This window comes from Rhodococcus sp. NPDC058505 (assembly GCF_042720095.1).
Lineage (GTDB): Bacteria > Actinomycetota > Actinomycetes > Mycobacteriales > Mycobacteriaceae > Rhodococcus_G.
In genome coordinates this window covers 1-55,617 of sequence record NZ_JBHXNB010000003.1, presented here as the reverse complement: position 1 = coordinate 55,617, position 55,617 = coordinate 1, and the positions used below count along the sequence as shown (strand labels likewise).

56 protein-coding genes and 1 tRNA gene (1 of these 57 only partly in view) are annotated in these 55,617 nt (G+C 70.6%); 27 read left to right on the top strand and 30 right to left on the bottom strand.

The window, feature by feature from the left end:
- On the top strand, positions 1 to 380 hold the 3' end of the coding sequence (locus tag ACFWPA_RS03350; protein ID WP_378505635.1) for an FtsX-like permease family protein. Its footprint begins 688 nt before the window's first position; only the last 380 of its 1,068 coding nucleotides appear in the window; its start codon lies beyond the left edge, outside the window; the stop codon is at positions 378 to 380.
- A gap of 17 nt (positions 381 to 397) precedes the next feature.
- Positions 398 to 1,090: an ABC transporter ATP-binding protein gene (locus ACFWPA_RS03345; RefSeq protein WP_378505634.1), complete on the top strand. Its 693-nt coding sequence runs from the start codon at positions 398 to 400 to the stop codon at positions 1,088 to 1,090.
- 61 nt (positions 1,091 to 1,151) lie between these two features.
- On the opposite strand, the gene ACFWPA_RS03340 is transcribed toward ACFWPA_RS03345, so the two are convergent.
- The 3 genes from ACFWPA_RS03340 to ACFWPA_RS03330 form a co-directional block, all read right to left on the bottom strand.
- A complete protein-coding gene (locus ACFWPA_RS03340) occupies positions 1,152 to 2,561 on the bottom strand; it encodes an Ig-like domain-containing protein (RefSeq protein ID WP_378505633.1) in 1,410 nt (469 codons plus the stop codon).
- 211 nt (positions 2,562 to 2,772) lie between these two features.
- Positions 2,773 to 3,609 carry an SDR family oxidoreductase gene (locus tag ACFWPA_RS03335; RefSeq protein ID WP_378505632.1) on the bottom strand — a complete coding sequence of 279 codons (837 nt, stop codon included), beginning with the start codon at positions 3,607 to 3,609 and terminating at the stop codon, positions 2,773 to 2,775.
- Between the two features lie 105 nt (positions 3,610 to 3,714).
- Positions 3,715 to 3,870: a hypothetical protein gene (locus ACFWPA_RS03330; protein WP_378505631.1), complete on the bottom strand. Its 156-nt coding sequence runs from the start codon at positions 3,868 to 3,870 to the stop codon at positions 3,715 to 3,717.
- Between the two features lie 146 nt (positions 3,871 to 4,016).
- On the opposite strand from ACFWPA_RS03330, the gene ACFWPA_RS03325 reads away from it, so the two are divergent.
- Complete coding sequence (locus ACFWPA_RS03325; protein ID WP_378505630.1) at positions 4,017 to 5,783, top strand: AMP-dependent synthetase/ligase; 1,767 nt, start codon at positions 4,017 to 4,019, stop codon at positions 5,781 to 5,783.
- Positions 5,784 to 5,871: 88 nt separating this feature from the next.
- Here ACFWPA_RS03325 and ACFWPA_RS03320 read toward each other — a convergent pair whose 3' ends face one another.
- From ACFWPA_RS03320 to ACFWPA_RS03295, 6 genes are all read right to left on the bottom strand, one after another.
- Positions 5,872 to 7,305 carry an Ig-like domain-containing protein gene (locus tag ACFWPA_RS03320; protein WP_378505629.1) on the bottom strand — a complete coding sequence of 478 codons (1,434 nt, stop codon included), beginning with the start codon at positions 7,303 to 7,305 and terminating at the stop codon, positions 5,872 to 5,874.
- A 236-nt stretch (positions 7,306 to 7,541) separates the two neighbouring features.
- Positions 7,542 to 7,617, bottom strand: a tRNA-Ala gene (locus ACFWPA_RS03315).
- Between the two features lie 88 nt (positions 7,618 to 7,705).
- A complete protein-coding gene (glpR, locus tag ACFWPA_RS03310; RefSeq protein ID WP_378505628.1) occupies positions 7,706 to 8,518 on the bottom strand; it encodes a gephyrin-like molybdotransferase receptor GlpR in 813 nt (270 codons plus the stop codon).
- Between the two features lie 195 nt (positions 8,519 to 8,713).
- The gene (locus tag ACFWPA_RS03305) at positions 8,714 to 9,370 is read right to left on the bottom strand and encodes a GNAT family N-acetyltransferase (RefSeq protein WP_378505627.1); all 657 of its coding nucleotides are present in this window, start codon (positions 9,368 to 9,370) and stop codon (positions 8,714 to 8,716) included.
- 4 nt (positions 9,371 to 9,374) lie between these two features.
- The gene (glp, locus tag ACFWPA_RS03300) at positions 9,375 to 10,634 is read right to left on the bottom strand and encodes a gephyrin-like molybdotransferase Glp (RefSeq protein ID WP_378505626.1); all 1,260 of its coding nucleotides are present in this window, start codon (positions 10,632 to 10,634) and stop codon (positions 9,375 to 9,377) included.
- A gap of 23 nt (positions 10,635 to 10,657) precedes the next feature.
- The gene (locus tag ACFWPA_RS03295; RefSeq protein ID WP_378505625.1) at positions 10,658 to 11,578 is read right to left on the bottom strand and encodes a UTP--glucose-1-phosphate uridylyltransferase; all 921 of its coding nucleotides are present in this window, start codon (positions 11,576 to 11,578) and stop codon (positions 10,658 to 10,660) included.
- 52 nt (positions 11,579 to 11,630) lie between these two features.
- Between ACFWPA_RS03295 and ACFWPA_RS03290 the strand changes: the two genes are divergently transcribed.
- From ACFWPA_RS03290 to mscL (ACFWPA_RS03270), 5 genes are all read left to right on the top strand, one after another.
- Complete coding sequence (locus ACFWPA_RS03290) at positions 11,631 to 12,260, top strand: 5-formyltetrahydrofolate cyclo-ligase (protein WP_378505624.1); 630 nt, start codon at positions 11,631 to 11,633, stop codon at positions 12,258 to 12,260.
- A gap of 96 nt (positions 12,261 to 12,356) precedes the next feature.
- The gene (locus ACFWPA_RS03285) at positions 12,357 to 12,632 is read left to right on the top strand and encodes an FmdB family zinc ribbon protein (RefSeq protein ID WP_378505623.1); all 276 of its coding nucleotides are present in this window, start codon (positions 12,357 to 12,359) and stop codon (positions 12,630 to 12,632) included.
- Between the two features lie 85 nt (positions 12,633 to 12,717).
- On the top strand, positions 12,718 to 13,380 hold the full coding sequence (locus tag ACFWPA_RS03280; protein ID WP_378505622.1) for an SAF domain-containing protein: 663 nt from the start codon (positions 12,718 to 12,720) through the stop codon (positions 13,378 to 13,380).
- 125 nt (positions 13,381 to 13,505) lie between these two features.
- Complete coding sequence (mscL, locus tag ACFWPA_RS03275) at positions 13,506 to 13,895, top strand: large conductance mechanosensitive channel protein MscL (RefSeq protein WP_378505621.1); 390 nt, start codon at positions 13,506 to 13,508, stop codon at positions 13,893 to 13,895.
- Positions 13,896 to 14,267: 372 nt separating this feature from the next.
- The gene (gene mscL / locus ACFWPA_RS03270) at positions 14,268 to 14,663 is read left to right on the top strand and encodes a large conductance mechanosensitive channel protein MscL (protein ID WP_378505620.1); all 396 of its coding nucleotides are present in this window, start codon (positions 14,268 to 14,270) and stop codon (positions 14,661 to 14,663) included.
- A 72-nt stretch (positions 14,664 to 14,735) separates the two neighbouring features.
- On the opposite strand, the gene ACFWPA_RS03265 is transcribed toward mscL (ACFWPA_RS03270), so the two are convergent.
- From ACFWPA_RS03265 to cycA, 7 genes are all read right to left on the bottom strand, one after another.
- Positions 14,736 to 14,933: a hypothetical protein gene (locus tag ACFWPA_RS03265; RefSeq protein WP_378505619.1), complete on the bottom strand. Its 198-nt coding sequence runs from the start codon at positions 14,931 to 14,933 to the stop codon at positions 14,736 to 14,738.
- Positions 14,930 to 15,427: a molybdenum cofactor biosynthesis protein B gene (locus ACFWPA_RS03260; RefSeq protein WP_378505618.1), complete on the bottom strand. Its 498-nt coding sequence runs from the start codon at positions 15,425 to 15,427 to the stop codon at positions 14,930 to 14,932. Before ACFWPA_RS03260 ends, ACFWPA_RS03265 begins: the two co-directional genes overlap by 4 nt.
- Positions 15,428 to 15,498: 71 nt before the next feature.
- Positions 15,499 to 16,959: a trypsin-like peptidase domain-containing protein gene (locus tag ACFWPA_RS03255; RefSeq protein WP_378505617.1), complete on the bottom strand. Its 1,461-nt coding sequence runs from the start codon at positions 16,957 to 16,959 to the stop codon at positions 15,499 to 15,501.
- 103 nt (positions 16,960 to 17,062) lie between these two features.
- Positions 17,063 to 18,535, bottom strand: a complete 1,473-nt coding sequence (locus tag ACFWPA_RS03250) for an ATP-binding protein (RefSeq protein ID WP_378505616.1) — start codon at positions 18,533 to 18,535, stop codon at positions 17,063 to 17,065.
- A complete protein-coding gene (locus tag ACFWPA_RS03245) occupies positions 18,535 to 19,221 on the bottom strand; it encodes a response regulator transcription factor (protein ID WP_378505615.1) in 687 nt (228 codons plus the stop codon). The genes ACFWPA_RS03250 and ACFWPA_RS03245 overlap by 1 nt, the downstream gene beginning before the upstream one ends.
- 73 nt (positions 19,222 to 19,294) lie before the next feature.
- Positions 19,295 to 19,906 (bottom strand): trimeric intracellular cation channel family protein, encoded by a 612-nt coding sequence (locus ACFWPA_RS03240; RefSeq protein WP_378569643.1) that lies wholly within the window; start codon positions 19,904 to 19,906, stop codon positions 19,295 to 19,297.
- 36 nt (positions 19,907 to 19,942) lie between these two features.
- The gene (cycA, locus tag ACFWPA_RS03235) at positions 19,943 to 21,379 is read right to left on the bottom strand and encodes a D-serine/D-alanine/glycine transporter (protein ID WP_378505613.1); all 1,437 of its coding nucleotides are present in this window, start codon (positions 21,377 to 21,379) and stop codon (positions 19,943 to 19,945) included.
- Between the two features lie 455 nt (positions 21,380 to 21,834).
- Between cycA and rpsR the strand changes: the two genes are divergently transcribed.
- On the top strand, positions 21,835 to 22,092 hold the full coding sequence (gene rpsR / locus ACFWPA_RS03230; protein ID WP_050062834.1) for a 30S ribosomal protein S18: 258 nt from the start codon (positions 21,835 to 21,837) through the stop codon (positions 22,090 to 22,092).
- A gap of 60 nt (positions 22,093 to 22,152) precedes the next feature.
- Here rpsR and ACFWPA_RS03225 read toward each other — a convergent pair whose 3' ends face one another.
- Positions 22,153 to 22,944, bottom strand: a complete 792-nt coding sequence (locus ACFWPA_RS03225) for an RsiV family protein (protein ID WP_378569642.1) — start codon at positions 22,942 to 22,944, stop codon at positions 22,153 to 22,155.
- Between the two features lie 104 nt (positions 22,945 to 23,048).
- Between ACFWPA_RS03225 and ACFWPA_RS03220 the strand changes: the two genes are divergently transcribed.
- Positions 23,049 to 23,975, top strand: a complete 927-nt coding sequence (locus ACFWPA_RS03220; RefSeq protein ID WP_378569641.1) for an AEC family transporter — start codon at positions 23,049 to 23,051, stop codon at positions 23,973 to 23,975.
- A gap of 71 nt (positions 23,976 to 24,046) precedes the next feature.
- On the opposite strand, the gene ACFWPA_RS03215 is transcribed toward ACFWPA_RS03220, so the two are convergent.
- Complete coding sequence (locus ACFWPA_RS03215; RefSeq protein ID WP_378569640.1) at positions 24,047 to 25,996, bottom strand: VWA domain-containing protein; 1,950 nt, start codon at positions 25,994 to 25,996, stop codon at positions 24,047 to 24,049.
- Positions 25,996 to 27,405 (bottom strand): sigma 54-interacting transcriptional regulator, encoded by a 1,410-nt coding sequence (locus ACFWPA_RS03210; protein WP_378569639.1) that lies wholly within the window; start codon positions 27,403 to 27,405, stop codon positions 25,996 to 25,998. The genes ACFWPA_RS03215 and ACFWPA_RS03210 overlap by 1 nt, the downstream gene beginning before the upstream one ends.
- A gap of 102 nt (positions 27,406 to 27,507) precedes the next feature.
- Here ACFWPA_RS03210 and ACFWPA_RS03205 point away from each other — a divergent pair, with 102 nt between their 5' ends.
- From ACFWPA_RS03205 to ACFWPA_RS03195, 3 genes are all read left to right on the top strand, one after another.
- Positions 27,508 to 28,080: a DUF4126 domain-containing protein gene (locus ACFWPA_RS03205; RefSeq protein ID WP_378505608.1), complete on the top strand. Its 573-nt coding sequence runs from the start codon at positions 27,508 to 27,510 to the stop codon at positions 28,078 to 28,080.
- Positions 28,081 to 28,127: 47 nt separating this feature from the next.
- On the top strand, positions 28,128 to 29,099 hold the full coding sequence (locus ACFWPA_RS03200; RefSeq protein ID WP_378569638.1) for an alpha/beta hydrolase family protein: 972 nt from the start codon (positions 28,128 to 28,130) through the stop codon (positions 29,097 to 29,099).
- A 566-nt stretch (positions 29,100 to 29,665) separates the two neighbouring features.
- Positions 29,666 to 29,857: a hypothetical protein gene (locus ACFWPA_RS03195; protein ID WP_378505606.1), complete on the top strand. Its 192-nt coding sequence runs from the start codon at positions 29,666 to 29,668 to the stop codon at positions 29,855 to 29,857.
- An 82-nt stretch (positions 29,858 to 29,939) separates the two neighbouring features.
- On the opposite strand, the gene purH is transcribed toward ACFWPA_RS03195, so the two are convergent.
- From purH to sucC, 6 genes are all read right to left on the bottom strand, one after another.
- The gene (gene purH, locus ACFWPA_RS03190; RefSeq protein ID WP_378569637.1) at positions 29,940 to 31,493 is read right to left on the bottom strand and encodes a bifunctional phosphoribosylaminoimidazolecarboxamide formyltransferase/IMP cyclohydrolase; all 1,554 of its coding nucleotides are present in this window, start codon (positions 31,491 to 31,493) and stop codon (positions 29,940 to 29,942) included.
- Entirely contained in the window at positions 31,490 to 32,131 is a 642-nt protein-coding gene (gene purN, locus ACFWPA_RS03185) for a phosphoribosylglycinamide formyltransferase (RefSeq protein ID WP_378569682.1), read from the bottom strand. The genes purH and purN overlap by 4 nt, the downstream gene beginning before the upstream one ends.
- Positions 32,132 to 32,203: 72 nt before the next feature.
- On the bottom strand, positions 32,204 to 33,814 hold the full coding sequence (locus ACFWPA_RS03180) for a DUF6350 family protein (protein WP_378505604.1): 1,611 nt from the start codon (positions 33,812 to 33,814) through the stop codon (positions 32,204 to 32,206).
- 12 nt (positions 33,815 to 33,826) lie between these two features.
- Entirely contained in the window at positions 33,827 to 34,699 is an 873-nt protein-coding gene (locus ACFWPA_RS03175) for a DUF5336 domain-containing protein (RefSeq protein ID WP_378505603.1), read from the bottom strand.
- Between the two features lie 194 nt (positions 34,700 to 34,893).
- A complete protein-coding gene (sucD, locus tag ACFWPA_RS03170) occupies positions 34,894 to 35,808 on the bottom strand; it encodes a succinate--CoA ligase subunit alpha (RefSeq protein WP_378505602.1) in 915 nt (304 codons plus the stop codon).
- A 13-nt stretch (positions 35,809 to 35,821) separates the two neighbouring features.
- Complete coding sequence (sucC, locus tag ACFWPA_RS03165; RefSeq protein ID WP_378569636.1) at positions 35,822 to 36,991, bottom strand: ADP-forming succinate--CoA ligase subunit beta; 1,170 nt, start codon at positions 36,989 to 36,991, stop codon at positions 35,822 to 35,824.
- Positions 36,992 to 37,730: 739 nt separating this feature from the next.
- On the opposite strand from sucC, the gene ACFWPA_RS03160 reads away from it, so the two are divergent.
- Entirely contained in the window at positions 37,731 to 38,639 is a 909-nt protein-coding gene (locus ACFWPA_RS03160; protein ID WP_378506027.1) for a M23 family metallopeptidase, read from the top strand.
- A gap of 49 nt (positions 38,640 to 38,688) precedes the next feature.
- Here the strand turns inward: ACFWPA_RS03160 and pcrA are convergent, their stop codons facing one another.
- Positions 38,689 to 41,163, bottom strand: a complete 2,475-nt coding sequence (pcrA, locus tag ACFWPA_RS03155; protein ID WP_378569635.1) for a DNA helicase PcrA — start codon at positions 41,161 to 41,163, stop codon at positions 38,689 to 38,691.
- 280 nt (positions 41,164 to 41,443) lie between these two features.
- Here pcrA and ACFWPA_RS03150 point away from each other — a divergent pair, with 280 nt between their 5' ends.
- A complete protein-coding gene (locus tag ACFWPA_RS03150; protein ID WP_378505599.1) occupies positions 41,444 to 41,770 on the top strand; it encodes a chorismate mutase in 327 nt (108 codons plus the stop codon).
- 46 nt (positions 41,771 to 41,816) lie between these two features.
- Positions 41,817 to 43,466, top strand: coding sequence for a glucose-6-phosphate isomerase (gene pgi / locus ACFWPA_RS03145; RefSeq protein WP_378569634.1), 1,650 nt, complete (start codon positions 41,817 to 41,819; stop codon positions 43,464 to 43,466).
- An 18-nt stretch (positions 43,467 to 43,484) separates the two neighbouring features.
- Here the strand turns inward: pgi and ACFWPA_RS03140 are convergent, their stop codons facing one another.
- Positions 43,485 to 44,306: an FAD:protein FMN transferase gene (locus ACFWPA_RS03140; protein ID WP_378569633.1), complete on the bottom strand. Its 822-nt coding sequence runs from the start codon at positions 44,304 to 44,306 to the stop codon at positions 43,485 to 43,487.
- 123 nt (positions 44,307 to 44,429) lie between these two features.
- Between ACFWPA_RS03140 and ACFWPA_RS03135 the strand changes: the two genes are divergently transcribed.
- From ACFWPA_RS03135 to ACFWPA_RS03125, 3 genes are all read left to right on the top strand, one after another.
- Positions 44,430 to 45,881, top strand: coding sequence for a dihydrolipoyl dehydrogenase family protein (locus ACFWPA_RS03135; protein WP_378569632.1), 1,452 nt, complete (start codon positions 44,430 to 44,432; stop codon positions 45,879 to 45,881).
- Positions 45,874 to 47,361 carry a carboxylesterase/lipase family protein gene (locus tag ACFWPA_RS03130; RefSeq protein ID WP_378569631.1) on the top strand — a complete coding sequence of 496 codons (1,488 nt, stop codon included), beginning with the start codon at positions 45,874 to 45,876 and terminating at the stop codon, positions 47,359 to 47,361. Before ACFWPA_RS03135 ends, ACFWPA_RS03130 begins: the two co-directional genes overlap by 8 nt.
- Positions 47,362 to 47,500: 139 nt before the next feature.
- Positions 47,501 to 47,629, top strand: a complete 129-nt coding sequence (locus tag ACFWPA_RS03125) for a hypothetical protein (protein WP_378505583.1) — start codon at positions 47,501 to 47,503, stop codon at positions 47,627 to 47,629.
- A 118-nt stretch (positions 47,630 to 47,747) separates the two neighbouring features.
- Here the strand turns inward: ACFWPA_RS03125 and ACFWPA_RS03120 are convergent, their stop codons facing one another.
- The 3 genes from ACFWPA_RS03120 to cobF all read right to left on the bottom strand — a co-directional run bounded on the left by ACFWPA_RS03120 (position 47,748) and on the right by cobF (position 50,046).
- Entirely contained in the window at positions 47,748 to 48,308 is a 561-nt protein-coding gene (locus ACFWPA_RS03120; protein WP_378569630.1) for a hypothetical protein, read from the bottom strand.
- 95 nt (positions 48,309 to 48,403) lie between these two features.
- Positions 48,404 to 49,279 carry an Fpg/Nei family DNA glycosylase gene (locus tag ACFWPA_RS03115; protein ID WP_378569629.1) on the bottom strand — a complete coding sequence of 292 codons (876 nt, stop codon included), beginning with the start codon at positions 49,277 to 49,279 and terminating at the stop codon, positions 48,404 to 48,406.
- Between the two features lie 26 nt (positions 49,280 to 49,305).
- The gene (gene cobF / locus ACFWPA_RS03110; protein WP_378505580.1) at positions 49,306 to 50,046 is read right to left on the bottom strand and encodes a precorrin-6A synthase (deacetylating); all 741 of its coding nucleotides are present in this window, start codon (positions 50,044 to 50,046) and stop codon (positions 49,306 to 49,308) included.
- Between the two features lie 78 nt (positions 50,047 to 50,124).
- On the opposite strand from cobF, the gene ACFWPA_RS03105 reads away from it, so the two are divergent.
- From ACFWPA_RS03105 to ACFWPA_RS03070, 8 genes are all read left to right on the top strand, one after another.
- Positions 50,125 to 50,928 (top strand): thymidylate synthase, encoded by an 804-nt coding sequence (locus tag ACFWPA_RS03105; protein ID WP_378505579.1) that lies wholly within the window; start codon positions 50,125 to 50,127, stop codon positions 50,926 to 50,928.
- The gene (locus ACFWPA_RS03100; protein WP_378505578.1) at positions 50,928 to 51,416 is read left to right on the top strand and encodes a dihydrofolate reductase; all 489 of its coding nucleotides are present in this window, start codon (positions 50,928 to 50,930) and stop codon (positions 51,414 to 51,416) included. Before ACFWPA_RS03105 ends, ACFWPA_RS03100 begins: the two co-directional genes overlap by 1 nt.
- A 94-nt stretch (positions 51,417 to 51,510) precedes the next feature.
- The gene (locus ACFWPA_RS03095) at positions 51,511 to 51,837 is read left to right on the top strand and encodes a cupin domain-containing protein (RefSeq protein WP_378505577.1); all 327 of its coding nucleotides are present in this window, start codon (positions 51,511 to 51,513) and stop codon (positions 51,835 to 51,837) included.
- Between the two features lie 28 nt (positions 51,838 to 51,865).
- A complete protein-coding gene (locus ACFWPA_RS03090) occupies positions 51,866 to 52,504 on the top strand; it encodes an alpha/beta fold hydrolase (RefSeq protein ID WP_378505576.1) in 639 nt (212 codons plus the stop codon).
- A gap of 46 nt (positions 52,505 to 52,550) precedes the next feature.
- Complete coding sequence (locus ACFWPA_RS03085) at positions 52,551 to 53,261, top strand: response regulator (RefSeq protein ID WP_378569628.1); 711 nt, start codon at positions 52,551 to 52,553, stop codon at positions 53,259 to 53,261.
- Positions 53,248 to 54,636, top strand: a complete 1,389-nt coding sequence (locus tag ACFWPA_RS03080) for an ATP-binding protein (protein ID WP_378505574.1) — start codon at positions 53,248 to 53,250, stop codon at positions 54,634 to 54,636. Before ACFWPA_RS03085 ends, ACFWPA_RS03080 begins: the two co-directional genes overlap by 14 nt.
- Before the next feature lie 215 nt (positions 54,637 to 54,851).
- On the top strand, positions 54,852 to 55,379 hold the full coding sequence (gene ectA / locus ACFWPA_RS03075; RefSeq protein ID WP_378505573.1) for a diaminobutyrate acetyltransferase: 528 nt from the start codon (positions 54,852 to 54,854) through the stop codon (positions 55,377 to 55,379).
- Positions 55,376 to 55,617: aminotransferase class III-fold pyridoxal phosphate-dependent enzyme (locus ACFWPA_RS03070; protein ID WP_378569627.1), on the top strand; the 242-nt coding region annotated here is incomplete at its 3' end. The genes ectA and ACFWPA_RS03070, both read left to right, overlap by 4 nt.

Here is a 55,617-nt window from a genome sequence, read left to right as displayed (position 1 = left end):
AGCGGGGATCACTGCTGTTGATGCAGGGCATGCTGCTGGTGGTCAGCGCACTGGTGGTCGGGGCCTTCTTCACGGTGTGGACCATCCAGCGTGGCCCGGACCTGGCGGTGCTCAAGGCGGTCGGCGCGTCCACCGGATACCTGCTGCGGGATGCGCTCGGGCAGGGGCTGGTGCTGCTGGTGCTCGGCACCGGGCTCGGGACGCTGGCCGCCGTCGGGCTGGGAACGATTGCCGCACAGGCCGTCCCGTTCACCCTCACCGTCGGCGGCGTGCTGCTGCCGTTCGTCGCACTGATCGCCCTCGGCATGCTCGGCGCCGCCGCCGCGGTGACCCGCATCGCCTCGATCGACCCGAGGACCGCGCTCGCCGCGGCCCGCTGACCAGGAAGGACCTTCCCATGAGCATCGAGCTTCGCGACATCGTGCTGACCTACCCCGACGGCGACACCCGGCTGCGCGCCCTCGACGACGTCACCTGCGTCGTCGACCGCGGCGAGTTCGCCGCCGTGACCGGGCCGTCCGGGTCGGGCAAGTCCAGCCTCCTCGCGGTCGCCGGCCTGCTGACCACCCCCGACTCCGGCACCGTCCGCCTCGACGGCGCCGATCTCACCGGACTGAGCCGGGCCCAGCGCACCACGCTGCGGCGCGAGCGACTCGGCTTCGTGTTCCAGCAGTCCAATCTGATGGCCTCGCTGACCGCAACCGAGCAGTTGCTGCTGATGACGCACCTATCCGGCGGCCGGGTCCGGGATCAGCGGGACCGGGCGAGGGATCTGCTCACCACCCTCGGCCTCGGCGGGCACCTCGACCGGCGCCCGCACCAGCTGTCCGGCGGGCAGCGTCAGCGGGTGGCGATCGCCCGCAGCCTGATGAACGATCCGTCGGTGCTGCTGGTGGACGAGCCGACGTCCGCGCTCGACGAGCCGCGCAGCCGGGAGATCGTCGCCCTGCTCGGTTCGGTAGCCAGGGAGCGGAATGTCGCGGTCGTGATGGTCACCCACGACCTCGGACCGCTGGACCTGGTCGACGCCGTCTACGAGATGCACAGCGGGGCACTGACGTTCGACGGATCCACCCGCGTCACCGCCTGAACGACGAACACCCCGCCCCGGCACTGCCGGGGCGGGGTGTCGTTCGTTCGGGCCGGGAATGCTACGACGCGAACATGCCCATCAGGTCGGAGCTGCCACCACCGGTGTTGGGCAGCGGCTCGTCGGTCACGGTGATGGTCGTGGTGCTCTCGGACGGCAGGAAGCCGGGGGCTCCGCTGTACACGGCGCGGATGTCGAACACGCCGACCTCGCCGAACAGGTAGCTCTGCTGGGCGAGACCGTCGTTGACGTTGACCGGGTTGCCGAGCGGCTCCTGCCCACTGAAGTACTGCACGGTGCCCCCGCTCGCCTTCGGCGCCACGTTCGCGCGCATGAAGATGTAGCGACCCGCCTGCGCCTGCGCCGGGATGTCGAGCGTCAGCGTGGTCGCGACGTCGGCGCCGCCGGGCACGCCGACCTGGATGGTCTGGGCGGCGGACGTCGACGCCGCGAATCCGGGGGCGCCGGAGAAGACCGCGGTGATCGTCTTGGCGCCGCTGACGGTGAAGTTCTGCACCAGGCTGGCCTTGCCGTTGGCGTCGACGTCGACGGTGCCGAGCACGGTCATCCCGTTCTTGAACGTCACCGTGCCCGCACCCGGGAAGGGCTCGACCTGCGCCTCAAGCACGACATCGGTGTTGACCAGCGATGTTGCGGGGACGATCACTGTGGTCCGGGTGACCTGGTCGCCCGCCTCGATGGTGACGTTCTGCGCCGCGGAGACCGACTCGAGCGCGAAGCCGGTGCCAAGGAACTTCGCGGTGATGTCGAAGGTGCCCGCGTCATTGTTGGACGGGGTCCACGCGTAGGTCGCGACGCCGTCCGCGGCGAGCATGCCGGTGCCGATCTCGTCGGCGCCCTTGTAGAACTTGACCACGTCGTTGGCGCGACCGCCGGTGACCTTCGCGGTGAGCGTCGACTGGACACCGCCCTTGAGCGCACCGACCGGCTGCAGCGTGGTGGTGGTGGCGTTCTTGGTGACGGTGATCCCGGGACCCTGGGTGGTGTAGGCACCCGATGCCGCGCTTCCACCGTAGGAGACGCCGCTGTTCTGCGCGGCCTCGCGGGTGCAGTTGGCGGTGACGGTGTACTGGAACTCGAACTTCTGCTCGGTGGTCGCGTCCCAGGACCCCTGGACCTTGACGGTGCCCGCGCCGACGGCGGCGACGGGAACCGGGAGGCCGTTGACCTTGACCGAGTCCTGCTTGTAGTTCATGCAGGTCGGGCGGACATCCTCAAGCCAGTTGATCGTGTTGCCCGCCGCGGTGACGGTGGTGGTGGCCGTGACGACCTCACCCTCGGCGGGCGTCGGGTTGCTCAGCGTGCGGGTGAAGCTCGCACCGCCGTCCGTCCACGACACCGTTGCGGGGTCGGCGTTCGCGACCCCCGTTCCCAATGCGACCGCGAATCCGGCGGCCACGCCCAACGCGCTCGCCGCCGCGATCATGCGGCGTCCAGACATCCCCGACATGCCATTCCTTCCGAACCTGAGGGAGGACCGACCAGCCCCCCGAGAAGTGGTGGGTCCCGGCGCCCACCCCCTCGCTGTGGGGTGTCCAGCGCCGAAATCGGGGAGCAGTAGATCACGATTCGGTCACCCGCATCGCCGGTTTCACCGAACTGACTGGACGGGCGTCCTGATCTGCTCCGCGCTGCCCGGTCGGGGCCCTGCGCTGCCGGCGCTATCGCAGGAACTTGCCGAACTGGTTGTTGGCCTGCTGCATCACGAACTCGTAGGGCGGCGCGAACTTCCGTGCCCACCAGTACCCGAACCGGACGTCGGCGGAGGTGTAGACGAGGAACCGCCCGCGCTTGACGCCCCGCACGATGCACGCCCCGACGTGCTCGGGCGTGACCGCCCGCCGCTCGAAGCGGTGCACCGCCTTGCGGACCCGCGGATCGTCCCGGTCCACGCCCGCGATCTCGACCGTCCCCACCAGCGGTGTCCGAACCGCCCCCGGCACGACGAGCGAGACCCCGATCCCGTGCTGCTTCAGGTCGAACCGCAACACCTCCGAGACGCCTCGCAGCCCGAACTTGCTTGCGCTGTAGGCGGCGTGCCACGGCAGGGCCAGCAGCCCGGCCGCCGACGACACGTTCACCAGGTGACCGCCGCGCCCCGCGCGCACCATCGGCGGCACGAAGTTCTCGATGATGTGGATCGGGCCCATCAGGTTGACGTCGACCATCGACTTCCAATGCCGGTGCTCAAGGTTCTCCACGGTCCCCCATGCCGAGATCCCGGCCACGTTCATCACGATGTCGAGCGCGCCATGCTCGCCACCGACCTGCGTCGCCCACGCGGTGACGGCCTCGTAGTCCGCGACGTCGAGGGCCCGCGACTCCGTCACGACGCCGCCGGCGCCGGTGACGAGAGCGACGGTCTCGGCCAGCCCGACCTCGTTGATGTCGGTGAGCAGCAGGTGCGCACCCTCGGCCGCGCACGCCAGGGCGGTCGCCCGACCGATTCCGCTCCCCGCGCCCGTGATCAGGCACTTCTTACCGCCGAGCTCCTTCATCACTGCCCCCAATGCCGGTCCGCACGATCCGCATCGGAGTGTACGTGCGGGCGACCGGCGCAGGGGTCACCCTCGGCGGTTGCTGCCGCCGGTGCGGGGTCCGATCTACAGTCGGGTCCCCATCTCGTCCTGGTACTCGCGGATCGTGCGTTCGATCTCGTCCGCTGCTGCCGCGTCGTCGTGACCGCGGGCGTAGTCGGCGCGCTCCCGCAACGTCCGGATCGCCCTTCGCAACTCGTCGTCCGACATCCTGTGGTCCATGCCGTCAAGTGTGCGCCGGTTCGGACCGTTCGCCAACCGTCCCGATCACGCCGCACGGAGCGTTATCCTGGAGGTGACGTGGGTCACATGGCAGCCCCGGATGGACGGGCGCCCTCTCGCCTTCACCCACCGAAGGAGGATCCGCCATGAGCCTCGACACCCTGTGCGCGGCGTTCCAGGACACGGCAGCCCGCCACCCGGACAAGGTGGCGCTGCGCACCGCCGACGGGTCGGTGACAATCACCTGGAGCCAGTACGCCGGTCGGGTCCGCGCCATCGCCGCCGGGCTCGCGAAACTCGGTGTCCGACACGGGGACACGGTGGGTTTAATGCTGACCAACCGTCCCGAGTTCCACCTCGTCGACACGGCAGCGGTACACGCAGGCGCCACCCCGTTCTCCGTCTACAACACCCTCGCCGCCGAGCAACTGCACCACGTGCTCACCAACGCGGGCTGCCGGATCATGGTGTGCGAGAGCCAGTTCCTGCCGGTGATCCGGGAGGCAGCGCCCGGCACCCCGGTCGAGCGCATCGTGTGCGTCGACGGCACACCGGAGGGCACGATCGGCCTCGCGGACGTCGAGGCGGAACCCGACCCGGACTTTGACTTCGAGACGAGTTGGCGGGCCGTCCGCCCCGACGACCTGATCACGGTCATCTACACCTCCGGCACCACCGGGCCGCCGAAGGGCGTCGAACTCACCCACACGAACGTGATTGCCTTCCGGGATGCGAGCGTCGAACTCGCGCACCCCACCTCCGACGACCGCGGGGTGTCCTATCTCCCGGACGCCCACATCGCGAACCGCAACGTCGCCCATTACTGCGGGATCTTCTTCGCCACCGAGATCACCACCCTCGCAAACCCGAAGCAGGCGGTGACCGCGCTGCCGGAGGTGCGCCCGACGATCTTTCTCGCCGTCCCGCAGGTCTGGTACAAGGTGAAGGCCGGGGTCGAGGCGGCGCTCGACGCGGAGACCAGCGCACCGAAACGGCGGCTGGCCGGCTGGGCGATCGACGTCGGCATCCGCACCGCGCGGATGCGCTCGGCAGGCGTCCCGATCCCGCACCGCCTGGAACTGCAGCACGCGGCGGCCGAGCGGCTCGTGCTCGCCCCGATCCGCCGCAAGCTCGGACTGGACGAGGTGCGCCTCGCGATCACCGCCGCCGCCCCGATGTCGCCCGACGTGCTGGCCTTCATCCTCGGCCTCGGCATCCCGTGCTGCGAGGCATGGGCGATGTCCGAAACCGCCGCGACCGGCACGGCGAACCGGCCCGGTTCGATCCGCATCGGCACGGTCGGCGAACCGATGGCAGGCGTCAACATGAAGCTCGCCGACGACGGCGAGCTGCTCGTCTCGGGTCCGGGCGTGATGCGGGGCTACCGCGGCGAGCCGGAGAAGACCGCGGACGCCCTGGACGCCGACGGCTGGCTGCACACCGGCGACATCGCGACCATCGACACCGACGGCTACGTGACCATCGTCGACCGGAAAAAGGAACTGATCGTCACCACCGGAGGCAAGAACATCTCCCCCGCCGCCATCGAGGACGCCCTGCACGCCGCGAGCCCACTGATCGCGGGGGCCGTCGCGATCGGCGACAACCGCCCCTACGTGACCGCGCTGCTCACCCTCGACACCGAGGTGGCAGCCGCGTTCGCGGCGCGGACCGGCAGCACCGACGAGACCGCCGAGGAACTCGCGGTGAACCCGGACGTGCGGACGGAAGTCGAGCGGGCCGTCGACGCCGCCAACAGCCACCTGTCGCAGGTCGAACAGGTCAAGCGGTTCACCATCCTCCCCGACGTCTGGGAGCCGGGCGGGGACGAGTTCACCCCGACGATGAAGCTGCGCCGCGCCCCGATCACCGCGAAGTACGCGGACCGGATCGACGACCTCTACGCGGGCTGATCCCACACCATCGCGGCGCGAACGGCCCCGGACGCAGCGGATCCCCGCCACCGTGCGCCGGTGACGGGGATCCGGGTGAGTCAGGGAACTAGCTGGAGCCGAACAGCCCGTCCAGGCTTCCGGTGCCGCCGTCACCACCGGGGGTGCCGCCATCGGCCGCCGCCACCTGCACCGACTCCGCGTCGGCCGAGGCGTTGACGGTGCCCGCACCCGAGTACTCCGCCGTGATCACCCGCTGCCCCGCGGTCGCAGGCGTCCACGACAGTTCCGCCGTTCCGGCCGCGTCGACCTGCACCGTCCCGAGCACGGTATCGCCGTCCTTGAAGGTGACCGAGCCGCCCGCGTTGCCGGGGGTGACCTGCGCCGAGACCGTGTTCGCGACCCCGACCTTCGGGTTCGCGCCGACCGCGATCGCGGTGCTGGATGCGGTGTTGCCCGCCGGGGCCTCCGCGACCTCGACCGTCGCGTTCGCCGCGGACCCGGTCACGCCTACCCGGCCGGAGAAGGCCGCGCCGATCGCGTGGCTGCCCGCCGTCGACGGCACCCAGGTGTAGGTGGCCTCACCGTTCGCGGCGACCGGCACCTCGGCGAGGGTGGCGTTGCCGTCCTTGAAGACCACGGTGCCGCCGGCGGCCGCCGGGGTGACCGTCGCCTTCAGCACGGACGGGCGGCCGACCTGAGCGCCGGACACCGCGGCAAGCGCGGTCGACGAGGCGACGTCGGCGTCGGTGACCTGGACGGTCTGCGCCGAGGATTCGGACGCGTCCGCCTTCGCGGTGGCGGGGAACTTGGCGACCAGTGCGTGCGATCCACGGTTGCCGGGGGTCCAGGCGTAGGTCGCGACACCGTTGGTGAGGGTGCCCGCGCCGATCTTGGCTCCGCCGTCGAAGAACTCGACGGTGTCACCGTTCGCGCCGCCGGTGACCGCCGCGGACAGGGTCACCGCCGCGCCGACCTGCGCGCCGGACACCGCGGCGAGCGTCGTGGAGGTGGTGTTCCTCGCGACCGTGAGCGTCGGCCCCTTGCCCTGGTAGACGCCCTCGCCGAGACCGCCCGCGTAGTGCATCGTCGTCATCAGCGGAACGGAGCGATCGCAGTCCGGACCGACCGTGTAGGAGAACTCGAAGGTGTGCGATTTGGGATCGATGTTCGGGTACACCGTCCAGCTGCCGGTGACCTTCGCGAAGTCCGGCCCCTGGCTGTCGAGGGCACGCGGCGTCCCGTCGACCTTCGCCGAGCCCTCGACGTAGGTCAGGCAGGTCGGGTGCACGTCCTTGACCTGGTTGATGATCTCGAGGCTGGTCCACGCCTTGCGTTCGAACCGGGTCGACGTGGTGACCACGTCGCCCTCCTTCGGGGTGCTGTTGCTGATCGTGCGCGTGAAGTGCGAGTTCCCGTCCCACCAGTCCACGCTCACCGGCGCGGCGGCGGCGACGCCCGACCCTGCGACCACCGCGAAGCCCGCGGCAACCGCGAAGGCTCCGACCGCCCCGACCGCGCGACGAGTGTTGTTGTCAGACATGTGTCTCCTCCACGACGGACCGCGCAGGGCGGGTCGCCGTGCTCCAGGGTTCGGTGCGCCAGTTACCTCGGCATGCGGCCTCGCCGGCACAAAGTCGCGAAGGAGTAGACCACATCGATCGATGGTTCAGCGCCGATTCGGGAGGGAAGGTGGACGATTGACCTACACGCGGCGGAGGGTCCCGAGACGCAGACAAGGCGCCGCCGGCAATGCGGGCGACGCCTTGTCTGTCCTACTGGTGGAGCTGAGGGGAATCGAACCCCTGACCTCTTCGATGCGAACGAAGCGCGCTACCAACTGCGCCACAGCCCCAGTCCTTGCCCTCCGAAGGAGTGCCCGGCAACTCTAACAGGCTCCTCGAGCAACCATGAAATCAGCTGGTCAACACCCGTTTCGGGGACTACTGGCCGACCACGCGACGGACCTCACCCGGATCGTCGTCCTCGTCGAAGTACGGGTCGTGCCGGTCGAGGTGGTCAAAGACCGGATCCTCGTCGTCGACCTCGAGCACGACGGCACCGGGACGCCGCAGGCGCGAGGGCACCAGGCGGAGCTCCTCGTCGTCGTGCGACTCCACCCCGAGCCGGGACCGGCCGAGCCGGGCCATCCGGCGGCGCCGGATCTCCTGCTCGATCTGCACCTGACGACGCAGGTACGCCAGGTATCCGACGGTGCCGAGCAGCGCTGCCGCGCACGCCCACCACAGTGTCGAGGAGACGATCAGGGCCAGCGCACCCGCCATGATCGCGGCGAGCACCAACCCGAGGACCGCCCGCTGCCGGAAGGCGTACCGCGCGGCGCGGGCAATCGCGTCGGCCTCGGGGTCGAAGCCGCCGCGGCCGCGCCGGTAGGGGGTGCCGCCGCGCTCGTCGTAGCGCGGCACGGCACGGTCGATGTCGTCGTCGTACTCGGCATCCAGGTCGGGGTCGTCGTAGTCGAGATCGTGGGGGTCCACGTCCGCTCGAGCGTGCGCTTCCATCCAGTCCTCCGCGTGCAGGGGGCGATTGGGGTCTGGGCGCCAGTTGGGGTCGCTGCGGTGCCCGGTCGCCGGGCCGCGCCGATTCTGGCGGGCGTGCAGGTCGCGGTCGAGCACCCGGGTGGCGAGCGCCGCGTCCGTTGTCTGACGAATTCGCGGCCTGCGCTTGGCCTGCATCGGAAGCAGCACGAACAGCCACATCGCCACCAGCGCAATGACCACGAGCGAGTTCGGCATGTCGGGCGACCTCCCTCCCTGTCGGCTGCCAGCACAGCTGTCACCTGCATATTCGACCCGGTTGGTCCACTCAGGCTAGTTGCGTCGGCGCACTGTTCCCCGCAGACGCGCCGACTCAGCTTTCCCACATGCCACATTAGTCACTACTGCCGCATCCGCGCATCCCGGGTAGCCAATCGGTAGCCAGCACGGTCGTCAGCCCCACGAGGCGCGCCCGGCGCGCACCAGCCGATCCGCTGCCGTCGCCTCCAACTCCTCGATCGTCATCGCCACCAACAGATGGTCCCGCCACTGCCCGTCGACATCCAGGTACCGCTCAAGCAGGCCCTCCTCCCGGAACCCGACGTTGCGCAGCACCGCCCGACTCGGCAGGTTCTCCGGGCGCACCGTCGCCTCGATCCGGTGCAACCCGACCGGACCGAACCCGTGGTCGAGACCCAACGCGAGCGCCGCGGTGGCGACGCCACGGCCGCCATCCTCCTTCGACACCCAATATCCGATCCACGCGGACCGCAACGCTCCGCCGACCACGTTGCCGATCGTCAGTTGCCCGCAGAACCGGCCGTCGAGCTCGATGACCATCGGCAGCATCCGGCCCTTGCGGGCCTCCGAGCGCAGCGACGAACACAGCGCAGGCCAGTTCCCGATGTGGTGCCGCGCATCCCACGGACCCTCACCGGTCGGCTCCCACGGCCGCAGATGGTCCTCGTCCCGGATCCGCAACCGACTCCAGGTCGCCGCGTCGCGCAGCCGGATCGGTCGTAGGGTCACCCGACCCGCGGGCACCACCAGCGGGCCGAGCCGGGCAGGCCAGCCGGGGTGCGGAGAATAGCGGCGCAGGGCCGTCGACACCCGGTCAGCCCCGCTGTGCAAGAAAGGCGACGTCCACCCGGTCACCGGTCCGCAGGTCGGTCACCTCCGCGTCGACCAGCACCAGACAGTTCGCCTCGGCGAGGGTGGCGAGCAGGTGCGAGGACGCCGCGGGCGCGCCACCGAGCGCCTGCACCAGGTACTCGCCGGTCGATTCGTCGCGCATCAACTGTCCCCGCAGATAGCCCTTCCGGTCGGCGACCGAAGTGATCGGCGCGACGGTGCGGGCGGTGACGACCCGCCGCATCGACTGCCTGCGGCCCAACGCGATCCGGATCAGCGGCCGCACCATCACCTCGAACACCACCAGGGCGCTGACCGGATTGGACGGCAACAGGAACGTGGGGACCTCGTCGCGGCCGAGCTGACCGAAGCCCTGCACCGACCCCGGGTGCATCGCGACCCGCTCCACCTCGAGGTCGCCGAGCTCCCGCAACGCGTCCCGCACCTGGTCCGAGGCGCCGCCGCCGACGGCCCCGGCGATCACCACGATCTCCGAGCGGATCAACTGCCCCTCGACGACCTCCCGCAGGCGACGCATGTCGGTGCCCGCGATCCCGACCCGGTTCACGTCCGCGCCCGCATCACGGGCGGCGGCGGCGAGCGCGTACGAGTTCACGTCGTACACCTGCCCCGGACCGGGAGTGCGGTCCACGTCGACGAGTTCGCCGCCGACGCTGATCACCGACAGCCGCGGCCTCGGATGCACGAGCACCTTGTCGCGTCCGACCGCGGCGAGCAGACCGACCTGGGCCGCGCCGATGATGGTGCCCGCCCGAACCGCGACATCGCCGGGCTGAACGTCGTCGCCGACCCGCCGGACGTAGTCGCCGGACCGGACCGGGCGCAGCACCCGGACCCGGTTCTGGCCGCCGTCGGTGCGGTCGAGCGGAAGAACCGCGTCGGCGAGGGTCGGCATCGGGGCGCCGGTGTCGACACGCACCGCCTGCCGCGGCTGCAGCCGGGTGGGCTGGCGGGACCCCGCGGTCACCTCACCGACGACGGGCAGGACGATGTTGACCGGCTCACCGCTCTCGCTGAGTTGACCGGAGTCCGCGGCGGAGACGTCGACGCTGCGCACCGCGTAGCCGTCGATCGCCGCCTGGTCGAATCCCGGCAGCGGACGCTCGGCGACCACTTCCTCGGCGCACAGCAGTCCCTGCGACTCCGAGATCGCGACCCGCACCGGTCGTGGCGCGACGGCGGCGGCGGTGACCCTGGCCTGCTGCTCCTCAACCGAGCGCATGTAGACGCTGCCTCCCGACCCCACTACCGCTCCGTCTGCTGCAGTCTCTCGACGAGCCACTCACGCAGCGACGGACCGTACTCTTCGCTGTCGAGCGCAAAGTCAACCGCAGCGCGGAGGTAGCCTCCGGGATTTCCGAGGTCGTGTCGTCCCCCGCGGTGGACCACCACATGCACCGGGTGCCCCTCCTCGATCAGCAGCGCGATCGCGTCGGTGAGCTGCAGTTCCCCGCCCTGGCCCGGCGTGATGCGGCGCAGGGCGTCGAAGATCGCCCGGTCCAGCAGGTAGCGGCCCGCCGCGGCAAAGGTGGACGGCGCGTCCTCCCGCTTCGGCTTCTCGACCATCCCGACGACCTTCAGTACATCGGGGTTCGTCGCGTCCGGAACCTCCTGGACGTCGAACACCCCGTAAGCGCTGACCTGATCCTTCGGCACGTCGATCGCGCACAGCACGCTGCCGCCGCGCTTGGCCCGGACCCGGGCCATCGTCTCGAGGACGCCGCGCGGCATCACCAGATCGTCGGGCAGCAGCACCGCGATCGCGTCCTCGTCCTCGTCGAGGACGGACTCCGCGCAGGAGACCGCGTGACCGAGTCCGAGCGGCTCGTCCTGCACGACCGACTCGACCTTCAGCAGGCCCTGCGCCTTGCGGACCTTCTCGAGCAGGTGCGACTTGCCACTGGCCTCGAGCTTGGTCTCCAGGACGAGATCCTCGACGAAGTGCGCGACGACGCCGTCCTTGCCCTCCGAGGTCACGATGACCAGCCGGTTGGCACCCGAATCGGCGGCCTCGCCCGCGACCAGCTCGATGCCCGGTGTGTCGACGACCGGCAGCAGTTCCTTCGGCACCGTCTTGGTCGCGGGCAGGAACCGGGTGCCCAGCCCCGCCGCCGGGACCACCGCGGTGCGGAAGGCCCTGTTCATGTTGGTGCCGCTGTCTGTCATGGCCACACCCTATCCGTGTCGGCCGCGCGCCCGGGATCCTAGGGTTGCCGGTATGAACGAGTCCGACCTCGGCCCAACCCCGCCGGCGACCAAGGATGCGTGGCGCACCGAGATCCTGACGCGCCGTCGCGACGTGGACGCGGACACCAAGGCCGCCGAGGACGCCGCACTCGCGGCGGCCGCTGCCCGCATCGGCACCGAGCTCGGCCCCGACGCGACGGTGTGCGCCTACGTCCCGGTCGGCAGGGAACCCGGGTCGGTTGCCGTGCTCGACGCCCTCGCCGCCCGCGTCCGCCGGGTCCTGCTGCCGGTGGCGCACGCGCCGGGACCGCTCTGGTGGGCCCCCTATCGCGGCGAGGGCGCGCTGGTCCCTGCCCCGTTCGGGCTGCGGGAACCCGCGCCGCCGCACCTGCCGCCGGAGACGGTCGCCGCGGCGGCCCTGCTGCTGATCCCCGCGCTCGCGGTGGACCGTCGGGGTGTCCGCCTCGGCCGCGGCGCCGGCTTCTATGACCGCACCCTCGTGTTCGCCGCCGGGCGCGGCGAGCATGCGGTGCCCCGGTTGATTGCGGTGGTCCGCGACGCCGAGGTGGTCGACGAACTGCCCGAGGACCCCCACGACGTGCGGATGCGAGAGGTCCTGACCCCGGTCGGCGGCCTGCGCGTGCTCGGCGGGGCGGAATAGGCCGACGATTACCGGCGTTGGCACTCGGGACGGTAAAGTGCCAGTGCCCGCGGTATCACCTGCCGGGGCTCGAGTATCCGCGCGGAGGAACCTGCAGTGCCCACTTACTCCTATGCCTGCACCGAATGCGACAACCGCTTCGACATCGTGCAGTCGTTCACCGACGACTCGCTGACCGTCTGCACCGAGTGCAACGGCAAGCTGCGCAAGCTGTTCAACTCCGTCGGCATCGTGTTCAAGGGCAGCGGCTTCTACCGGACCGACAGCCGTGGCGGCGCGAGCACCGCGAGCGAACCGGCGAAGGCGAGCACCCCGTCGTCGGATTCGTCGTCGACCTCCGGTTCGGCCACCCCCGCGCCCGCCACCAGCTGATCCCCTTTCTCCACAGGCCCCGAATCCATCCACAGGGTGGATCCGGAGGCGGGGTGTGCCCGCCCGGTCGCCCTAGCGTTGGGGCATGGTCCGCGATGCCCGGCGCCGCCCCGGCGCCCTGTCCCCCACCCCGGTCGACCGACTGCTGCGGCTGACCCGCCCCGATTGGACGCGGACCGCCCTGCCCCGCCGGATCGCGGCGGGGATCCTCGCCGCCCTCGCCCTCGTCCTGGCGATCCGGGGCGAGCAGACCGACCGGGTGTCGATCGTCGCCACGGCACGGGACCTGGGGCCCGGCACCGTCCTCACCGCCGCCGATCTCCGGTTGCTCGACGTCCCCGACCCCGTTCCCGATGGTTCTCTGCGCAGCCTCGACGCCGCCGTCGGTCACACCCTTGCCGGCCCGGCCCGGGCCGGGGAACCGCTCACCGACGTCCGAATCCTCGGCTCCCGACTCGCCGAGGCCGCAGCGGGACCGGACGCGCGGATCGTCCCGGTCCGGATCGAGGACGCGGAGGTGGCCGGGCTGGTGCGGGTCGGTGACCGCGTCGACATCCTGGCCGTCGACGCGGAGGGGGCTGCCGCGCCGCGGGTCCTCGCATCGGCCGCGACCGTGGTCCTCGTCGGGGAGAAGGACGACGGACGCGCCGCGCGGGCACCGGTGGTGCTTGCCGCACTGCCCGAGGCCACCGCAACCACCGTCGCCGCCGCGTCGCTCACCGGCGCGCTGACCGTCACGTTCCACTGACCGGCCCGTCCACCGACTGGCGGGTCCACTGCCCCGCGCGCGGAGGTTGCCCCACCCGCGGCACTGCCCCTAGCATTTTCACCACCCGGTCCGTTGTCGAATCCGTCGTGAAACGAGGACAGGTCATGCTCAAGGGCTTCAAGGATTTCCTGCTCAAAGGCAACGTGCTCGATCTCGCGGTCGCGGTGGTCATCGGCGCCGCCTTCACCGCCATCGTCACCGCGTTCACCACGTACGTCATCAATCCGATCATCGCCACCCTCGGCGGCAGCAACGAGCTGGGCTTCGGCTTCCAGCTCACCGACAGCCCCGAGACGTTCGTCAACATCGGCGCGGTCATCACCGCCGCGATCAACTTCGTGATCATCGCCGCGGTCGTCTACTTCGTCCTCATCGTTCCGTACAACCATGCCAAGGAACGGTTCATGACCGAGGACGAAAAGCAGGCCACGGACATCGAACTGCTCACCGAGATCCGCGACCTGCTCGCCGATCGCTCCACCGAACGCACCTGAGGCCGGCGCGTCAGGAGGGGGCGATCGGGCCGACAGCGGCCGTGCGGGGGAGGCGCCGACCACGTCGAGGTCCGGTATGACTCGTCCGACACTCCGCGCGGATCCGTGCCGTCCGGCGGCCGTCGGTGGTGCGGGGACCGGTGGGTGCGACCCGTCGGCTCACGCGCCGAGCGGGGACGCGAAAAACACTGGTGAACGCGTGCGCCTCACCGTTGCACACGATCAACCGGCGGCACCAGTGCGCGCCGCGGACCGCGTGCGACCGGCGTTGTTCGAGCCGAGACACGCCGCCGTCTCGTTTGCGGTGAGGTAGCGATCTCCTTAGCATTCGGAAGGTCCGGGCCCCCGTACCAAGCGAAACGAGGACAAGGCATGCTCAAAGGCTTCAAGGACTTCCTGCTCAAAGGCAACGTGCTCGACCTCGCGGTCGCGGTCGTGGTCGGCGCGGCATTCACCGCCATCGTCACCGCCTTCACCGACAACATCGTCAATCCGCTCGTCGCGTCCGTCGGCAGCGCCGAGCTGGGATTCGGTTTCCAGATCACCAGCAACCCGGAAACCTTCGTCAACATCGGGGCGGTGATCAGCGCCGCGATCAACTTCGTGATCATCGCCGCGGTGGTCTACTTCATCCTGATCGTGCCGTACACCCACGCCAAGTCGCGGTTCGTCACCGCGGAGGAGGCGCTGGAGGCCACCGAGGTGGACCTGCTCACCGAGATCCGGGACCTGCTCGCCGAGCGTCCCGTGGAACGCTCGATCGACTGACCCGCAGCGCGCACCAGTGTGGCCCGCACCGTTTTCGGTGCGGGCCACACTGTTCGGTACCGATGTCCAGGCTCAGCCGTGGTGCGGGGGCACCTGCCTGCGGAGCCACTCGTCGGATGAGCCCTCGCTCGCACCGGCCGTTCCGTCGGACTCGCCGCGTTCGTCGCGGGTGGTGTCGGGAAGCACGTCGCCGAAGATGCGCGCCAGCCGGGCCCGCACGTTCGGGTCTCGGCCGGGATGCGCGCCGGGCGCGGAGTCGGTGATCGTCACTCCTCGATGCGGGAGAGCTCGCCGATGACGGCGCTGGCGAGCGGGGTCAGGGTGGCCATCCCGTCGCGCACCGCGGCGCGGGACGAGGCCAGGTTCGCCACCAGGGTACTGCCCGACACCCCGACGACGCCGCGGGAGAGGCCCGCGTCCAACGCGCCGGCAGCGAGGCCGGAGGAGCGCAGCGCCTCGCTGATGCCGGGGATCTCCCGGTCCAGGACGGCGGTCGTTGCGTCCGGCGTCACGTCCCGCGGCGACACCCCGGTGCCGCCGACGGAGATCACCAGGTCGACCCCGCCGATCACGGCCGTGTTGAGGGCGTTGCGGATCTCGACCTCGTCCGCGGCGACCGCGACGACGGCGTCGACAAAGAACCCGGCCTCGGAGAGCAACTCGGTGACCAGCGGTCCCGTGGAGTCCACTCCGTCACCGTGAGCGGTTCGGTCGTCGACGATCACCACGAGTGCGCGGCCAGCCAGCGGAGCTTCGATGTCCATGACTCCTACGGTAGTGGTAGCACCGCGGACCGGCGCCGGGGAGCCGCCGATCCACTGCCATCCGGTCGCCATCAGCGGCCGCCCTGGGTCGGCGCGACACCCAGCGTGACGTCGATGGTCTTCGGATTCGCACCATTCGGGTCGGTGTAGGTGATCTTCACCTCGTCGCCGGGGGCATGCGAGCGGATCGCGGCGATCAGGGCGTCACCGCTGTCGATCACCCGGTCGTCGACGCGGGTGATCACCACGCCGCGGGGCATGCCAGCCTTGTCGGCGGGCCCACCGGGGGTGACGTCCTGGACCGCGGCACCGTTGGTGACATCCCGCGAGGACACCGACACCCCGATGATCGCCTGGGTTGCCTTACCGGTGTTCACCAGCTCGTCGGCGACCCGCCGGGCCTGGTCGACGGGGATCGCGAAGCCGAGGCCGATCGAGCCGCCCTGCTGACCGGCCCCCGCCTCGCCGCCGAGGGTCGCGATCGCGGTGTTGATGCCGATCAGCTTGCCCTCCATGTTCACCAGCGCGCCGCCGGAGTTTCCGGGGTTGATCGCGGCGTCGGTCTGGATGGCGTCGATCACGGTGTTCTGGTTGCCCGCCTCACCGCTCGTGGAGACCGGGCGATTGAGGGCCGACACGATGCCGCTGGTGACGGTGCCTGCCAGTCCGAGGGGCGAGCCGATCGCGACGACCGACTGCCCGACCTGAAGGTCCGCGGACGTGCCCAGCTCGATCGGGGTGAGGTCGGTGCGGTCCTCGACCTTGATCACCGCCAGGTCCGACATCGGGTCGGCCCCGATCAGCTTCGCGGACGCCGTCGACCCGTCCGAGAACGCGACCGTGAGCTTGCCGTTCGCTCCGGCACCGGTGGCGACGTGATTGTTGGTGAGGATCAGTCCGTCGGAGGACAGGACGATGCCCGAACCCTCCCCCTCCGCCTGCGCACCCTCGACCTGGATTTGCACGACCGACGGCAGCACCTTCTGCGCCACCGCCTGGACGGATCCGGCTGGCGCGTTCGCGGTCTGGGTGGCATTCGTGCGGGGCGCGTCGAGCGCGCTGGTCACCGGGCCGGAGCCGCCGCCCTGCGACCACGCCCCGACGGCACCGCCGACGCCGCCGCTGACGAGGGCCAACGCGACCGCCCCCGCAACGAGTGCGGTGCGGCCCTTCTTGAGCTTCGACTCGGCCTGCCGGGGATCCCACCCCGCCGGGGTTGCACCCGCGCCCGGCGGGGGTCCCGGCTGATAGGAACCGTAGGCCGACTGCCCGTATCCGGGCTGCTGGTAGTGCTGGGCCGCCGACGGGTACTGCGCGGTCGGGTGGGTTCCCGCCTGACCCGCGGACGGGTACTGCGCTGTCGGCGTCTGCGCGGTCGGATACTGCGCGGTCGGGTGGTCACCGGTGGGGTATCCGGGGGGCGCGTCGCCTGCAGCCGGGTCGTTGGTGGACCCGTGCTGCGCCCAGGGCGAGCCCTGCTGCCCGGAGTCGTGCCGGTCGCTGCGGTCCCTGCCCGTGTGATCCTCGGTCATCTCGTCTGATCCTTCTCCCCGCGCACCGGTCGGTGCGACTGCGATTCGATCTCGTTGACCCCAGCCTGTCCTGTCGGTCTTAGAGGGACCTGAGACCGCCCCTTCAGTTTGCCGAGATCTTGCTCCCCGGGTGGCGGCCGCCTGCGCCCGCGGGTGCCTCGCCGGGCAGCACGATCGTGAGCAGCGCGCCGCCCCGGTCGGACCGGCCCGCCTCGACGGTACCGCCGTGCTTGACGACCACCTGACGGACGATCGCCAGCCCCAGCCCCGAGCCGGGCATGGACCGTGCCTCGGTGGACCGGTAGAACCGCTCGAACACCAGTTGCCGGTCCTCGTCCGGGATTCCGGGGCCCGCATCATCGACCGTCAACGCGAGGTGCCCGCCGTCGAGTTGCCGCATCCGCACCCGGACCTCGGCCGCGGTCGGGCTCCACTTGGCGGCGTTGTCGAGCACGTTCAGGACCGCGCGGGACAGCCCGGCACCGTCGCCGTATACGAACCAGGGCACCGTCTCCGCGTGGAAATCGACCTCGTTCCGCCTGCGACGAACCCGCTCGAGAGCCCGTTCCACCGTGTCCGCCAGGTCGATTCGCTCGTGCACCGTCTCCGGCGCGTCCTCCCGCGCCAGGTCGACGAGATCGCCGACCAGCGTGGACAGTTCCTCGATCTGGGCCATCACATCGGCGCGCAGCTCCGCCATGTCCTGGTCCGGGATCCGCGGCGCCCCGGGCCTTCCCGCCGCGATCAACAGCTCCATGTTGGTCCGGAGGGAGGTCAGCGGGGTCCGCAGTTCGTGGCCCGCGTCGGCGACGAGCCTGCTCTGCCGGTCACGGGACTCGGCGAGGGCCCGGAGCATGGTGTTGAACGAGATCGTCAGCCGGGCCAGTTCGTCGTTCCCGGTGACCGGAATCGGTGTCAGCTCGTCGGTGCGGGCGATCTGCTCGGTGGCAGCGGTCAGCCGCGCCACCGGACGTAACCCGGTGCGCCCCACCGCCATGCCCGCGAGCGCCGCGAGTCCGACACCGCATCCACCGACGATGAACAGCACCCAGGCGAGCCGTTCGAGCACCTCCCCGGTCGGGGCGAGCCGCTGCGCGATCACCAGGGTTGACCCGAGGTTCGTGCGCTGCGCATACACCCGCTGACCGGCGAAGGTCCGCAGCGTCGAGTCGTGTTCGCCTCGCGCAACGGACATCTCGGCCTCGCCGATCGGCGTGTTCGACCCCGGCGGCATGTACACCTTGAGGTCCGGGAAGACCAACGCGACGCTGATGTCGTTGGAGTACACCGTCGCGAGCGAGATCATCCGGACGTCGAGCGCGTCGAAGTTGTTCGCGATCAACGTCGCCGACCTGCTGCGCAACTGGGAGTCGACGTCGTTGTAGAGGGCACGGGACACGACGGCATAGGCGGCGATCGCCATCACCGCAACCGCGATCGCGACCACCGACGCCGCCAGCAGCGCAACCCGCCACCGCAGCGACACCGACCTGGTCAGCGGCATGGGCGGACGCATCTCGGGAATGTCGTGCGGGGAAGACGGATTGGCGGCCGATCGGCCAAACGGGGCAACCATCACGGCGGAGTCTCCCGCAGCACGTATCCGACTCCGCGCACCGTGTGAATCAACCGCGGTTCACCGTCCGCCTCCGTCTTGCGACGCAGGTAGCCGACGTAGACCTCCAACGCGTTCCCCGACGTCGGGAAGTCGTACCCCCATACCTCCTCCAGGATCCGGCTCCGGGAGAGCACCCGACGCGGATTCGCCATCAGCATCTCCAGCAGCGAAAACTCGGTGCGGGTCAGGCTGATCGACCGGCCGCCGCGGGTGACCTCCCTGGTGACCGGGTCCAGGGTGAGATCCTCGAACGTCAGCGCCTCCGAGTCCTCCCCCACATCCGGCACGGCCCGGCGCAGCAGCGCCCGCAGGCGCGCGAGCAGTTCCTCGAGCGCGAAGGGTTTCGGCAGGTAGTCGTCGGCGCCCGCGTCCAGGCCTGCGACCCGCTCGGACACCGAATCCCGCGCGGTGAGCACCAGGATCGGCAGGTCGTCCCCGGCGCTGCGCAGCCGCCGGCACACCTCCAGCCCGTCCAGCCGCGGCATCATCACGTCGAGGACCACCGCGTCGGGCCGCTCGGCGGTGACCTGCTCCAACGCGTTGAGACCGTCGACCGCGAGGTCGACGGTGTATCCGTTGAACGTCAGGGATCGGCGGAGGGAGTCCCGCACGGCTCGGTCGTCGTCGACCACCAGGATGCGCATGATCATAGTTTCTACCCGGCAACTGAGATCGCGCTGAGAGGCGGCTGAGCCGTGTCGCTCAACCCGGCCGGAGTCAGCCGTCCACGTGTCGCGGGCCGGGGAGGTTCCACCCCCGCCACAGCGCCACCAGGCGCAGCAGCGACGCGGACACGGTGCCAACCACCAGGCCGGTGGCTGGCGCCGAGCCCAGTGCCGCGCACCCGACGACGACCGTCGAGCCGACCAGCGCGGGGATCGCGTAGAGGTCGCGGTGCAGCAGCAGCGGCATCTCGTTGACGAGGATGTCCCGCAGGACGCCGCCGCCGATCGCGGTGGTGGCACCGATCAGCATCGCGGCCTGACTGCTGGCCCCCGCGTCGAGTGCGATTGCCGCGCCGCTGCTGGCGAACAGGCCCATCCCAACCGCGTCCAGGACCAGGATCTCGCGGCGCAACCGCTGCGCCGCCGCATGCGCGAAGAACACCAGCACCGACGTGAGCAGCGCGGTCACGAAGTACTTCCAGGTGTTCAGCGAGGCAGGCGGCGTGATCCCGAGCAGCACGTCCCGCAGCACACCGCCGCCGATCGCGGTGAACACCCCGATCAGGCACACCCCGAAGAAGTCGAGGCGCTTGGCGACCCCGACCAGGGCACCGGATGCCGCGAAGGCGACCACACCGACCAGTTCGACCACCGTCAGCAGCACGGATCGATCCTGCCCGGCGACGATGCCGATTCGAGGTCAGTCGCGACGCGTGTCGGCGGCGAAGGCGGCCGCCCGCGCCATCTGCACCGGCCGCTTGCGCAGGAACACCCACACGACGCCGAGCACCAGGAACCAGACCGGGGTGACCAGCAGCGCCTGCAGGGTGTCCGACTTTTGGGTGAACGCCCACACCAGGAACGCGAAGAAGGCGAGCACCACGTAGCACATCGGAACGCCGCCGGGCATCTTGAACGCGGACTGCTCGTGCAGGTCGGGTCGGCGTCGCCGGTAGACGATGTAGCTGATCAGGATCATCGACCACACGAACATGAAGCACAGCGACGAGATGGTGGTGACGATGGTGAAGGCCTCGATGATCGAGTCACCGACCGCGACCATCACCACACCGGACAGCAGGAAGACACCGGATAGGTACAGGGCGTTGGCGGGCACCCGCCGCCGGGTGAGCCGCGCGAAGGCGGACGGGGCGTCGCCGTCCCTGGCGAGGCCGTAGACCATCCGGGATGTGGAGTAGATGCCGGAGTTCGCCGACGATGCCGCCGAGGTGAGCACCACGAAGTTGACGACGGACGCGGCGATGCCGAGCCCGGCGAGCGCGAACATCGCGACGAACGGGCTGCGGTCGGCGCTGATCTCCCGCCACGGGGTGACCGAGATGATCACCGCGAGCGCGACGACGTAGAACAGCATCACCCGCACCGGGATCGCGTTGATCGCCCGCGGCAGGTTCTTCTCGGGGTCCTTCGTCTCCGCGGCGGCGGTGCCGACCAGCTCGATGCCGACGAACGCGAAGGTCGCGATCTGGAAGCCCGCAACGAAGCCCATCGGCCCGGTCGGGAAGAAGCCGCCGTCGTTCCACAGGTTCGCGAAGGACGATTCGGCACCGTTCGGCGCGACGAAGTGGGTGAACACCATCGCCAGCCCGACAACGATCAACGCGACGATCGCGACGATCTTGATGAGCGCGAACCAGAATTCGGTCTCACCGAACGCCTTGACGGTCGGCAGGTTGAGGCCGATCAGCAGCGCGACGGAGGCGAGTGCGGGGATCCACAGCGGAAGCGAGCCCCACCAGTAGGAGACGTAGCCCGCGATCGCGATCACGTCGGCGATGCCGGTGACGATCCAGCAGAACCAGTAGGTCCACCCGGTGAAGAAGCCCGCCCACGGCCCGAGGAGGTCGCCCGCGAAGTCGGCGAACGAGCGATAGCCGGTGTTCGACAGCAGCAGCTCGCCCATCGCCCGCATCACGAAGAACAGCATCGTGCCGATGATCATGTAGACGAACAGCACGGACGGCCCGGCCAGGGAAATGGTCTTGCCGGACCCCATGAACAGGCCGGTGCCGATCGCGCCGCCGATCGCCATGAGCTGGATGTGCCGGTTCGACAGCTGCCGGGACAGACCGGGTTCGCGGTCCGCTCCCGCATCGATCTGGATGTCTTCGGACACGGGTACTCCTCGCCCACGACGGGGCCGTGCATGACCGCCTCGACAAGCCGTCGAGACGCACCACGGCACGCCGTGAATGGAACTCCGCACGGCAATGCCGTGACTGGACTGTGACGCCGGGCGGCGTCGACCCGACCGCGTCGAGCGACGTCAGGCGCTGAATATCGTAGCGAACGCGCCGCGGACGCTGCGGGACCCACACCGGTCGTCCGGCCCTGCGCGGCCGCGGGGTCTCGCGGGCGGCGCTCATCGGCGGGGCGCGGCGTCGAGCTCGCCGCGGAATCTGTTCCCCGATGCCGGTCCGGTACGATTGCGTCATCGTGACGCTGCGGACTTCTCGTCCGCGCGGTCATCTGCGGAAGTTCGAGCCAGCGCGCGTGCTGCGCGAACCGGCTCATCGCGGGGAAACTGCCAGGCGTGCGCAGGTCCAGCTGGTAACACTCGAGAGGGAAGCAATGGCAGTCAAGAGGGGCCCGTCCAAGAAGTCCCGCGGCGCGGACACCGGCCGCAAGCCCAAGAAGAACCCGCTGTTCGCGGCCAAGATCGAGCACGTCGACTACAAGGATGTGAACCTGCTCCGCACGTTCATCTCCGACCGCGGCAAGATCCGCAGCCGCCGCGTCACCGGCCTCACCCCGCAGCAGCAGCGTCAGGTTGCCGTCGCGGTGAAGAACGCCCGCGAGATGGCACTGCTGCCGTTCACCAGCCGGTAGTCCAGCATCCGACAAGGCCGCGTCGTCCACCCGGACGACGCGGCCTTGTCATGTCCGGCGTCAGCTGGCGACGACGCCGACCATCGCGGGCGCCATCACATCCCGCAGCCGCTCCCACGGCACCGTCACCTGGACGAGCCCGATCGCGTGCGGACCGACCTGGTAGTCGGTGAAGTGGATCTCCATTCCCGCCGGGGTTGCGAGCCAGTTCGCGAAGTTCTGCCGGGTCGGCTCGATGCCGCTGCGCTCGAAGTCGGCGCCCGCCGCCGTCGCGGGGAGCAGACGCGCCGACTCCTCCGACAGCCGATTCAGGCCGGCCTGCAGATCCGGGAACAGGGTGGTGAGGGTGATCGGCTGCGCATTGTCCGCGTCGATCACCACGGTCGCGACCACCGGCGTCGGGTGCGCGCCCGGCGGGTCGGCGTTCCACGACGTCACCAGCAGGCCGCTGAGAACCCGGGAACCGATGTGCGCGACGCCCGACTCGGGGCGGGACTCCAGCGTGAACCGCTCGCCAGCCGACCCGTCGATCTGGTCCTGCAGTGCCGCGCGGATCGACTCGTTGAATTCCGCGGCGACCGCGGGGTCGCCCCCCTCGACCTGCGGCACGGTGACGTCGTAGCGGACGCGGCCGGTGTCGCCGGTGACCTGCGCGGTGGTGGCGAGGTACTCCGGCGGCTGCTCCACCGGTGTCGCGGGCGGGGGTCCCGCCGGTGCGGCAGGCGCCGCCTCCGCCGAGGACCCGCTGGCGGCGGCGGTGGTCGCCGTCCCGTCCGTGCTGTCGCCGCACGCCGCGAGGGTGAGCACCGCGGCCACGGTCACCGGCATCACGAGGACCCGAGAGATCGACATTCGTCCATCTTCACCACCGGCCCGCTCCCGGACAAGCGTGACGCGCGGCATCGTTAGATCGGCTACCGACTAGACTTCCCGGGGTTCGTTGACGAGGAGGTCGGGTGTCCGGAGTGTTCGCGGGCTTCACCGTCATCTTCGTCGTCATAGCGATCGGCTACCTCCTCGGCCGCTTCCGGGTGCTCGGCGAGCATGGCGAGTTCGTCCTCAGCAGGCTGGTGTTCTTCATCGCCACCCCGGCGCTGCTGTTCGACTCGCTCGCGCAGGCCGACCTGTCGGTGATCTTCTCGCCGACCCTGGCCGTCGCCGCCGCCACCGCGTTCGCCCTCGGCATCGCCTACTTCGTCCTCACCCGGACGGTGATGCGCCGCCCGATCCCGGAGGCGACGATCGGGGCCCTCGCCTCGTCGTACGTGAACTCGGCGAATCTCGGCATCCCGATCGCGGTGTTCGTGCTCGGTGACGCCTCGTTCGTCGCCCCGCTGCTGCTGTTCCAGATCGTGGTCTACTCCCCGATCGCGCTGACCATGCTGGACCTGACGACCGGGCGCAGGAGCAGTTCCTGGGTGCAGACCGTGACCACCCCGTTCAAGAACCCGATCGTGCTGGCCGGGGTCGCCGGGCTCGCGGTCTCGGTCGCCGGATGGACGCCGCCCGCCGCGATCACCGAACCGTTCCGCATCGTCGGCGGTGCGTCGGTGCCGGGCGCGCTGCTCGCGTTCGGCATCTCGCTGTACGGGGTTCGGGTGCTGCAGCGCGGGGTGGCGCCGCGGCGCGAGATCGCGGTGGCATCGGTGCTCAAGATCGTGGTCCAACCGGTCCTCGCGTACCTGATGGGCCGTTTCGCCCTCGGTCTCGACGGGCACGAACTGTTCTCGGTCGTCGTGGTCGCCGCCCTTCCGACGGCACAGAACGTCTTCGTCTACGCCAGCCGTTACCAGCGGGGAATCGTCCTGGCCCGCGACACCGCCCTGGTCACCACGCTCGCCTCGATCCCGACGATCGGCCTCGTCGCCGCCCTCCTGGCCTAGCGCGCTCCGCGCCCGTGCGTGATGCGCACCCTCATTGGGGTAAAAATCACGCACAGTCGGCGGAGCCGACGTCAGCGCGGTCGCCGCAGCCGAATGAAGTCGCTGACCACCGCCGCGCCGAGCCCGTCGAGGTCGGGCGCGACGACGCGGCCGCCAACCCGCTGCGCCATCCGGTCCACCACCCGCGCGAGACCGGGGTCGTCCCCGAGCCGGAAGATCGTCACCTGGGCTCCGAGCCTCGCGAGGTTGTCGAGTTCCCGGACCGTCAACCCGAGCGTCCGCGGATGCGGCGGATAGTCGAAAAAGGCGCGACCATCGGGTTCCAGATGCGCGGTCGGCTCGCCGTCGGTGACGATCAGCACCACCGGCTGCGCATTCGGATTGCGCCGCAGGTGCCGCCCGGCCAGCAGCAGCGCATGGTGCAGGTTGGTGCCCTGATCCCAGGCGCCGTCCAGGCCCGCCAGCTCCTCCGGGGTGACGGTGCGGGCCTGCCTGCCGAACGCGATCAGCCGCAGGTCGTCCCCGCGGAACCTGGTGCGCACCAGATGATTCAACGCCAGCGCCGTGCGCTTCATCGGCACCCAGCGGCCGTCCATCACCATCGAGAACGAGGTGTCCACCAACAGCGCCACCGCGGCCTGGGTTCGCTGCTCCGTCTCGGCGATCTCGACGTCGGTCACGCGCATCCGCACCGGGACCGGCGGCCCGCAGGCACCGGCCTGCCGCAGAACCGCATTGGTGACGGTGCGGGTCACGTCCCACGGTTCGGTGTCGCCGAACTCCCACGACCGGCTCGACCCCGTCGGCTCCCCCATCGCGCCTGCCCGGCGGGTGTCCCTGGCACCGCTGCGGCCGGACAGCCGCTGCGCGGCGTCCCGCAACGCCGCCTCGCCGAGTTTCCGCATCGCCCTCGGCGAGAGCCGCCACTGACCGTCCGCCCCGCGGTCGAGGTACCCCTGCTGCTGCAGCGCCCGTTCAAGGTCGGCGAGGGTTCGCGCATCGGCGGCGGACTCCGGCCCGAGTTGCCGCAGCAGTGCCTCCGGGTCGATGTCGTCGAGCTGCGCACCGGCGTACTCCTGCGACAATTGCTCCGCGAGCTGTTCGAGGTCGGCGATGTCCGCGAGGGCGGCGGTGCCCGCCCCGAGGCCCATCCCGTCGTCGCCGCGGAAACGCTGGCTCCCATCCCAGTCCTCCCCCGGCCGGGCCGCGCGCAGGTTCGCATCAAGCCGGTCCAGCTGCTGCACCAGGCCGGGACTGCCGAATGCCTGCTGCGCCAGGGCGTCCAGCTCGGCACGCTGTTCGGGGGACAGCGAGTTCCGCAGCCGCTGCGCGGCCGCCGACCGGCGGGCTACCGTGTCGAGCAGCTCCTCCACGTCCCGCGGGTTCTCCGGAAAGATCGCGCCGTACTCGGCCATGAACCGTTCGAAGTCCTCCGGTGCGTCCACGCCGCGGGAGTGCTTGTCCAACAACGCGTTCAGGTCGGTGAGCATCTCGTCGACCCGCCGACGATCGTCGTCGGTTGCGTTCTCCAGCGCCCGCTTCATTCCGGCGAACCGCTGGTCCAGCAGTTCCCGACCGAGCAGGTCGCGGATCTGCTCGTAGTCCGCGCGGGCCTGCGGATCCCGCCACCGGTAGCCGGACAGGTCCCGGACCGCCTGCGCGGTGGACGGGGGCAGATCCGCGAGTTGCAGCTCGGCGAACCGGGCGTCGTCGTCCAGGGACCGGGCCAGTTCCTTGCGTTCCGCGAGGACGGCCCGGTCCAGTAGCTCGCGCACCTCGTCGAGCGTGCCCCCGAGGTTGTGCGCGTCCAGCAGCTCCCTTCGCCTCCGGTTCGCCTGCGCGGCAAGCTGATCCAGCCCATCCATCGTCGACGTGCCGCGTCGCAGCAACTCGCGCAGCGCCCGCCGCGGCGACGACCCGGCGAGGACGTCGGCCCCGATCGCGTCGAGCGCCTCCCGCAGGTCCAGCGGGGGCGCCAGCGGATCAGGTCCACCGTGATACCGCCCGTAGCGCTGGTACATCAGCCGTACACCAGCTGCCCGTCGTCGTCGGTGTCCTTGGCGATCCGACGCGCCAGATACAGGCCCTCGAGTGCAAGCTCGACCGCGGCGGCGCGGGCACCGACCGTTCGCGCCCCGAGCCGCTCGGCCAACTCGTCCACGACGTCAAGATCGGGCAATTCTCCGAGCAGATACTTCGCGGTGACCCGGTCGCCCGTGACGACCGGCGACCCGGACTCGACGGCGCCGACCAGATCGGCGAAATCGATGCCGCCGAGCCGATCCCGGACCGTGTCGGCGGTGGCCCTGCGCAGCAGATGGTCGAGGATCTCACTCTCCCGCCCCTCCTCGCCGGACTCGAACTCGATCTTGCCCCGGAGCACGTCGACGACGGTTCCGAGGTCCACCGGCCGAGCCGTCGGGTCGGATTCGCCGAGGATGGCACCGCGATGGACGGCGGCCGCCCCGGCCGTCTCCGCCGCGGCGACCGCGAAGCGCGCCGACACACCGGACCGTTGGTCGATCGACGGGGACTCGCGCAGCAGCCGGGTGAACCGGGCGAGGATCTCCAGCAGCGGGGACGGGACCTCGGCCCGCAGCTGCGCCTCCTGCACGACGACCGCGATCTCGTCGTCGATGTCCAGCGGGTAGTGGGTGCGGATCTCGGCACCGAACCGATCCTTGAGCGGGGTGATGATGCGGCCACGGTTCGTGTAGTCCTCCGGGTTTGCGCTGGCCACCACCAGCACGTCCAGCGGCAGCCGCAGCGTGTAGCCGCGCACCTGGATGTCGCGTTCCTCCATCACGTTCAACAGCGACACCTGGATCCGCTCGGCAAGGTCGGGCAGCTCGTTGACCGCGACGATGCCGCGGTGCGCGCGCGGAACCAGACCGAAATGGATCGTCTCCGGGTCACCGAGGCTGCGTCCCTCCGCCACCTTGACCGGGTCGACGTCACCGACCAGGTCGGCGACCGACGTGTCCGGGGTCGCGAGCTTCTCCGAGTACCGTTCGTCGCGGCCCCGCCACTCGATCGGCAGGTCGTCACCGAGTTCGGCGGCACGCCGGATCGACGCCGGCGTGATCGGGTCGTAGGGGTGCTCGCCGAGCTCCGATCCTGCGATCACCGGGCTCCACTCGTCGAGCAGCAGCGGCAGTGTCCGCAGCAATCGGGTCTTTCCCTGGCCACGCTCACCGAGCAGCACGATGTCGTGGCCTGCGATCAGCGCCCGTTCCAGCTGCGGCAGGACGCTGTCCGCGAAGCCGACGATCCCGGGCCACGGGTCGCGGCCGTCGCGCAGCGCGGCGAGCAGGTTGTCGCGGATCTCGTCCCGGACCGGGCGCTGGACGTGCCCGGAGGCCCGCAACGCTCCCACCGTCCTCGTGGTGGGGCGCGGCGACCGGGACTCGGCGGTGGACGCAGTCACCACCTCACGCTACGAGGCTTCGGCGGATTCGGCATCCCCTCCCGGCGCGAACGCCGGTCGCGCGGTCGACGCGCTGATCCTGGCCGCGCTTCGTACACTGCGCGGATGGACACCTGGGTGCTGCCCGCGCTGCTCGGCCTCGGACTGGCCGCCGCGACCGGACTGCGAACCTTCCTTCCGCTGCTGATGCTCAGCGCCGCCGCGCATTTCGGGTGGTTCGGCATCTCCCTCGGCGAGTCGTTTGCCTGGGTCGGTTCGGGCGCAGCTCTGGTCGCGCTGGCGATCGCCACCGCAGCGGAACTGACCGCGGACCTGATCCCGTTCGTGGACAACGCCCTCGGGGTGTTCGGCACGGTCAGCAGGCCGATCGCCGCCGCGATCGCGGCAGGCGCGGTATTCACCGACCTCGACCCGTCGACTGCGGTGATCGCCGGGATCATCGTCGGAGCACCCACCGCGCTTGCATTCAGCACCGCGCAGACCGGCACCCGGGCGGTGAGCACCGCGTCCACCGCGGGGGTGGCCAACCCGGTGCTGTCGGTCGCCGAGGACGGCGTCGCGTTCACGCTCGTCCTGGTGGCGTTCCTGCTGCCGCTGCTGATCCCGGTCGCGATCGCGGGCCTGGCGTGGTTCGCATGGAAGGGCGTGCGCCTGCTCCGCCGCCCGGCCGCCGGGTGACGCGGGCACGCCAGGACTCGCACCGCGAACCTGACAGACTGGTCGGCATGGTCGACACCGAAATCACCTTCACCAGCGGCGACGTCACCGTCCACGGCAGCCTCCTCGTCCCCGACCGGCTCGCCGGACCCGCCCCGGCCGCGCTGCTCCTCGCCGGCAGCGGGCCAACCGACCGCAACGGCGACAGCGGCGTGATGCCGGGACCGATCGGCACCCTCCGGTTCCTCGCCGAGACCCTCGCCGAGTCCGGCATCGCGAGCCTGCGGTACGACAAGCTCGGCAGCGGCGAGACCGGTCTGGGCCCCTACACCGTCGACGACGTGGCCGGACTCGGCTTCTCGGTGTTCGTCGACACCGCCGCCGACGCGCTCCGCAATCTCGCCGCCCAGCCCGACGTCGACGCGGACCGGCTTCTGGTGATCGGCCACAGCGAGGGCGCCCTGGTCGCGATGGCCCTCGCGGTGCGTGAGGACACCCCGCCCCTGAGCGGACTCGGCCTCGTCGAGCCGCTCGCGGTTCGTCTGCTGGACCTGCTGACCCGGCAGATCACCGGACAGGTGGACGCCGCCGTCGCTGCCGGTCAGCTCCCCGTCGAGCTCGCCGACCAGCTGCGCACCGGTCTCACCGCGGCCGTCGAATCGCTGCGCGCCGACGGCACCGTTCCCGACGACCTGCCGGAACCGCTGCGGCTGGCCGGCCTGGTGTCCGTCAACGCCAAGGCCCTCGCCGAGGAGGATGCCCTCGACCCGCGCGATCTGGCGACCCGGCTGCCCGCCGGGCTGCCCGTGCTGACGAGTTGCGCGGACCGCGACATCCAGGTGGCCCGCGCCGACGTGGACGCCCTCGACGCGGCGCTGACCGGCGCCGTGGTCACCCCGGTCCGGATGACCACCGTGAACCACGTCCTCAAGGAGATCGGCGATCGGCCCTCGACGGGCGCCGACTACATCGAGGACCTGCCGTTCTCGAGCGAGTTCCGAACCGCCTTCGAGAACTGGCTCGCCGCCCTCCCCTCCTGACCGGGCGGGCAGCACCGGCGTACGCGCTCCCCTACCCGGGCGGGCGCGTACGCCGTCCCGCCCCCCGCGCCACCCCCGCCCGCGCACATCCCCTGTGCACACGCCCCCTCGCGCACCCACACCCCCACTGCACGCCGAAAACCCCCGCACGCCCGCGAAACCCACTGTGCACACACCTTTTCCGGACACGCGGCGATGTCGCCCGCGGGCCAACGCCCGGCGCCGCGACACGCCGACCACGTTATCGAGATGCGCGCACACGTCGCCGTGCGGTAACGTGCTCCGCTAACAACCGACCACGAAGAGAAGGGAACCCGGCCATGTCGACGTTGACGCACGTATCGGCGGCACACGTGGCCATGTGGCGTTCCTGCATTTTCGCCAAGCGTGTACGCCGAGGACCATCCTGACGACAAACGGATCAGAGTTCTCGGCACCCAGGGCACACCGCCCGGGTGCCTTTTCTTTTACCCGAGCAATTTCCCGAACCGTCGCCCGACCGAAACGTCCCGAACACACAGCGCCGACACACTCGAAGGCGCACCACCGAGCCGAGGAGCTCCGACATGAAACTGCGCTTCAACCAACTGAGTCCGACCCGCCCGCTGGCCGACCTGCCCGACGACCTGACCGGGCACGCCGTCACCCTCGACCTGTCGCACACCGACGCCTGCCAGCGCGCCGCCGCCACCGACCTGGCCCGGGAACTGCTCGACCGCGGCGCCGCCCGCATCGTCATCTCCGGCAACGCCGCCTGAACGCACGAAAGGTGCACACCCACTTGGGTGCACACCTTTCGGCGGACAGCGTCCGTGTCAGTGCACGAAATGCCGCTTCGCGTCAGTGCGCAAAGTGCCGCGCCCCGGTCAGGTACATGGTGATGCCCGCCGCACGCGCCGCGTCGATCACCTCGTTGTCGCGGACCGACCCACCCGGCTGGACGACGGCCTTGACGCCACCGTCGATGAGCACCTGAAGTCCGTCCGGGAACGGGAAGAACGCGTCGGACGCCGCGACCGCGCCCGCCACCCGGTCACCGGCACGGTTCACCGCGAGGTGCGCGGAGTCGACCCGGTTGACCTGCCCCATGCCGACCCCGACGGACGCCCCGTCGGATGCCAGCAGGATCGCGTTGGACTTCACCGAACGGCAAGCACGCCAAGCGAACTCGAGATCCTTCAGGGTCTGCTCGTCGGCGGGCTCGCCGACCGCGAGGGTCCAGTTCGCCGGGTTGTCCCCCTCGGCGTCGAGGACGTCGCGCTGCTGCAACAGCGCACCACCGGAGATCGGGCGCAGTTCGATGCCGGACTCGGTCGGCGCGACGGCCTCGAGCACGCGGACGTTCTTCTTACGGGCCAGCACCTCGACGGCACCGGGCGCGTAGGACGGGGCGATGATCACCTCGGTGAAGATCTCCGCGACCTGCTCGGCCATCTCGACGGTGATCTCGCGGTTGGCGGCGATGACGCCGCCGAACGCGCTGACCGGGTCGCAGGCATGCGCCTTCCGGTGCGCCTCGGCAATGTCCGCACCGATCGCCACACCGCACGGGTTGGCGTGCTTGATGATCGCGACCGCAGGAGCGTCGAAGTCGAAGGCGGCACGCCACGCGGCGTCACCGTCGGTGTAGTTGTTGTACGACATCTCCTTGCCGTGCAACTGCGTCGCCTGCGCCAGACCCGCCGGGGCGGCCGGGTTCACGTACAGGGCGGCGGCCTGATGCGGGTTCTCGCCGTACCGCAGCACCGCGCTGCGGTCCCAGCTCGCACCGGCCCACTCCGGGAACTGCGCATCCGAGTCGACGAGGGTCGAGGTCATCCACGACGCGACCGCGACGTCGTAGGACGCGGTGTGCTGGAACGCCTGCGCGGCGAGGGCGGTGCGCTCGCCGAGGGTGAAGCCGCCGGCCGCGACCGCGGTCAGCACCTCCGAGTAGCGAGCCGGGTCAACCACGACCGCGACCGACGGGTGGTTCTTCGCCGCGGCACGCACCATCGACGGGCCGCCGATGTCGATCTGCTCGACGCACTCGTCGGGGGTGGCACCCGAGGCGACGGTCTGCGTGAACGGGTACAGGTTCACGATCACCAGCTGGAACGCCTCGATGCCGAGTTCCTCGAGCTGGGCGAGGTGGTCCGGCTTGCGGGTGTCGGCGAGCACGCCGGCGTGCACGCGCGGGTGCAGCGTCTTCACCCGGCCCTCGAGGCATTCCGGGAAGCCGGTCAGCGACTCGACCGGGGTGACCGGGATCCCGGCCGCGGCGATCGTCGCGGCGGTCGATCCGGTGGAGACCAGCTCGACGCCCGCCTCGTGCAGGCCGGTGGCGAGTTCCACCAGGCCGGTCTTGTCGTACACGCTCACCAGTGCGCGGCGCAGGGCCTTACGTTCGGTCACTTCGGGATCACGGCCTTTCGTCCATCGGAAACAACTCCTCGCGTCGCGACGGCGGCGAGAACCTCCACCAGCAGTCGCCGTTCCACGGTCTTGATGCGCTCGTGCAGGCTCGCCTCGTCGTCGTCGTCCCACACCGCGACCGGCTCCTGGGCCAGCACCGGCCCGGTGTCCACACCCGAATCCACCAGGTGCACGGTCGATCCGGTCACCTTGACGCCGTAGGCGAGAGCATCCCGGACGGCGTGCGCGCCGGGGAACGACGGCAGCAACGCGGGATGGGTGTTGACGATCCGACCCCCGAACCGGCCCATGAACTCGGGGCCGAGGATCTTCATGAAGCCTGCGGAGACGATCAGGTCCGGGGTGTGTGCGGCGACGGCGTCGGTCAGCGCGCGATCCCACGCGGCGCGGTCCGGGTGTGCGCCGAGGGCGACCGTGAAGAACGGGATGCCCGCGGCCTCCGCGTGCCCGGCGGCCGCGCAGTCGCGGTCGACGCCGACCGCGACGATCCGCGCCGGAAAGTCGTCGACGGCGGCCGCGATCAGCGACTGCAGCAGGCTTCCGGTACCGGAAGCGAGTACCACGACCCGGACCGGCGTACCGGTGGCGTCGGGCCGGAACACGTGCGGGGCAGTCAGGGCTCTACTCCTCGGGGCGTCGGCCGGAGAGCCGGCCGTGGATCGCGTCGGCAGCGCCGACGCCCGATAAGACTAGTCGCTGCTGGTCCGGGTCCCGTCGGGCAGGTCCTCGTCCGACCGCAGGTCAGTGACCTGCGCCACGCCGTCGCCCGCAGCCACGTCCGACGCGGGCGGGAACTCCGACTCGTCGTCGACCACCTCCGCGTCCACGACCGCTCCCGGCTCGACGTCCAGCACCGGCGGTGCGGTGGCCGCGTCGTCGATCAGTTCGGCCTCCACCACCGCGGGCCCGGGTCGCGGCGCGGGGTCGGTGGCGCACTCGTCCCCCGCTGCACCGGACTCGGCTGCACCGGACTCGGCTGCACCGGACTCTTCAGGGGCCTCCGTCACCGCGGCGGACGCGGCGGCTCCGGGCAGGGCCAGGGTCGCGGCGGGGGGACGGGGACGCGCCGGTTCGCGGGCGGGCGTCGACTCCGGGTGCGTGCGCCACCGCGTCAGGGCACCGGCCGCCGAACCACACACCGCGAGCCAGCCCAGGGTGGCACCCGCGAACGTGACGAGGGTGACGCCGACCGAGCCGAACGACCCGAGCGCACCGCCGGAGGTGAACCCGAGGACGGCGAACACCACCGCGACCGCGACCGCACCGACCAGCGCCGTCTGCGCGGCCAGCAGCGGGGACGCGGCGCGGCGGCCGCACTCCCGCCCGAACAGCACCCCGATCGCCGCCGGGATCACCAGCGTGGCGAGCCAGCCGTCGCCGCCCGCCTGCTCCGGCAGTGCCCCGAGCACCGGCAGCGCAGGCACCGGACCCCCGACAACATCGAACAGGCTCACCGACGCGGAACCCACGTGCACGGAGGAGCCGACCAGCACCGCGGTGGCACCGACCACCACATTCGGCAGGTACAGGATCGACAGCAGCGTCAACCCGAGGCCGCCGGCGAACCCCTCCCCGGACCCGATGAGCATCCCGACCGTCGACCAGGACGCGAGCAGCGACACGACGGTGATCGCGGCCCCGGTGGCGAGCAACGCCATCGCCGCGCGCATCGCCGGGCGGGCGGCGGCGAGCACCCAGTCGGGCACGCCGAGAAAGGTGACGGCCGGGCGCCACAGGCGCATCCCGATCCCGATGCCCGCCCCGATCACGTGCACGGCGATCACCCAGGCGAACGCCACCACCGGATTCGGCATCGACAGGGCGATCACCGACGACGCGTCCGCGGCGACGGCAAGCGCGATCGCGGTGACCACCACCGGCCCACCGACGGCCGCGCCGAGCACCCACCAGCATTCGTGCCGCGGCGTTGACGAGTGCACCACCCTGGCGCAGCCCCTGGCCACCACCGCGACCATCACCAGCGTCGGCAGCAGCGGCAGGGCGCCCAGCGCGGCGCCGCCGATCGACAGCGGAACCTGGTGCACGGCGAGCCACCCCGCAGCGACCGCTCCGCTCGTCCCGGTGAGGTCGCTGTTCGCGGCGACCAGGGTGACGAGCATGCCGGTGCCGATCAGGGCGACCGTGAGCAGCGATGGGCGCAGCGCCAGCCCGAGCAGGGCCCGCGCCTGTTCGGGCGTCGGACTGGGGCGAGTCGCTTTCGGCGGGCGCGGCGTCGGCGGGCGCGGGGAACGCCGCTGACCGTCAGAGCGGCTGGGAATGCGGCTGAGCGCGGAGTCCATCGTCCGGCGACGTCAGCTGTCGGTCCGGCCGGGCTGGTCCACCCCGAAGGCGCGGGTCGGCGCGGCGGGGTTGTCGCCTCCCGCGTCCGGGTCCGAGCCTGTGGCAGGCGTCGACGGCGGCGGTGTGGACGGCGGCGGTGTTGGCGCCTGCGGCTGCCCGTAGGGCTGGCCGGGCGCCTGCTGCGGCGTCGGCGCCCCCGGCGGGGGCGCGTACGGGTTGGGCTGCGGTGCGTAGCCGGGCTGCGGCGGGCCGTATCCGGTGGGCGGACCGTACCCGGCGGGCTGCCCGGGCGACTGCTGCGGTCCCTGGCCGTATCCCGGCGGGAACCCGGGCGGCGGGCCGTACCCGGGTGCGGGCGCACCGTACGGCTGCTGGGCGTAGCCGGACGGACGCGGGGCGGGCGTTCGGACCAGGCCGAGGCTGAACAACAGCACCGCGATCGCGGCGGCCGCCTGCACGAACGCCAGAATCAGGTTGAGGATGCCGCCCCACGCGAGGCTCACCCCGTCGGACAGGGTGAACAGGAAGAACAGCGCAACGAGGAAGCCGACCAGGGAGGTCACCGCCGCCGTCGCCTGATGCTGTTGCCCCGGCAGCAGCGTCAGCCCGGCAAGCAGGCCACCGGTCAGCAGCAGCGCGAGCGCGAGCACCGGATAGCCGCCCTCGAAGGAGCTCTGCGAGAGCGGGGTGTCGTTGAAGGTGGTGACCTTCGCGTACGGCGCGAACCCGGCGACGAAGTTCACCACCCCGAGCGCGGCCACCGCGATGAGCAGCAGCTGCGGAAGTGGCCGGCCGGCGAGCCCGCCTGCCGGCGGGGACGGCGGCTGGCCCGGACCCGCGGGGCCCGCGGACGGATAGCCGGGTCCTGTTGGCGGATACGTCATCGTCGGCTCCTCGACATGGGGCGGTGGATTTCCCGGAAAGGGTGGTGGACCAACGCTAGCGCACCGAGCGGTGACGGCACGGTGCCGCGCGGCGCCGCGCCGCGGACCTCCCGATTCGCCGGGCGCGCTCCCCCCGAAAACGCCGACGGGCACCTGCATGTGCAGGTGCCCGTCGGCGTGAACCAGGGGGGTGCTTACGCGCCCACGGTCAGGGTCTCGAGGATCTCGCGCGCGAGTGCGGCGGTCTCGGACGGCGTCTTGCCAACCTTGACGCCTGCCGCCTCGAGGGCGTCCTTCTTGGCCTGAGCGGTGCCCGAGGAGCCGGAGACGATGGCGCCAGCGTGGCCCATGGTCTTGCCCTCGGGAGCGGTGAAGCCCGCGACGTAGCCGACGACCGGCTTGGTGACGTTGGCCTTGATGTAGTCGGCCGCACGCTCCTCGGCGTCGCCGCCGATCTCGCCGATCATCACGATGAGCTTGGTCTCGGGGTCCTTCTCGAACGCCTCGATGGCGTCGATGTGGGTGGTGCCGATGACCGGGTCGCCGCCGATGCCGATGGCGGTCGAGAAGCCGTACTCACGCAGCTCGAACATCATCTGGTAGGTCAGGGTGCCGGACTTGGAGACCAGGCCGACCGGGCCCTTGCCCGCGATGTTGGCCGGGGTGATGCCGACCAGCGCCTCGCCCGGGGTGATGATGCCGGGGCAGTTCGGGCCGATGATCCGGGTCTTGTTGCCCTTCTCGACGTTGTAGGCCCACGCGTAGGCGGAGTCCTGCACCGGGATGCCCTCGGTGATGACCACCAGGAGCGGGATCTCGGCGTCGATGGCCTCGACGATGGCGTCCTTCGAGAACGCCGGGGGGACGAACGCGATCGAGACGTCCGCGCCGGTCTTCTCCATCGCCTCGGCGACCGAAGCGAAGACGGGCAGCTCGACGGGGTTGCCGTCCTTGTCCGTGTGCGACACGGTGGTGCCGGCCTTGCGGGCGTTGACGCCGCCGACGACCTGAGTGCCCGCCTTGAGCATCAGCGCGGTGTGCTTGGTGCCCTCGCCGCCGGTGATGCCCTGGACGATGACCTTGGAGTCCTTGGTCAGGAAGATAGCCATTGTTCTGTGTCCCTTACTTCGCGGCGAACGCGAGTTCGGCGGCCTTGTCGGCGGCCTCGTCCATGGTGGCGACGACCGTGACCAGCGGGTGGTTGGCCTCGGCGAGGATGCGGCGACCCTCCTCGACGTTGTTGCCGTCGAGACGGACGACGAGCGGCTTGTTGGCCTCGTCACCCAGGGTCTCCAGGGCGCCGACGATGCCGTTGGCGACCGCGTCACAGGCGGTGATGCCGCCGAAGACGTTGACGAACACGCTCTTGACCTGGACGTCGTTCAGGATGACGTCGAGGCCAGCCGCCATGACCGCTGCGGAGGCGCCGCCACCAATGTCGAGGAAGTTGGCCGGCTTGACGTTGCCGTGCTTCTCACCGGCGTAGGCGACGACGTCCAGGGTCGACATGACCAGGCCCGCGCCGTTGCCGATGATGCCGACCTCGCCGTCGAGCTTGACGTAGTTGAGGTCGTTCTCCTTGGCCTTGAGCTCGAGGGGATCGGTGGCGTCCTTGTCCTCGAACTCGGCGTGGCCGGGCTGACGGAAGTCGGCGTTCGCGTCCAGGGTGACCTTGCCGTCGAGGGCGAGGATCTGGTCGTCGGGCGTGCGGACGAGGGGGTTGACCTCGACGAGGAGAGCGTCTTCCTTGATGAAGACCTCCCACAGCTTCTGGATCGTGTTGGCCGCGGCGTCGAGCACCTCTGCGGGCAGCTTGCCTGCCTCGGCGATGCTGCGCGCGAACGCCAGGTCGACACCCTTGACGGCGTCAACGGGGATCTTCGCGAGGGCGTCGGGGTTCTCCTCGGCGGTGACCTCGATCTCGACGCCACCCTCGACGGAGCACATCGCCAGGTAGGTGCGGTTGGTGCGGTCGAGCAGGAAGGAGATGTAGTACTCCTCGGCGATGTCACTCGCCTCGGCGACCAGCAGCTTCTTGACGACGTGGCCCTTGATGTCCAGGCCGAGGATCGCCTCGGCGTTCGCCTGCGCGGCGTCCGCGTTGGGCGAGTACTTGACGCCACCGGCCTTGCCGCGGCCGCCGACCTTGACCTGCGCCTTGACCATCACGGGCTTGCCGATTTCCTCGGCGATCGCGCGGGCACCGGCGACGGTGTCGGTAACACGGCCGGCCGACGTGGGCACGTCGTGCTTGGCGAAGAGTTCCTTCGCCTGGTATTCGAAGAGATCCATCTGCTCACCGTCTCGTCTGCGTTGACTGCGTTGACGCCCGCTCGAGGGGTAGGAGCGGGTCCGTCCGGGACAATATCTAGTTGATTCCGTGACACGGCCCTCGCCTTGGTGCTATGTGGCCTATGTCACGACATCGGATGCATACGCCGCAGGCCACGGGCCGCTGGGCCGAAAACCGCTCCAGCGACGCCTGCGCGAAGCACCGTGCCGACGATCCCGGCCAGCATCCCTGGCGCGACCATCGACGCGACAACCCGACCGGTGGTCAAGGGTCACCCGATCAGGTATACGCCCTCGGGCGCCCCCACGCCCACCCGCCCCACCCTGCGGCTGCGCCGACGAACACCCGGTGGACCTTATGTCGGAATCGCCCGTTATTGATTTGTGATGCATATCACAACTCCACGGCGGGTCTTCCGCCAGAGGTTGCGGCTCCTGCGACCGTTTCGTTACCGTCGCTGAGTCCAAGTCACAGGCAGGTCACGAGCGAGAGGACGGCAGGTTCTTGTCAAGACACCGCGCACCGTCCACGACCAGCGACTTCGGCACCACCCCCGCACCGGACCTCGAACCGAGGCGGGACTTCGCAGCCCAGACCGTCACCTCCCGACCGGGACCGGCGCAGCAGACCAGCAGGCGCAGCGACCGGTTCGTCGTCGACGACGCGGGCAGACAGTCACATCCGCAGTACTCGGCACAGCGTTACACCGGGTCATCACGTCTCGAGACCCACGGCTCCATGAATCACCGCAACACCCCGTTCCACCCCGACCCGTTCGACGACAGCCCGACCACGGTCACCGCGGCACTGCCCGGTGACACACCGGCGCCAACGGACCGCCCCGATGCCGACCTCACACGGGTGTCCGACCTCGCGAATGTTGCAGCTCCCGCCCGGCGCGGTGGAGCGCACCGCATCCCAACCCCACCCACCGCCCTCAAGGGCCGCGCCGCCGTCGTCGCGGTGGCAGCAGGCGCCGTGGTCGCCGCGGGCCAGGCCGCGAACAGCGGGCCGGAGCAGGCACCCGAGATCGCCCTCGCCGCCGACGACGCGTCCGCGATCGCCTCCACCGCCGCGCCGCAGGCCGCACAGTTCGCCGCAACCACCGAAGGCGCAGCACCGTCGCAGGCCCCGCAGGTGCTCAACGTCGCCGATCCCGCGGACCTGACCCAGTTCTCGAACCTGCTCGCGAAGGGCCAGCGGTTCGGTGAGGAGCGCGCCGCCCGCGAGGCCGCGGCCCGCAGGCCGCTGTTCGCCCTCCCCGCGGTGGGCACCTTCACCTCCCATTTCGGTTCGCGGTGGGGAACGATTCACGCCGGCGTGGACATCGCCAATGCGATCGGCACCCCGATCTACGCGGTCGCCGACGGCGTCGTCATCGACTCCGGTCCCGCCTCCGGCTTCGGCATGTGGGTGCGGCTGCAGCACGCCGACGGCACCATCACCGTCTACGGGCACATCGACTCGTCGCTGGTGTCGGTCGGCCAGCAGGTGATGGCGGGCGACCAGATCGCCCGCATGGGCAACCGCGGCTTCTCCACCGGTCCGCACCTGCATTTCGAGGTGCACCTGGCGGGCAACGACAAGATCGACCCGATCCCGTGGCTCGCCACCCGCGGCATCAGCCTCGGCGTCGAACGCGACTGATCGGCTCCCGCACCACGCGGGCCGGGCCATGGCCCGGCCCGGGCCCGGTCTACAGCTTGACCATCGGCACACCGCCGATGAGCATCAACCGCACCTTGCCGGAGGAGCCGAAGTCGACGGTGACCGTCGCGGTCGTGCCTGCACCCTTCGTCTCGAGGACGGTCCCGAGGCCGTACTTGTCATGGCTGACGCGGTCCCCGACCGCGAGCACGAGGTGGTTGTTGCGGGGTCGGGCCGCGCCGAAGCTCGGCGTCGACTCCGCCCGCTCGCGGCCACCGACACCCCCTCCGGTGCCGTAGCCGCCGCCGTACCCCTGGCCGCCGCGGAACCGGCCCCCGCCGATCGCGCCCCCAGCACCCGGTCCCGGATCTTCCCGGCGCCAGTCGAGCAGGTGCTGCGGAATCTCCTGCAGGAACCGCGATTCCGGGTTCGTGATCGGCTGCCCCCACGCCGACCGCAGCACCGCGCGCGTCACGTACAGTCGCTGGCGGGCACGCGTGATGCCGACGTAGGCCAGGCGCCGCTCCTCCGACAACTCCGCCGGGTCGCCGAGGGCACGCATGTGCGGGAACTGGCCGTCCTCCCAGCCCGTCACGAACACGACCGGGAACTCGAGCCCCTTCGCGGTGTGCAGCGTCATCAGCGTCACCACGCCGTCACCGTTGTCCGGCAGCTGATCCGAGTCCGCGACCAGCGACACCCGCTCCAGGAACGCGGCAAGCGATCCCGGATCGGGTTCGCCCTCGCCGAGGGCCGGATCGTCCTCGCCGGCCGCCGCGAGTGCGCCCTCGAGCGACTCGTCGATCTCCGTGTCCAGGCCCACCGCATTGCGGGCATCTGAGCTGAACTCCCTTGCCACACTGACGAGTTCGTTCAGATTGTCGAGTCGCGCCCCATCCTGCGGATCGCTGCTCGCCTCGAGTTCCGCGCGGTAGCGGGTCCGGTCGAGGACCGACTCCACCACGTCGCCGATGTCGATCAGCCCGGTGTCGTCGGGCTGCATCCCGTCCCGGATCTCGTCCATCATGTCGACGAACGCGGCGATCGCCTTGTGTGAGCGGGTGTTCAGCAGCGGGACGGTGCCCGCCGCTGCGTCCCGCAGCGCGGCAGCGAACCCGATGCCGCGCTGCTCGGCGTGCACCGCGACGCAGGCCTCCGCGCGGTCCCCGATGCCCCGGCGCGGGGTGTTGAGGATCCGTCGCAGGCTCACCGTGTCGTCCGGGTTCTCCAGCACCCGCAGGTAGGCGACGACGTCACGCACCTCCTTGCGCTCGTAGAACCGGACCCCGCCGACCACCTTGTAGGGCAGGCCGAGCCGGATGAACACCTCCTCCAACGCGCGCGAGGAGTTGTTGGTGCGGTAGAACACCGCGACCTCACCGAACTTCGCGTCACCAGCGTCGACGAGGCGGTCGATCTCGGACGCGACGAAGGATGCCTCGTCGTGCTCGTTGTCGGCGACGTACCCGGTGATCAGGTCGCCCTCACCGGAGTCGGTCCACAGCTTCTTGTCGCGGCGGCCGGTGTTCCGGGAGATCACCGCGTTGGCGGCGGTGAGAATATTCTGGGTGGAACGGTAGTTCTGTTCCAGCAGGATCGTGCGGGCCTGCGGATAGTCCCGCTCGAACTCCTCGATGTTGCGGATGGTGGCGCCGCGGAACGCGTAGATGGACTGGTCCGCGTCACCGACCACGCACAGCTCCGACGGCGGCACGGCGGCCGCGTCCGGCGTGCTCGCCTCCCCGACCAGCGTGCGCACCAGGACGTACTGGGCGTGGTTGGTGTCCTGGTATTCGTCGACGAGGACGTGCCGGAACCGGCGCCGGTAGTACTCGGCAACCTGCGGGTGCTGCTGCAGCAGCGCGACCGTCTCGCCGATCAGGTCATCGAAGTCGAACGCGTTCGCCGCGCGCAGCCGGGCCTGGTAGTGCCCGTACACCCGGGCCACCAGCCGCACCACCTCGTTGGGGTCCTGCGCGGCGTCGGTCTCGGCCTGCTCCGGGCCGATCAGCTCGTTCTTCAGGTTGGAGATGTGCGTGGCCAGCAGCCGCGCCGAGTACTTCTTCTGGTCGATCTCGAGGTCCTTCGAGATCATCGTCAGCAGCCGCCGCGAATCGTCCGCGTCGTAGATCGTGAAGTTCGAGTTCACCCCGGGCAGCAGCGCGGCCTGCATCCGCAGGATCCGAACGCAGGTCGAGTGGAAGGTCGCCACCCACATGCTGGTCGCGCGCGGGCCGACGAGCTGCGCGACCCGTTCCCGCATCTCCGCTGCTGCCTTGTTGGTGAACGTGATGGCCAGGATCTGGCCGGGGGTGACGCCGCGTTCCGCCAGCAGGTAGGCGATGCGGCGGGTCAGGACCGCAGTCTTGCCCGATCCTGCACCGGCAACGATCAGCAGTGGCGACCCCGTGTGCACGACCGCGTCCCGCTGCGGCGGGTTCAACCCATCGAGGAGATCCGCGGTCGAGGTACGGAGGCCGGCCTGGGCTGCGCCGGAGAATGATGCGGCGGAGAATGTGTTCATCGCCTGTCCACGCTACCGCCGCACACCGACAGCAGGCCCCGGCACCACCCACGCGGCGGCGGGTGCCGCCGGGCATGGCAAAATGAGGGCATGCTCAGCGCCGACAATCGCCTGCAGTGGCGATTTTTCTACGGGTACCGGACTCCGGTGCCCGTGGCCTGACCAATCCACGAGCCCCGCGGTCCGCAACCGGATCCGGGGCCCTTTTCGTGAGACGGCCTGGATCGGGTAACGACCCGCGGGACCGACAACGATCCAGTGTGTGACACGAGGAGTAGACATGGGCGCCCCCATCTCATCGCACGACGACGCCGCCAAGAACGACCCGGCGACCGGCACCGACGACATCGCGATCCCGACCAGTGAGGCCGAGATCGACGAGCTGCGCAAGGAGATCGACCGGCTCGACGCGGAGATCCTCGCCGCGATCAAGCGGCGGACCGAGGTCTCCCGCATCATCGGCCGCACCCGGATGGCCTCCGGCGGTCCCCGCCTCGTGCACAGCCGCGAGATGAAGGTGCTCGAGCGGTTCGGCGAGCTCGGCCAGGAGGGTCACACCCTGGCCATGCTGCTGTTGCGCCTCGGCCGTGGGCGTCTCGGGCGCTGACAGCGCACACCAGCGTTCGCCGACCGCGGCCGATAGGGTCGAAATCATGAGCCTCGACATCACCACCACCCCCGCCTGGCAGACGCTGCGCACGCACCACGAGTCGGTCGCCGACCGACAGCTGCGTGAGCTGTTCGCCGAGGATCCGGGCCGGGGCACCGAGCTCACCGTCACCGCCGGTGACCTGTACATCGACTACAGCAAGCATCGGGTGGAGCGGGAGACGCTGCGCCTGCTGGTTGAGGTGGCGCGCGCGGCAGGCGTCGAGGAGCGGCGCGACGCGATGCTGCGCGGCGAGCACGTCAACACCTCCGAGGACCGCGCCGTCCTGCATACCGCGTTGCGACTGCCGCGCGACGCGCGGCTGATCGTGGACGGCCAGGACGTGGTGGCGGACGTGCACGAGGTCCTCGACCGGATGGGCGGGTTCACCGACCGGCTCCGCTCCGGCGAGTGGCGCGGCGCCACCGGCGAGCGGATCACCACGGTCGTCAACCTCGGCATCGGCGGCTCCGACCTGGGTCCGGTGATGGCGTTCCGGGCGCTGCGCCACTACGTCGACTCCGGCGTCACCGCACGGTTCGTCTCCAACATCGACCCCGCCGACCTGGTCGGCAAGCTGGCAGGCCTGGACCCGGCGACGACGCTGTTCATCGTGGCCTCGAAGACGTTCTCCACACTGGAAACGCTCACCAACGCGACGGCCGCCCGCCGCTGGCTGGTGGCGGCGCTCGGCGAGGAGGCGGTGCCGAAGCATTTCGTCGCGGTCTCGACGAACGCCGATCGGGTCGCCGAGTTCGGCATCGACCCGGCCAACATGTTCGGGTTCTGGGACTGGGTGGGGGGCCGCTACTCGGTGGACTCGGCGGTCGGGTTGTCGCTGATGTGCGTGATCGGCCGGGACGCCTTCGGCGAGTTTCTGTCCGGATTCCACCTGATCGACCGGCACTTTGCCGAGCAGCCACTCGAGTCGAACGCCCCGGTCCTGCTCGGCATGATCGGCGTCTGGTACTCGAGCTTCTTCGGCGCGGATTCGCGTGCGGTGCTGCCGTATTCGAACGACCTCGGCCGCTTCGCTGCCTACCTCCAGCAGCTGACGATGGAGTCGAACGGCAAGTCGGTGCGGGCCGACGGGTCCCCGGTGTCGACGCCGACCGGGGAGATCTTCTGGGGCGAACCGGGCACCAACGGCCAGCACGCCTTCTACCAACTGCTGCACCAGGGCACCCGGCTTGCGCCCGCCGACTTCATCGGATTCGCCGAACCCACCGACGATCTCGCCACCATCGACGGCGTCGGGTCGATGCACGACGTGCTGATGAGCAACCTGTTCGCCCAGACGAAGGTCCTCGCGTTCGGCCGGACCGCCGAGGAGATCGCTGCGGAGGGAACCGACCCGGAACTGGTGCCGCACAAGGTGATGCCGGGCAACCGGCCGTCGACGACGATCCTCGCGCCGAGGATCACGCCGTCCGTGCTCGGCCAGCTGATCGCGCTGTACGAGCATCAGGTGTTCGTGGAGGGTGTGGTGTTCGGGATCGATTCGTTCGACCAGTGGGGCGTCGAACTCGGCAAGGTACAGGCACTCGAACTTGAGCCGGTCCTCACCGCAGCGGACGCCCCGCAGCCGCAGTCCGACTCGTCGACCGACACGCTGGTGCGCTGGTACCGCGGCAGGCGCGGGCGCGCGGTCTGAGCGCCGTCGGGTCGCCCGTCACGCGACGTGCCCATGCGGCGGCAGGTGCAGCCAGGCGTCGGTGGTCCGCACGCTGCCGTGCCGGTAGGCGACCCGCGCGGCCAGATCGTTCTCGCTGAGCCAGCGCAGCGCCGCGACACCCCGACCGACCGCCGCCATCGCCGCCGCGTAGGCCCACAGTCCGTCATCCGCGATCACGGTGACGCAGTCGACTCCCGGGTCCGGCCCGTCGGACGAGACGGCGGGCGCCCTGGCCGACGCCATCGCGGAGCCCGCCCGCACCTCGACACGGTCCGCACCCCCGGCCCGCCGGGCGACGCCGGTCTCGACCTGCCACCCGCCGATCGGGCAGTGCCCCCAGGTCGCGACGACATCGTCGACCCGCACCAGCACCCCGCACTCGAGATCGTCGGCGGCGCGGCGGGCCACCCGATGCGCGGTCCCGGCCTTCGCGGTCGCGGTGAGGTCGAGGAACGTGCCGAACGGCGCGAAGACGGTGTCGCCGTCGACCCGCACGTCGTGGAAGCACGGGGCGATCGGGACCGTGCCGATCGGATCTCGGGTCTCGATCGACACCGGTGTCACCGCACCGCCCGTCATCCGGGCCGCCCACAACGCAGCACGAATCAGACCGCCGAGTTCGGTGCTGACCCGGACGGGGGTGCCCTGCGCCTGGTTGAGGCGGTGGATCTCCGCATCTCCGCTTCCGAGGTCGCAGACGGCCTTCACCTGCGCCATCGCGGCCTCCGTCAGCGCAGCCGCATCGGCGAGGGCCGCCCACTCGGTGACCCGCACCTCGACTTCGCTCCCCCACATCTTCCACACCGAACTCGGGGCCATCACACTGCACTCCACGACGATTCGACAACGCCACCCGCGGCCGGACGGGTGTTGAACCTCCAGTATGCGCCCCGTTCCTGTGGATGAACTGAAGGAATTCCGTGGGCCCTCTACGGTGGTCCCATGCCGCAAGCAGCAGCGAACGAGTACGACGTCGTCGTCATCGGCGGCGGCCCGGCCGGCGAGATCGCCGCACAGTATGCCGTCGCGGGTTCCGACCGGACCGCCGTGATCGTCGAGCACGAACTGCTCGGCGGCGAGTGCTCGTACTGGGCTTGCATGCCCAGCAAGGCGTTGCTCCGCCCCGGGTCCGTCCGCGGTTCCGCGCGAGCGATGCCCGGGGTGCGGGAACCGCTGGGAGACAGCGCACTCGACGTCCCGGCGGTGTTGGCGCGACGGGACACCTTCACCTCCCAGCACGATGACGCCGGGCAGGTCTGCTGGGCGGCCGGGGTCGGCGTCGACGTGATCCGCGGGGCGGGCCGGGTAACCGGGGAACGCACCGTCGAGGTCACCGGGGCGGACGGGGCCCGGACCGTGCTGGCCCGCTGCGCCGTCGTCCTCGCCACCGGATCGACCGCGACCATCCCCGCCACCCCGGGACTGCGGGAGGCGCTGCCGTGGACGTCCCGCGACGCAACCAACCTGGTCGACGTCCCGGAGCGGATCGCGATCGTCGGCGGCGGCGTCGTCGCCTGCGAGGCCGCGACCTGGCTGCTCGACCTCGGCGCCAGCGAGGTGACGCTCCTGGTCCGCGGGCCCGGTCTGCTGACGACGGCGGAACCGTTCGCCCGGGACGCCGTTGCTGCCGCACTCCGGTCCCGCGGGGTGACGGTCCGGACGGGCACCGAGGTGGCATCGGTGCACCGGAACGCACCACGCGCCACCGGCATCGGCCGGATCCACGGCGGACCGGTGACCCTCACCCTCCGCGACGGCACCGACCTGCAGGTGGACGAGGTGCTCGTCGCGGCCGGACGCAGGCCTGCCACCGGTGACCTCGGCCTGTCCACGCTCGGGATCGACACCCTCCGCACCGACGACCACCTCACCGTCGTCGGGGTACCCGGTGAGTGGCTGTACGCGGTCGGCGACGCCGCCGGGCGCACACCCCTGACCCACATGGGCAAGTACCACGGCCGGGTCTGCGGCGACGTGATCGCCGCCCGCGCCGAGTCCCGGCCGATCGACGGGTCCCGGCACGCGGCGACCTCCGACCGGGCCGCCGTCCCGCAGGTGGTGTTCACCACCCCGGAGGTCGCCTCGGTCGGCCGGACCGAGCAGGACGCCCGCACTGCGGGCTTCGATGTGGAGACGGTCGACCTCGACATCGCCGTCGCCGGATCGTCCCTGACCCGAGACGACTTCGCCGGGCACGCGAAGCTCGTCATCGACCGCGCATCCGACACCCTGCTCGGGGCGACGTTCGTGGGCACCGAGGTCGCCGAACTGCTGCACGCCGCCACCGTCGCGGTCGTCGGATCGGTGCCCCTGGACACCCTGTGGCACGCGGTTCCCGCCTACCCGACGGTCGCCGAGGTGTGGCTGCGACTGCTGGAGGCACGCCGTGGCTGATCCCCTGGTCGTCACCACCGCCGACGGGCCGGTGCAGGGCCGTGAACAGCACGGGTTGCGGTCGTGGCGCGGGATCCCATACGCGACCCCACCGGTCGGCGACCTGCGCCTGCGGTCTCCCCAGCCGCTCACCCCATGGACGGCGGTGCGGGACGCCATCGAATTCGGTTGCGCGCCCCCGCAGTCGGGGCGGATGGCCGGGCCGGGTCGGACCGGCGAGGACTGCCTGACCCTGAACGTTCTCACCCCAGCGACCCCGAGCATCGAACCCCGGCCGGTGCTGGTGTTCATCCACGGCGGCGCATACAGCGGCGGAGCGGCGTCCACCCCGCTGTACCGCGGTGACGCACTCGTCCGCCGCGGCGACATCGTGTACGTCTCGATCGGCTACCGACTCGGCGCACTCGGCTATCTCGACTTCACCGCCCTCTCCTCACCCCGGCGGCGATTCGACTCCAATCTCGGCCTGCGTGATCAGATCGCGGCGCTGCAGTGGGTGCAACGCAACATCGCCGCGTTCGGTGGCGACCCCGAGAACGTCACGGTGTTCGGGGAGTCATCCGGAGCCAACGCCGTCACCACCCTGATGTGCACGCCAGCCGCGGCCGGCCTATTCCGGCAGGCGATCGCCGAAAGCCCGCCCGCCGCATCCGCGTACGGCCGTGACCGCGCCACGGCGTGGTCGGCGGAGTTTCTCGAGCTGCTCGGCGCGGACGGCGACCCGGTCCGGGCCCTCACCTCGGCCACTCCCGAGGCGATGGTCCGTGCAGGCGACGCCCTCGTCGCGCGCGGCGCCGACGAGGCGCCGGGGACCCGCGCGTTCGCGCCGGTCGTGGACGGGGACCTGCTGCCCCGGCATCCGCTCGACGCGTTCGCCGCCGGTCATGCGCATCCGGTGCCGCTGATCGTCGGCACGAACGCCAACGAGGGCACAATGTTCCCGCGCTTCCTCGACATCATCCCCACCGACCCGGTGCGGATCGAGAAGATGTTCGCCGAGACGCAGCCGCGGGTGAGGTCACGCATCCTCACCGCCTACCCCCGCTACCCCGGGCGGCGCGCCGCGGTGCAACTCGGCGGCGACGTCACCTTCTGGGAGCCGTCGATCCTCGTCGCGCAGGGACACACCGCAGCGGCACCGACCTACTCCTACCGATATGACTTCGCACCGAACCTGCTGCGCTGGACCGGGTTCGGCGCAACGCACGCCACCGAACTGCTCGCCGTGTTCGGAGCGGTCGACCACCCGCTCGGGAAGGCCGCGTCCGCGCTCGGCGGGAGGGACGGCCTGCGCATGGTCACCAACATCATGCAAACGCACTGGCTGCACTTCGCCAGGTACGGCAGGCCACGGGACACCTGGCCGCGGTACAGCATCGAGAACCGGGAAACACTGATCGTCGATGCCCCCGCCCGCATCGAGCACGACCCGGACGGGGACAAGCGCCGGGCATGGTTGGACTACCGGCACCGCCGGTGAGGTTGCGCGTCAAGATCCGCGGCGGCCACCGTCAAGGTCGCGTCAACGGCATTGCGATACGCCGCTGCCGCGCCGGATGCTCATTCCCGGGACGTCCCCGTCCCGTCCATGTTCGATGCACTGACACAGGAGAGCACTGATGGGTTCCGCCGAGATCATTCCGTTCCTCGACTTCGCCGCCGACTTCACCGGCGCGGCGAGCGACCTGCTTGGCGCGGTGAGCTTCTTCACCGGTTCCGCCGGGGCGGCCGAGGAACTCGCCGGGTAGCGGACCCGACACCGCCGCACCAATGATTCGAGTGGGGCCCCGACCGGGACCCCACTCGAATCATGTGCGCCGGAGACCGTGGAATCGCCACGATCTCGGGTGGGTTTGTTCGCGAGTGCTATTCCCCCGCACCGTTGTTCGGGTTGGTGCAGATGGTGCCCTCGCACGGCACCGCCTCCCCGTCGCCATTCGGGTTCTCCATCACCGCGCCGCCGTTCTCCTGCGGGTCCGTGCCTGCGCCGTGATCCGGGTTGGTGCAGATGGTCCCCTCACACGGCACGTAGTTGCCGCTGCCATCCGGGTTCGGGATCGCATTCGGCCCCACGAAACTCCCGGCCGGGCAGCCCGGATCCTCGTTCTGCGCACAGTATTCCGCGGTCAGGTTATTGCCGGTCGAGCCGTCCGCCCCGACCGGGCCCGCCGCCGGGGTGGTGACCGGGGCTGGTGGAACCGCCCCGTGGTGCGGCACCTCGGATGCCGGGACCGGCACCCCGGCAGGGGCCTGTGCAGGCGCGGACGCCGGTGTCGTCGTGGTGGTCGTCGCTGCGGCCGTCGTGGTGGTGGTTGTTGTTGGTGTCGGCGTGGTGGTGGTTGTCGGCGTCGAGTCGTCGCTGCCGCAGCCCGCGGTGAACAGTGCCGCGCTCACGGCGATGATGCCGATCATGGTCCGTCCGAACAAGAGTGCACCTCCCGAGTTGCCACCCTGCCCGGTGCAGGGCCGACCCGAACGGTAGCCCGGCCTCCCCCGAAATCGGGGGAACCGGACCGTTCGGGTCACTTCAGCAGTTTCGACATCCGCCGGTCCGCGAGGACCTTACCGCCGGTCTGGCAGGTCGGGCAGTACTGGAAGGACCGGTCCGCGAACGAGACCTCGCGCACCGTGTCCCCGCAGACTGGGCAGGGCAGCCCGGTGCGGGCGTGCACCCGCATCCCGGAACGCTTCTCCCCTTTGAGCCGAGCCGCGTCCTGGCCGACCGACCGGGTGACGGCGTCGCCGAGCACCGAGCGCATCACCGCGTGCAGCGTGGAAACCTGCTCCGGCGACAACTTGTTCGCCGTCGCAAACGGCGAGAGCCGCGCCTCGTGCAAGATTTCGTCGGAGTAGGCGTTGCCGATCCCGGCAAGCAACGACTGGTCGGTGAGCGTGTTCTTGATCCGCGCCGCCGACCTCGACAACAGGTCCGCGAGCGCGGAATCGGTGACGTCGAGCGCGTCCGGGCCGAGCCTCGCGACGCCGGGCACCTCGGCGGGGGTGCGCACCAACCAGACCGCAAGCCGCTTCTGGGTTCCGGCCTCGGTGAGGTCGATCGCGGGGGTGGTGCCGTCCGGTGCGAACAGGTGCAGTCGCAACGCCAGCGGACCCTTCCCCGGTTTCGGCGGCGTCTGGCCGGGGTTGTCCTGCCAGCGCAGCCAGCCTGCCCGGGAGAGATGCGTGATCAGCCACAGCCCGTCCTCCGCGCCGCAGCGCAGGCCGAGGTGCTTGCCGAACCTGGCGGCGCCGCTGATGTCGCGGCCCTGCAGGTCGCCGATCGGCGGGTCGAATGTCTTCAGCACACTCAGCGCGGCCACGTCGACCCGTCCGATCACCGCGCCGACCGCGTGGTCGCGCAGGAACTGGGCCAGGGCTTCCACCTCGGGCAGTTCGGGCATGCCCCCAGCCTAGGGGCGTCCCGGTGTCAGCGCCTGCGGACCAGGTAGGTGTCCATGATCCAGCCCTTGCGCTCCCGCAGCTCGGCCCGCACCCGGACGATCTCCTGCGACACCTCGCGCAGGTCCCCGGCGATCAGCGTCTCGTCGGGGGTGCCGAGGTAGGCGCCCCACCAGATGTCCCAGTCCCCGCCGAGGGTGGTGAAGCTGTTCTCCGCGTCGAGCATCACCACCGCGTCCCGGACGCCGTCGGGCAAACCCTCCCGCAGCCGCCGTCCGGTGGTGGTCAGCACCGGTTCCCCGATCCGGTTGAGCACGATGCGGTGCTGCGCGGCCAGCGACGACACGCTCGTCACGCCGGGGATCACCGTGTAGGCGAAGTCGACGACGCCGCGGCCGAGCACCCGCTCGACGATCCGCAGCGTGCTGTCGTACAGCGACGGGTCCCCCCACACCAGGATCGCGCCGACCCCGTCCACCGCCGCGAAGGCCTCCTCGAAGATCGCGGCGCGGCGGTCGTGCCAGTCGTCGACGACGCCCTCGTAGTTGCTCGGGGTCCGATCGCGGGGCGGGTCGACGATGTCGACGATCCGGTAGTCGCCACGCATGTGCTCGTCGAGCAGGCCGGTGCGCAGGTCGACGAGGTCCTGCTTCTCCTCGCCCTTGCCGATGACGAAGAACACCTCGGCCCGGTTCATGGCCTTGACTGCCTGGATCGTCACCTGGTCGGGGTCACCGGCGCCGACGCCGATCACGAGGAGTTCACGCATAGGCGCAGGCTAGCGCCCGTGAGTCCTTCCGGTCCTTCACGGGGCCGGAAGGACTCACGGGCGGCGGAGCCGCCTAGAATGGCCGCCGTGCACACCCCGTACGAAGACCTGCTCCGGCTCGTCATGGACACCGGGACCCCGAAGGCGGACCGGACGGGCACCGGGACCCGCAGCGTGTTCGGTCACCAGATGCGCTTCGACCTGCGCGAGGGCTTCCCGCTGGTCACCACCAAGAAGGTGCACCTCAAGTCGATCGTGTACGAGCTGCTGTGGTTCCTGCGCGGCGACTCCAACGTCGGCTGGCTGCGCGAGCACGGCGTCACGATCTGGGACGAGTGGGCGGACGCCGACGGTGAGCTCGGCCCGGTGTACGGCGTGCAGTGGCGGTCCTGGCCGACCCCGGACGGCGAGCACATCGACCAGATCACCAAGGTCATCGAGACCCTGCGAACGAACCCGGATTCGCGGCGGATGATCGTCTCGGCGTGGAACGTCGCCGACCTGGACGCGATGGCGCTGCAGCCGTGCCACGCGTTCTTCCAGTTCTACGTCGCGGAGGGGAAGCTCAGCTGCCAGCTGTACCAGCGCAGCGCGGACCTGTTCCTCGGGGTGCCGTTCAACATCGCCAGCTACGCGCTGCTCACCCACATGGTCGCGCAGCAGACCGGTCTTGAGGTCGGCGAGTTCATCTGGACCGGCGGCGACTGCCACATCTACGACAACCATCTCGACCAGGTCACCGAGCAGTTGTCGCGCGACCCGTACCCGTACCCGACGCTGGCGCTGCACAAGCGGGACTCGATCTTCGACTACACCTTCGACGACGTGCAGATCACCGGCTACCGGCACCACCCCGCCATCAAGGCACCGGTGGCGGTGTGATGCTCGGCGCGATCTGGGCGCAGGCCCGCGGCGGCGTGATCGGCAGGGGCAACACCATCCCGTGGCGGATCCCCGAGGACATGGCCGCCTTCAAGGCGGTCACCAGCGGACACCCGGTGATCATGGGCAGGCGGACCTGGGACTCGCTGCCGCCGCGGTTCCGGCCGCTGGTCGATCGCCGGAACATCGTCGTCACCCGGGACCGGGACTGGTCCGCGGACGGCGCCGAGGTCGTGCACTCCGTCGACGACGCGATCACCCTGGCCGCCGACAACCACGAGGCGTGGGTCATCGGCGGCGGCGAGATCTACGCCGCCGCGCTCGGCCGGGCCGATCGGCTGGTCGTCACCGAGGTCGACCTCGACGTGGACGGCGACGCGTACGCCCCCGCGCTCGGCCCCGAGTGGGTCGCGTTGAGCACCGGCGACTGGCAGGAGTCGAGCCGCGACGGCACCCGATTCCGCTTCGTCACCTACGCCCGAGCCTGAGCGTCCCGGCGAGTTCTCCGCCGCCCGGCGCAGGGTGGGCCATACTGCAGGGGCAGGACCTCCCAGTCGGTCTTTCCCAGCGAGAGGCAGCCCCATGGACAAGAAGTCGCTGACCGCCGTTGCGCGGCAACAACTCAAGCTCGCCAACGCCGCGTCCAGTGGACGGAGTTCGCAGACGATCTACGGCGGCCATCAGCGCAGCCTGCGGCAGACCGTCGTCGCGCTGACCGCCGGGCAGGAGCTCGCCGAGCACGACTCCCCCGGCGAGGCAACGCTCCTGGTGCTCAGCGGCACCCTCACCCTGATCGCGGGCGACGACTCCTGGAAGGGATCGACCGGCGACCTGCTGGTGATCCCCGCCGTCCGGCACCGCGTCGAGGCGGTCGAGGACGTTGCCTTCCTGCTGACCGTCGCGAAGTAGCCACCCGCAACGGCCGGAGGTTGTCCGGATGAGCGAGTTGTTCGAACGCGACGGGGTCGTCGGCGACCTGCACCGACCCGCGGGCGATCCGGTGGCGGCGCTGCTGCTGACGCACGGAGCGGGGGGCGACCGCACCGCGCGACTGCTGCAGCGTGCGGCCGCCGACTTCGCCGCAGCGGGCGTGCTGGTGTTGCGCTACGACCTGCCGTTTCGGCAGCGGCGACCGAAGGGACCCCCGAGCCCGTCCACCGCGGGCCAGGACCGGGACGGCATCGCGGCCGCGGCGGACGCGATCCGCGAGTCGGTCACCGCGCCGGTCGTGCTCGGCGGCCATTCGTACGGCGGACGGCAGGCGTCGATGATCGCCGCCGAGCGGCCGGGGATCTGCGACGGACTGCTGCTGTTCTCGTACCCCCTGCACCCGCCGGGCAAACCGGAGAAGGCCCGCACCGCGCACCTGCCGGATCTGCGCTGCCCCGCCGTCTTCGTGCACGGCACCCGCGACCCGTTCGGCACTCCGGACGAGATGCGCGCGGCGATGGACCTGATCGCCGCGCCGCACACCCTGGTCCTCGTCGACGGGAGGGGGCACGATCTCGCGCCAGACCGGAGCCCGGCGGTACCGCTCGCGGTGGAGGCCGCGACCAGCGCATTCGGGTGGGGGTGAGCCCTCCGCGCCGGGGCGGCGTCACCGCGTTTGCCAGTATGGAGTGATGGGTGCCAATCTGCTGATCGTCGAGGACGACGACCGTGTCCGGGCCGCGCTGCGGCTGGCGCTCGAGGACGAGGGGTACGACGTCGACGAGGCGCCGGACGCGGAAACCGCGCTGGACCACCTCCGACGCAGCGGTCCCCCGGACGTGATGATCGTCGACCTGATGCTCGGCGAGATGGACGGCTTCACATGCATCCGCCTGGTCCGGCAGGGCCACGACGTGCCGATCATCGTCGTCAGCGCGCGGGATGACACCCACGACGTGGTCGCCGCGCTGGAGGCGGGCGCCGACGACTACGTGACGAAGCCGTTCGAGATCAAGGAGATCACCGCCCGGATGCGGGCCCTGCGCCGTCGCGCCGGTGCGACCGGCGAACCGAGCACGCCCGCCGACATCATCCTCGACCCGGACCCGCGGGCCCCGCTGGTGCTCTCCCCCGGCGGCGGCGTCGTCCGGCGCGGCGACGAGCAGGTGCACCTCACCCTGACCGAGTTCCGGCTGCTGTGCGAGCTGGCCCAGTCGCCGGGGCTGGTCCTGAGCCGCGCCATCCTCCTCGAGCGGGTGTGGGATCGCGGCTTCTTCGGCGACGAACGGATCGTCGACGTGCACGTGCGCCGGCTGCGGACCAAGATCGAGCACGACTCGTCGGCGCCGCGCATCGTCGTCACCGTCCGCGGACTCGGCTACCGGTTCGATGCCCCGCGGTAGGTTCCGCCTGCGTGGGCTGGGTCTGCGCAACCGGGTCATTCTGTCGTTCGCGGTCGGGGCGGCGCTGGTGTCGTTGGTGCTGTCGTTGGCCGTGTTCACCACCAGCCGCGAGTACATGGTGGGACAGCGGGAGCGGTCGGCGCAGCGCCAGACCGCCACCCACGCCGACTTCGTCCGCAGCGTGCTGTACGCGTCGGATGCCCCCGCCGAGGATGTGTTGCGCGCGGTCGATCTGCCCGCGGGCACCGTGCTGTTGCTGGACCGGCAGGCGCGGTGGTCCACCTCCGACCCGGGCATCGCACCGACCCTGCTGCCCGACGAGCTGCGGGCGTCGTCGGCGGACGAGGGCAGCGCGACCATGCACGCCACCATTGCGGGCAGGCCCTACATCGGCGTGCGGTTGGTCCTCAACGATGCGGGCGACATCCTGTACGAGTTGGCGCCGCTCGACGAACTGCACTCGACGCTGCGGATTCTGCGCATCGTCCTGATCTCCTGCGCGATGCTGACCACCGCCGCCGGCGCCGCGGTCGGGTTCTGGGCGAGTCGGCGGGTCCTGAAGCCGCTGCACGAACTCGCGGGGACGGCCGCCCAGATCTCGGGCGGCGATCTCACCACCCGGCTGACCCTCACCCGGGATCGGGACCTGGACACGATCACGACCTCCTTCAACACGATGGTGGACTCGCTGCACCAGCGGATCGAGCGCGAGCGCCGGTTCTTCGGCGACGTCAGTCACGAACTGCGCACGCCGTTGACCACGCTGATCACCAGCGTCGCCGTGCTCGATCGGCAGCGAAGGGAGATGCCGGAGCGGTCCGGTCGGGCGCTGGACCTGATCACCGCCGAACTCGACCACCTGCGACGGCTGCTCGACGACCTGCTGGCGTTGGCGCGGTCCGAGGCGGGGTTGCACCAGGACGAGCTGGAGCCGATGTCGGTGGCGGACCTGCTCACCCACACCATGGTCCGCTCGCGTCGGTCCCCGCAGCTGGTGACGATCGAGTCGGACGGCCGGGTCGAGGGGCGCAAGCTGGCGCTGGAGCGGGCGCTGGCGAATCTGATGGACAACGCCGACCGGCACGGCGGCGGCCTGGTCGGCATCACGATCCGGGTGCGCGGGCCGGTGGTCCTGATCGACGTGGACGACCGCGGCCCCGGCGTCCGGGCCGCCGATCGGAATCGGATCTTTGAACGCTTCGCGACCGCCCATCCGGGGCGGCGCTCGGCGACCGGGTCGGGAACGGGGCTGGGTCTGGCGCTGGTCGCCGAGACCGTTGCCGCGCACGGAGGGACGGTGACCTGCGGGGATCGCCCCGGCGGCGGGGCCAGATTCACCATCACGCTTCCGTGTCTCCCCGAATCGGATCCGTAACACGATCGCAAAACAGGCGACCGGATCACCTCAACATCGTTCGCGCACGCTGGAGTGCGAAGCCGTCACCTGACAGCGCGGCCGAGCCGCGCCCGACACTGCGGCCGGGCTGCGCTCCTGTCATCAGCGGCCTAGCCGCTCGTGTCATCAGCGGCGAAGACGCTCCCCGTCCCCCGTGTGTCAGCGCGGCGACGGGCCAAGCCGAACGGAGGCCCATGCCCGACCTTCTCGACCCTCCCGCGCACGAAGGAACGACGGTGCTGCGCAGGCCGCGCCTGTCCGACTCCATCCGGATGCAGCAGATCGCGAAGGATTCGCGGGTGCTCGACGTGAACTCGGCGTACGCCTACCTGTTGTGGTGCCGCGACTTCCCGAACACGTCCGCCGTCGCCGAGATCGACGGGCGGGTGGCGGGGTACGTCACCGGCTATGTGCGTCCCGAATCCCCGGACACCCTGTTCATCTGGCAGGTCGCGGTCGACGAGGCCGCCCGCGGGCGGGGTGTCGGTGTCGCGATGCTGGACCGAATCCTCGACTGGACAAGAGGATTCGGTGTCCGGTTCCTCGAAACCACCATCACGGCGGACAATCCCTCGTCGATTGCGATGTTCACCGCACTCGCCAGGCGGCGCGACACCGGCATCTATGCCCGCCCCCTGTTCGCGGCCGACCACTTCCCCGAGGGGCACGCCGCAGAAGACCTGTACACCATAGGACCGATCCACGGAGGCGGACGCCGATGACCACAGTTCTCTCGCCCGACACGACGATCTTCGACCAACGCGAATCCGAGGTTCGCAGCTATAGCCGGTCCTGGCCGACCGTGTTCACCCGGGCCAGGGGCACCTGGATCCAGGACGAGACCGGCCGCGACTACGTCGACTTTTTCGCAGGCGCAGGCGCACTCAACTACGGACACAACAACCCCGTCCTCAAACGCGCCCTCATCGACTACCTCGAATCCGACGGCATCACCCACGG

Bases quoted from the DNA above. Each gene is read 5' to 3' on its own strand.
- ACFWPA_RS03345 (WP_378505634.1), top strand. From the start codon at position 398: ATGAGCATCGAGCTTCGCGACATCGTGCTGACCTACCCCGACGGCGAC.
- ACFWPA_RS03340 (WP_378505633.1), bottom strand. From the start codon at position 2,561: ATGTCGGGGATGTCTGGACGCCGCATGATCGCGGCGGCGAGCGCGTTG.
- ACFWPA_RS03335 (WP_378505632.1), bottom strand. From the start codon at position 3,609: ATGAAGGAGCTCGGCGGTAAGAAGTGCCTGATCACGGGCGCGGGGAGC.
- ACFWPA_RS03330 (WP_378505631.1), bottom strand. From the start codon at position 3,870: ATGGACCACAGGATGTCGGACGACGAGTTGCGAAGGGCGATCCGGACG.
- ACFWPA_RS03325 (WP_378505630.1), top strand. From the start codon at position 4,017: ATGAGCCTCGACACCCTGTGCGCGGCGTTCCAGGACACGGCAGCCCGC.
- ACFWPA_RS03320 (WP_378505629.1), bottom strand. From the start codon at position 7,305: ATGTCTGACAACAACACTCGTCGCGCGGTCGGGGCGGTCGGAGCCTTC.
- glpR (WP_378505628.1), bottom strand. From the start codon at position 8,518: ATGCCGAACTCGCTCGTGGTCATTGCGCTGGTGGCGATGTGGCTGTTC.
- glp (WP_378505626.1), bottom strand. From the start codon at position 10,634: ATGCGCTCGGTTGAGGAGCAGCAGGCCAGGGTCACCGCCGCCGCCGTC.
- ACFWPA_RS03295 (WP_378505625.1), bottom strand. From the start codon at position 11,578: ATGACAGACAGCGGCACCAACATGAACAGGGCCTTCCGCACCGCGGTG.
- ACFWPA_RS03290 (WP_378505624.1), top strand. From the start codon at position 11,631: ATGAACGAGTCCGACCTCGGCCCAACCCCGCCGGCGACCAAGGATGCG.
- ACFWPA_RS03280 (WP_378505622.1), top strand. From the start codon at position 12,718: ATGGTCCGCGATGCCCGGCGCCGCCCCGGCGCCCTGTCCCCCACCCCG.
- mscL (WP_378505621.1), top strand. From the start codon at position 13,506: ATGCTCAAGGGCTTCAAGGATTTCCTGCTCAAAGGCAACGTGCTCGAT.
- mscL (WP_378505620.1), top strand. From the start codon at position 14,268: ATGCTCAAAGGCTTCAAGGACTTCCTGCTCAAAGGCAACGTGCTCGAC.
- ACFWPA_RS03260 (WP_378505618.1), bottom strand. From the start codon at position 15,427: ATGGACATCGAAGCTCCGCTGGCTGGCCGCGCACTCGTGGTGATCGTC.
- ACFWPA_RS03255 (WP_378505617.1), bottom strand. From the start codon at position 16,959: ATGACCGAGGATCACACGGGCAGGGACCGCAGCGACCGGCACGACTCC.
- ACFWPA_RS03250 (WP_378505616.1), bottom strand. From the start codon at position 18,535: ATGGTTGCCCCGTTTGGCCGATCGGCCGCCAATCCGTCTTCCCCGCAC.
- ACFWPA_RS03245 (WP_378505615.1), bottom strand. From the start codon at position 19,221: ATGCGCATCCTGGTGGTCGACGACGACCGAGCCGTGCGGGACTCCCTC.
- rpsR (WP_050062834.1), top strand. From the start codon at position 21,835: ATGGCAGTCAAGAGGGGCCCGTCCAAGAAGTCCCGCGGCGCGGACACC.
- ACFWPA_RS03225 (WP_378569642.1), bottom strand. From the start codon at position 22,944: ATGTCGATCTCTCGGGTCCTCGTGATGCCGGTGACCGTGGCCGCGGTG.
- ACFWPA_RS03215 (WP_378569640.1), bottom strand. From the start codon at position 25,996: ATGTACCAGCGCTACGGGCGGTATCACGGTGGACCTGATCCGCTGGCG.
- ACFWPA_RS03205 (WP_378505608.1), top strand. From the start codon at position 27,508: ATGGACACCTGGGTGCTGCCCGCGCTGCTCGGCCTCGGACTGGCCGCC.
- ACFWPA_RS03200 (WP_378569638.1), top strand. From the start codon at position 28,128: ATGGTCGACACCGAAATCACCTTCACCAGCGGCGACGTCACCGTCCAC.
- ACFWPA_RS03195 (WP_378505606.1), top strand. From the start codon at position 29,666: ATGAAACTGCGCTTCAACCAACTGAGTCCGACCCGCCCGCTGGCCGAC.
- ACFWPA_RS03180 (WP_378505604.1), bottom strand. From the start codon at position 33,814: ATGGACTCCGCGCTCAGCCGCATTCCCAGCCGCTCTGACGGTCAGCGG.
- ACFWPA_RS03175 (WP_378505603.1), bottom strand. From the start codon at position 34,699: ATGACGTATCCGCCAACAGGACCCGGCTATCCGTCCGCGGGCCCCGCG.
- sucD (WP_378505602.1), bottom strand. From the start codon at position 35,808: ATGGCTATCTTCCTGACCAAGGACTCCAAGGTCATCGTCCAGGGCATC.
- sucC (WP_378569636.1), bottom strand. From the start codon at position 36,991: ATGGATCTCTTCGAATACCAGGCGAAGGAACTCTTCGCCAAGCACGAC.
- ACFWPA_RS03160 (WP_378506027.1), top strand. From the start codon at position 37,731: ATGAATCACCGCAACACCCCGTTCCACCCCGACCCGTTCGACGACAGC.
- pcrA (WP_378569635.1), bottom strand. From the start codon at position 41,163: ATGAACACATTCTCCGCCGCATCATTCTCCGGCGCAGCCCAGGCCGGC.
- ACFWPA_RS03150 (WP_378505599.1), top strand. From the start codon at position 41,444: ATGGGCGCCCCCATCTCATCGCACGACGACGCCGCCAAGAACGACCCG.
- pgi (WP_378569634.1), top strand. From the start codon at position 41,817: ATGAGCCTCGACATCACCACCACCCCCGCCTGGCAGACGCTGCGCACG.
- ACFWPA_RS03140 (WP_378569633.1), bottom strand. From the start codon at position 44,306: ATGGCCCCGAGTTCGGTGTGGAAGATGTGGGGGAGCGAAGTCGAGGTG.
- ACFWPA_RS03135 (WP_378569632.1), top strand. From the start codon at position 44,430: ATGCCGCAAGCAGCAGCGAACGAGTACGACGTCGTCGTCATCGGCGGC.
- ACFWPA_RS03125 (WP_378505583.1), top strand. From the start codon at position 47,501: ATGGGTTCCGCCGAGATCATTCCGTTCCTCGACTTCGCCGCCGACTTC.
- ACFWPA_RS03115 (WP_378569629.1), bottom strand. From the start codon at position 49,279: ATGCCCGAACTGCCCGAGGTGGAAGCCCTGGCCCAGTTCCTGCGCGAC.
- cobF (WP_378505580.1), bottom strand. From the start codon at position 50,046: ATGCGTGAACTCCTCGTGATCGGCGTCGGCGCCGGTGACCCCGACCAG.
- ACFWPA_RS03105 (WP_378505579.1), top strand. From the start codon at position 50,125: ATGGCCGCCGTGCACACCCCGTACGAAGACCTGCTCCGGCTCGTCATG.
- ACFWPA_RS03100 (WP_378505578.1), top strand. From the start codon at position 50,928: ATGCTCGGCGCGATCTGGGCGCAGGCCCGCGGCGGCGTGATCGGCAGG.
- ACFWPA_RS03095 (WP_378505577.1), top strand. From the start codon at position 51,511: ATGGACAAGAAGTCGCTGACCGCCGTTGCGCGGCAACAACTCAAGCTC.
- ACFWPA_RS03090 (WP_378505576.1), top strand. From the start codon at position 51,866: ATGAGCGAGTTGTTCGAACGCGACGGGGTCGTCGGCGACCTGCACCGA.
- ACFWPA_RS03085 (WP_378569628.1), top strand. From the start codon at position 52,551: ATGGGTGCCAATCTGCTGATCGTCGAGGACGACGACCGTGTCCGGGCC.
- ACFWPA_RS03080 (WP_378505574.1), top strand. From the start codon at position 53,248: ATGCCCCGCGGTAGGTTCCGCCTGCGTGGGCTGGGTCTGCGCAACCGG.
- ectA (WP_378505573.1), top strand. From the start codon at position 54,852: ATGCCCGACCTTCTCGACCCTCCCGCGCACGAAGGAACGACGGTGCTG.